General features: G+C 34.2%; 52 protein-coding genes and 4 tRNA genes (2 of these 56 only partly in view). 16 read left to right on the top strand and 40 right to left on the bottom strand.

Annotated features, from left to right (window positions below; translation table 11 throughout):
• A protein-coding gene (locus OZP06_RS11585) for a peptide chain release factor 3 (RefSeq protein WP_269221977.1) crosses the window boundary here: on the top strand, nt 1-499 show its end. Its footprint begins 1091 nt before the window's first position; 499 of the gene's 1590 nt are visible here — the last part of the coding sequence; its start codon lies beyond the left edge, outside the window; the stop codon is at nt 497-499.
• A 65-nt stretch (nt 500-564) separates the two neighbouring features.
• Here the strand turns inward: OZP06_RS11585 and OZP06_RS11580 are convergent, their stop codons facing one another.
• The 20 genes from OZP06_RS11580 to OZP06_RS11485 all read right to left on the bottom strand — a co-directional run bounded on the left by OZP06_RS11580 (nt 565) and on the right by OZP06_RS11485 (nt 18812).
• On the bottom strand, nt 565-927 hold the full coding sequence (locus tag OZP06_RS11580; protein WP_269221976.1) for a hypothetical protein: 363 nt from the start codon (nt 925-927) through the stop codon (nt 565-567).
• 208 nt (nt 928-1135) lie between these two features.
• A complete protein-coding gene (locus tag OZP06_RS11575) occupies nt 1136-1447 on the bottom strand; it encodes a DUF3467 domain-containing protein (protein ID WP_269221975.1) in 312 nt (103 codons plus the stop codon).
• Nucleotides 1448-1513: 66 nt separating this feature from the next.
• A complete protein-coding gene (gene rpoC / locus OZP06_RS11570; RefSeq protein WP_269221974.1) occupies nt 1514-5824 on the bottom strand; it encodes a DNA-directed RNA polymerase subunit beta' in 4311 nt (1436 codons plus the stop codon).
• A 302-nt stretch (nt 5825-6126) separates the two neighbouring features.
• Nucleotides 6127-9939, bottom strand: a complete 3813-nt coding sequence (gene rpoB / locus OZP06_RS11565; protein WP_269221973.1) for a DNA-directed RNA polymerase subunit beta — start codon at nt 9937-9939, stop codon at nt 6127-6129.
• A gap of 269 nt (nt 9940-10208) precedes the next feature.
• Nucleotides 10209-10577, bottom strand: a complete 369-nt coding sequence (gene rplL, locus OZP06_RS11560; protein WP_077370834.1) for a 50S ribosomal protein L7/L12 — start codon at nt 10575-10577, stop codon at nt 10209-10211.
• A gap of 94 nt (nt 10578-10671) precedes the next feature.
• Nucleotides 10672-11172, bottom strand: coding sequence for a 50S ribosomal protein L10 (gene rplJ, locus OZP06_RS11555; protein ID WP_269221972.1), 501 nt, complete (start codon nt 11170-11172; stop codon nt 10672-10674).
• A gap of 22 nt (nt 11173-11194) precedes the next feature.
• Nucleotides 11195-11884, bottom strand: coding sequence for a 50S ribosomal protein L1 (gene rplA / locus OZP06_RS11550; RefSeq protein WP_039111376.1), 690 nt, complete (start codon nt 11882-11884; stop codon nt 11195-11197).
• Between the two features lie 13 nt (nt 11885-11897).
• On the bottom strand, nt 11898-12335 hold the full coding sequence (gene rplK / locus OZP06_RS11545; RefSeq protein ID WP_035639405.1) for a 50S ribosomal protein L11: 438 nt from the start codon (nt 12333-12335) through the stop codon (nt 11898-11900).
• 67 nt (nt 12336-12402) lie between these two features.
• Entirely contained in the window at nt 12403-12954 is a 552-nt protein-coding gene (nusG, locus tag OZP06_RS11540) for a transcription termination/antitermination protein NusG (RefSeq protein WP_269221971.1), read from the bottom strand.
• 9 nt (nt 12955-12963) lie between these two features.
• Entirely contained in the window at nt 12964-13161 is a 198-nt protein-coding gene (gene secE / locus OZP06_RS11535; RefSeq protein ID WP_269221970.1) for a preprotein translocase subunit SecE, read from the bottom strand.
• An 18-nt stretch (nt 13162-13179) separates the two neighbouring features.
• Nucleotides 13180-13250 (bottom strand) — tRNA-Trp (locus OZP06_RS11530).
• Between the two features lie 57 nt (nt 13251-13307).
• The gene (gene tuf / locus OZP06_RS11525) at nt 13308-14495 is read right to left on the bottom strand and encodes an elongation factor Tu (protein WP_269221969.1); all 1188 of its coding nucleotides are present in this window, start codon (nt 14493-14495) and stop codon (nt 13308-13310) included.
• A gap of 53 nt (nt 14496-14548) precedes the next feature.
• Nucleotides 14549-14620 (bottom strand) — tRNA-Thr (locus OZP06_RS11520).
• Nucleotides 14621-14705: 85 nt separating this feature from the next.
• A tRNA-Tyr gene (locus tag OZP06_RS11515) sits at nt 14706-14786 on the bottom strand.
• Nucleotides 14787-14842: 56 nt separating this feature from the next.
• Nucleotides 14843-14916, bottom strand: a tRNA-Thr gene (locus OZP06_RS11510).
• An 89-nt stretch (nt 14917-15005) separates the two neighbouring features.
• A complete protein-coding gene (gene raiA, locus OZP06_RS11505; RefSeq protein WP_269221968.1) occupies nt 15006-15308 on the bottom strand; it encodes a ribosome-associated translation inhibitor RaiA in 303 nt (100 codons plus the stop codon).
• A 33-nt stretch (nt 15309-15341) separates the two neighbouring features.
• Nucleotides 15342-16241 carry a tyrosine-type recombinase/integrase gene (locus tag OZP06_RS11500; protein ID WP_281323744.1) on the bottom strand — a complete coding sequence of 300 codons (900 nt, stop codon included), beginning with the start codon at nt 16239-16241 and terminating at the stop codon, nt 15342-15344.
• A gap of 70 nt (nt 16242-16311) precedes the next feature.
• Nucleotides 16312-16509 (bottom strand): 30S ribosomal protein S21, encoded by a 198-nt coding sequence (gene rpsU / locus OZP06_RS11495; protein ID WP_024982054.1) that lies wholly within the window; start codon nt 16507-16509, stop codon nt 16312-16314.
• 261 nt (nt 16510-16770) lie between these two features.
• Entirely contained in the window at nt 16771-17910 is a 1140-nt protein-coding gene (locus tag OZP06_RS11490) for an acyl-CoA dehydrogenase family protein (protein WP_281324516.1), read from the bottom strand.
• Nucleotides 17911-17927: 17 nt separating this feature from the next.
• Nucleotides 17928-18812 (bottom strand): helix-hairpin-helix domain-containing protein, encoded by an 885-nt coding sequence (locus OZP06_RS11485; protein WP_269221967.1) that lies wholly within the window; start codon nt 18810-18812, stop codon nt 17928-17930.
• Nucleotides 18813-19053: 241 nt separating this feature from the next.
• On the opposite strand from OZP06_RS11485, the gene OZP06_RS11480 reads away from it, so the two are divergent.
• Entirely contained in the window at nt 19054-20697 is a 1644-nt protein-coding gene (locus tag OZP06_RS11480) for an amino acid permease (protein WP_281237737.1), read from the top strand.
• Between the two features lie 72 nt (nt 20698-20769).
• On the opposite strand, the gene OZP06_RS11475 is transcribed toward OZP06_RS11480, so the two are convergent.
• The 5 genes from OZP06_RS11475 to OZP06_RS11455 form a co-directional block, all read right to left on the bottom strand.
• Nucleotides 20770-20997 (bottom strand): PspC family transcriptional regulator, encoded by a 228-nt coding sequence (locus tag OZP06_RS11475; protein WP_077370815.1) that lies wholly within the window; start codon nt 20995-20997, stop codon nt 20770-20772.
• Between the two features lie 121 nt (nt 20998-21118).
• Nucleotides 21119-22390, bottom strand: coding sequence for a DUF2851 family protein (locus OZP06_RS11470; protein ID WP_269221966.1), 1272 nt, complete (start codon nt 22388-22390; stop codon nt 21119-21121).
• Between the two features lie 101 nt (nt 22391-22491).
• Complete coding sequence (locus OZP06_RS11465; protein WP_269221965.1) at nt 22492-22974, bottom strand: 3'-5' exonuclease; 483 nt, start codon at nt 22972-22974, stop codon at nt 22492-22494.
• A 78-nt stretch (nt 22975-23052) separates the two neighbouring features.
• A complete protein-coding gene (locus OZP06_RS11460; protein ID WP_269221964.1) occupies nt 23053-24414 on the bottom strand; it encodes a pyridoxal-phosphate dependent enzyme in 1362 nt (453 codons plus the stop codon).
• A 110-nt stretch (nt 24415-24524) separates the two neighbouring features.
• On the bottom strand, nt 24525-26483 hold the full coding sequence (locus OZP06_RS11455; RefSeq protein ID WP_281323743.1) for a putative porin: 1959 nt from the start codon (nt 26481-26483) through the stop codon (nt 24525-24527).
• Between the two features lie 384 nt (nt 26484-26867).
• Here OZP06_RS11455 and OZP06_RS11450 point away from each other — a divergent pair, with 384 nt between their 5' ends.
• Nucleotides 26868-27527 carry a ribonuclease HII gene (locus OZP06_RS11450; RefSeq protein WP_269221962.1) on the top strand — a complete coding sequence of 220 codons (660 nt, stop codon included), beginning with the start codon at nt 26868-26870 and terminating at the stop codon, nt 27525-27527.
• A 77-nt stretch (nt 27528-27604) separates the two neighbouring features.
• On the opposite strand, the gene lipB is transcribed toward OZP06_RS11450, so the two are convergent.
• Together lipB and OZP06_RS11440 are read right to left on the bottom strand one after the other, a co-directional pair.
• Complete coding sequence (gene lipB, locus OZP06_RS11445) at nt 27605-28309, bottom strand: lipoyl(octanoyl) transferase LipB (RefSeq protein ID WP_269221961.1); 705 nt, start codon at nt 28307-28309, stop codon at nt 27605-27607.
• Between the two features lie 193 nt (nt 28310-28502).
• Nucleotides 28503-29243, bottom strand: a complete 741-nt coding sequence (locus tag OZP06_RS11440; RefSeq protein WP_269221960.1) for a hypothetical protein — start codon at nt 29241-29243, stop codon at nt 28503-28505.
• 373 nt (nt 29244-29616) lie between these two features.
• Between OZP06_RS11440 and OZP06_RS11435 the strand changes: the two genes are divergently transcribed.
• The 4 genes from OZP06_RS11435 (at nt 29617) to OZP06_RS11420 (ending at nt 34145) form a co-directional block, all read left to right on the top strand.
• Nucleotides 29617-30849: a hypothetical protein gene (locus OZP06_RS11435; protein ID WP_269221959.1), complete on the top strand. Its 1233-nt coding sequence runs from the start codon at nt 29617-29619 to the stop codon at nt 30847-30849.
• 14 nt (nt 30850-30863) lie between these two features.
• Entirely contained in the window at nt 30864-31874 is a 1011-nt protein-coding gene (locus OZP06_RS11430; protein WP_269221958.1) for a hypothetical protein, read from the top strand.
• A gap of 208 nt (nt 31875-32082) precedes the next feature.
• The gene (gene lysS, locus OZP06_RS11425) at nt 32083-33780 is read left to right on the top strand and encodes a lysine--tRNA ligase (RefSeq protein WP_269221957.1); all 1698 of its coding nucleotides are present in this window, start codon (nt 32083-32085) and stop codon (nt 33778-33780) included.
• 128 nt (nt 33781-33908) lie between these two features.
• Nucleotides 33909-34145, top strand: coding sequence for a hypothetical protein (locus OZP06_RS11420; protein WP_269221956.1), 237 nt, complete (start codon nt 33909-33911; stop codon nt 34143-34145).
• 71 nt (nt 34146-34216) lie between these two features.
• On the opposite strand, the gene OZP06_RS11415 is transcribed toward OZP06_RS11420, so the two are convergent.
• The 12 genes from OZP06_RS11415 to OZP06_RS11360 form a co-directional block, all read right to left on the bottom strand.
• Nucleotides 34217-35491, bottom strand: coding sequence for an alginate export family protein (locus OZP06_RS11415; RefSeq protein WP_281323742.1), 1275 nt, complete (start codon nt 35489-35491; stop codon nt 34217-34219).
• 11 nt (nt 35492-35502) lie between these two features.
• The gene (locus OZP06_RS11410) at nt 35503-36117 is read right to left on the bottom strand and encodes an SCO family protein (RefSeq protein WP_281237749.1); all 615 of its coding nucleotides are present in this window, start codon (nt 36115-36117) and stop codon (nt 35503-35505) included.
• Nucleotides 36118-36139: 22 nt separating this feature from the next.
• Nucleotides 36140-36928, bottom strand: coding sequence for a formylglycine-generating enzyme family protein (locus OZP06_RS11405; RefSeq protein WP_281323741.1), 789 nt, complete (start codon nt 36926-36928; stop codon nt 36140-36142).
• Nucleotides 36929-36940: 12 nt separating this feature from the next.
• The gene (locus OZP06_RS11400) at nt 36941-37318 is read right to left on the bottom strand and encodes a cytochrome c (protein ID WP_348651432.1); all 378 of its coding nucleotides are present in this window, start codon (nt 37316-37318) and stop codon (nt 36941-36943) included.
• Between the two features lie 123 nt (nt 37319-37441).
• The gene (gene nirK / locus OZP06_RS11395) at nt 37442-38917 is read right to left on the bottom strand and encodes a copper-containing nitrite reductase (RefSeq protein ID WP_269221953.1); all 1476 of its coding nucleotides are present in this window, start codon (nt 38915-38917) and stop codon (nt 37442-37444) included.
• A 125-nt stretch (nt 38918-39042) separates the two neighbouring features.
• Nucleotides 39043-39282, bottom strand: a complete 240-nt coding sequence (locus OZP06_RS11390; protein WP_269221952.1) for a cytochrome C oxidase subunit IV family protein — start codon at nt 39280-39282, stop codon at nt 39043-39045.
• A gap of 2 nt (nt 39283-39284) precedes the next feature.
• Nucleotides 39285-39866: a cytochrome c oxidase subunit 3 gene (locus tag OZP06_RS11385; protein ID WP_269221951.1), complete on the bottom strand. Its 582-nt coding sequence runs from the start codon at nt 39864-39866 to the stop codon at nt 39285-39287.
• 329 nt (nt 39867-40195) lie between these two features.
• Complete coding sequence (locus OZP06_RS11380; protein ID WP_281323740.1) at nt 40196-41176, bottom strand: PAS domain-containing protein; 981 nt, start codon at nt 41174-41176, stop codon at nt 40196-40198.
• A gap of 151 nt (nt 41177-41327) precedes the next feature.
• A complete protein-coding gene (locus OZP06_RS11375; protein WP_269221950.1) occupies nt 41328-42974 on the bottom strand; it encodes a VWA domain-containing protein in 1647 nt (548 codons plus the stop codon).
• Between the two features lie 255 nt (nt 42975-43229).
• The gene (locus tag OZP06_RS11370) at nt 43230-44021 is read right to left on the bottom strand and encodes a CbbQ/NirQ/NorQ/GpvN family protein (protein WP_269221949.1); all 792 of its coding nucleotides are present in this window, start codon (nt 44019-44021) and stop codon (nt 43230-43232) included.
• A 372-nt stretch (nt 44022-44393) separates the two neighbouring features.
• On the bottom strand, nt 44394-45728 hold the full coding sequence (locus tag OZP06_RS11365) for a cbb3-type cytochrome c oxidase subunit I (RefSeq protein WP_269221948.1): 1335 nt from the start codon (nt 45726-45728) through the stop codon (nt 44394-44396).
• Nucleotides 45729-45895: 167 nt separating this feature from the next.
• Nucleotides 45896-46327: a cytochrome c gene (locus OZP06_RS11360; RefSeq protein ID WP_269221947.1), complete on the bottom strand. Its 432-nt coding sequence runs from the start codon at nt 46325-46327 to the stop codon at nt 45896-45898.
• 431 nt (nt 46328-46758) lie between these two features.
• On the opposite strand from OZP06_RS11360, the gene ric reads away from it, so the two are divergent.
• The 7 genes from ric (at nt 46759) to OZP06_RS11325 (ending at nt 53157) form a co-directional block, all read left to right on the top strand.
• Nucleotides 46759-47490, top strand: coding sequence for an iron-sulfur cluster repair di-iron protein (gene ric / locus OZP06_RS11355; RefSeq protein ID WP_269221946.1), 732 nt, complete (start codon nt 46759-46761; stop codon nt 47488-47490).
• A gap of 27 nt (nt 47491-47517) precedes the next feature.
• Nucleotides 47518-49623 (top strand): ribonucleoside triphosphate reductase, encoded by a 2106-nt coding sequence (locus tag OZP06_RS11350; protein ID WP_281323739.1) that lies wholly within the window; start codon nt 47518-47520, stop codon nt 49621-49623.
• Between the two features lie 79 nt (nt 49624-49702).
• Nucleotides 49703-49870, top strand: coding sequence for an anaerobic ribonucleoside-triphosphate reductase (nrdD, locus tag OZP06_RS18035; RefSeq protein WP_116763518.1), 168 nt, complete (start codon nt 49703-49705; stop codon nt 49868-49870).
• Nucleotides 49824-50543, top strand: a complete 720-nt coding sequence (locus OZP06_RS11340; protein WP_348651431.1) for an anaerobic ribonucleoside-triphosphate reductase activating protein — start codon at nt 49824-49826, stop codon at nt 50541-50543. Before nrdD ends, OZP06_RS11340 begins: the two co-directional genes overlap by 47 nt.
• A gap of 56 nt (nt 50544-50599) precedes the next feature.
• A complete protein-coding gene (locus tag OZP06_RS11335; RefSeq protein WP_281323738.1) occupies nt 50600-51781 on the top strand; it encodes a hypothetical protein in 1182 nt (393 codons plus the stop codon).
• A gap of 44 nt (nt 51782-51825) precedes the next feature.
• Nucleotides 51826-52260, top strand: a complete 435-nt coding sequence (locus tag OZP06_RS11330) for an Rrf2 family transcriptional regulator (RefSeq protein WP_269221939.1) — start codon at nt 51826-51828, stop codon at nt 52258-52260.
• Between the two features lie 168 nt (nt 52261-52428).
• Nucleotides 52429-53157 carry a hypothetical protein gene (locus OZP06_RS11325; RefSeq protein WP_281323737.1) on the top strand — a complete coding sequence of 243 codons (729 nt, stop codon included), beginning with the start codon at nt 52429-52431 and terminating at the stop codon, nt 53155-53157.
• A gap of 81 nt (nt 53158-53238) precedes the next feature.
• Here OZP06_RS11325 and OZP06_RS11320 read toward each other — a convergent pair whose 3' ends face one another.
• On the bottom strand, nt 53239-55050 hold the full coding sequence (locus OZP06_RS11320) for a hypothetical protein (protein ID WP_281323736.1): 1812 nt from the start codon (nt 55048-55050) through the stop codon (nt 53239-53241).
• Between the two features lie 256 nt (nt 55051-55306).
• Between OZP06_RS11320 and nadA the strand changes: the two genes are divergently transcribed.
• Both nadA and nadB read left to right on the top strand, forming a co-directional pair.
• The gene (gene nadA, locus OZP06_RS11315; RefSeq protein ID WP_281323735.1) at nt 55307-56236 is read left to right on the top strand and encodes a quinolinate synthase NadA; all 930 of its coding nucleotides are present in this window, start codon (nt 55307-55309) and stop codon (nt 56234-56236) included.
• Nucleotides 56236-57671 carry the 5' portion of an L-aspartate oxidase gene (gene nadB / locus OZP06_RS11310; protein WP_269221937.1) on the top strand. 103 nt of this gene lie beyond the right edge of the window, so 1436 of the gene's 1539 nt are visible here — the first part of the coding sequence; it begins with the start codon at nt 56236-56238; its stop codon lies beyond the right edge, outside the window. Before nadA ends, nadB begins: the two co-directional genes overlap by 1 nt.

Genomic DNA, 57671 nt, shown 5'->3' with positions numbered 1-57671 from the left:
ACATGATACTGGAAATTTTAAAATTGGTGATACTTTGACTGAAGGAGAAATCATGAGTTTCAAAGGAATTCCAAGTTTCTCTCCAGAACATTTTAGATATATTAATAATGCCGACCCAATGAAGGCCAAACAATTGGACAAAGGTGTTGACCAATTAATGGATGAAGGTGTTGCTCAATTATTCACCTTAGAAATGAATAATCGAAAAATAATTGGAACTGTTGGAGCCCTTCAATACGAAGTTATTCAATACCGATTAGAGCATGAATATGGCGCAAAATGCACCTATGAAAATTTCCCAGTACATAAAGCTTGCTGGGTAAAACCCGATGATGCAAAAAATGAAGAATTCAAAGAATTCAAGCGTATCAAACAAAAGTTTTTAGCTAAAGACAAATACAATCAACTTGTTTTTTTAGCAGATTCGGATTTTACAATTCAAATGACACAAAATAAATATCCTAGTGTAAAACTATTTTTCACTTCAGAGTTTGAATAAACAAAAAAACGCCAGCATTATGTTGGCGTTTTTTATATATACAAATTAAATTCAACCTTAAAATTCTAGCAAGTTTTAGTATTTATCGCTTTTTTAAGAAGCGTTTTCAATAATAAATGATTAGGCTCTCTACCGGATGTCAAAAAACTCTTTTTAGTAGAAGAATCGTTAGATATTTTACTATTTACATCTTCTTTAGTCCCCATGAACCATAGAATAAAATTAACATTTGAATTAATATTAGAAGTAGAAACCTTAATGGGAGATTCATCAATAGCAATGCTTTCTTGATAAATTGGTATCAAATCTGAGGATTTTGAAGTAGTCTCATTTTGAGCAAATGCATTAAAAAAAGTAAGAAACAAAAAAGCAATAAAAAAATACTTTTTTTCACTATAGATTGTCAATAAAACACTAACTCTATTCATTTATTCCTTTTGTATTGATTTAGAACACATTTACAGGGAACAAAACTAACTTAACGTAACACTAAGCTAAAATATAGTCGACAAAAAACACCAAAAACCGTTTAAATACATTTTTAAGATACTTTTGCTTAATAATTTAAAATAAAAATAACAATTTAGAAATAAGTTAAAAAAAAAGACTCCCTTTTATGGGAGTCTTTAAATAGAATTATGCTTGACCAGTTGGACCAAAGTTTAATGGAATTGGAGGTTGTTCTGTATCTTTAATTTCACCGTGTGAAATTTCAAAACGATGAATATTTTCTCCTATTGCTTTAAGCAACCTTTTTGCGTGTTGCGGAGTCAATACAATTCTAGACTTCACTTTTGCTTTTGGAACACCTGGCATAATGCATACAAAATCTAAAACAAATTCAGATGAAGAATGATTTATAATGGCCAAATTAGAATAAATTCCTTCCGCTATTTTTTCATCTAATTCAATATTAATCTGCTCTTGTTGTTGTTTAGAATTGCTCATAAAATTTATTTTTTTCAACAATTCTCTCTCTACAACTAGCAGAGAGAGCATTGTTGAGTAAAAGAATTAATAAATATACTCTTCTTTATTTGCCATCATATCATTATAATCTTCTCTCGAACCTACAATTGCATTGTCATATTCTCTCATACCGGTTCCGGCTGGGATTCTATGTCCTACAATTACATTTTCTTTTAAACCTTCTAAGTAATCAACTTTACCTGCAACAGCAGCTTCGTTTAATACTTTTGTAGTTTCTTGGAAAGAAGCAGCAGAAATAAATGATTTAGTTTGAAGCGAAGCTCTTGTAATACCTTGTAAAACAGGAGTAGCAGTTGCTGTAATAACATCACGAGCAACAACAAGGTTTTTATCAGTACGTTTTAGTAATGAATTCTCATCACGCAATTGACGTGGAGTAATAATTTGCCCTGCTTTTAAAGCACTCGAATCTCCAGCATCTTCAACAACTTTCATACCATAAAGATTATCATTCTGAACAATAAAGTCTTTTGTATGAATTAATTGATCTTCTAAGAACAATGTATCTCCTGGATCTTGAACTCTTACTTTACGCATCATTTGACGAATAACTACCTCAAAATGCTTATCATTAATTTTCACCCCTTGTAAACGATATACTTCTTGAATTTCATTTACCAAGTACTGTTGAACAGCAGCAGGCCCTTGAATTCTTAAAATATCATCAGGAGTAATAGCTCCATCAGACAAAGGTACACCAGCTCTTACAAAGTCATTTTCTTGAACTAGAATTTGACTTGATAATTTTACCAAGTATTTTCTAATATCACCAAATTTAGATTCAATAACAATCTCGCGATTACCTCTTTTGATTTTTCCAAAAGAAACAACACCATCAATCTCAGAAACTACAGCTGGATTCGAAGGATTACGAGCCTCTAACAACTCCGTAATTCTTGGCAAACCTCCTGTAATATCCCCAGATTTAGAAGAACGACGAGGAATTTTAACTAAAACTTTACCTGCTTTAATTTTTTCACCGTTTTCAACCATCAAGTGGGCTCCAACTGGTAAGTTATAAGAACGAATCAATTCACCTTCTTTACCATAAACTAATAAAGTAGGAATTAATTTTTTGTTTCTTGACTCAGAGATTACTTTTTCTTGGAAACCAGTTTGCTCATCAATTTCAACCATGAACGATTGTCCTTGCTCTAAATCTTCATAAGCAATTTTACCGGTAAACTCAGAAACAATAACTCCATTATATGGATCCCATTTACAAATTACAGTTTCTTTTGCAACGGATTGACCATCTGCTACAAAAATACTAGATCCATAAGGAATGTTGTTTGTACTTAATAAAATACCTGTTTTTTCATCAATCAATTTCAATTCAGTAGAACGAGAAACTACAATATCAACTGAATTTCCTTCGCTATCCTCACCTTTAACCGTTTTTAAATCTTCGATTTCTAGTTTACCTGCAAAACGAGTAATAATACTAGATTCTTCAGAAATACCACCCGCAACCCCTCCAACGTGGAAAGTACGTAATGTTAACTGTGTACCTGGTTCCCCAATAGATTGTGCTGCAATTACACCAACTGCCTCTCCTCTTTGCGTCATTTTACCAGTAGCTAAGTTTCTACCGTAACATTTAGCACAAATACCTTTAGTAGCTTCACAAACCAATGGTGAACGTACTTCAACTTTCTCCACTGGAGAAGCTTCGATACCTTTAACTAATGCTTCTGTGATTTGCTCACCAGCATGAACTAAAATCTCACTTGTCAAAGGATTTATTACGTCTTGTAATGCAACACGTCCTAAGATTCTTTCACCTAATGATTCAACGATTTCCTCGTTTTTCTTCAAAGCAGAAACTTCAATACCTCTAAGAGTACCACAATCTTCGATATTAACAATAACATCTTGAGATACGTCATGTAATCTTCTTGTTAAGTATCCAGCATCGGCCGTTTTCAAAGCCGTATCCGCAAGACCTTTACGAGCACCGTGAGTAGAGATAAAGTACTCAAGGATCGAAAGACCTTCCTTAAAGTTAGAAAGAATCGGGTTTTCAATAATTTCACCACCACCAGCAGTAGATTTTTTTGGCTTAGCCATCAAACCACGCATACCAGTTAACTGACGAATTTGTTCTTTGGAACCCCTCGCTCCAGAATCAAGCATCATATACACAGAGTTGAAACCTTGTTGGTCTTCTCTAATGTTTTTCATTGCTAATTCTGTCAATTGAGCATTTGCTGAAGTCCAAACATCAATAACTTGGTTGTAACGCTCGTTATTGGTAATAAGACCCATATTATAATTTGCAGAAATACCTTCAACTTGCTCTCTGGCATCTGCAATTAATTTTGGTTTTTGTTCTGGGATTCTAATATCGCCAAGAGAGAATGATAATCCTCCTTTGAATGCAAATTTATACCCCATATCTTTCATATTGTCCAAGAAAGCTGCTGTTGTAGGCACATCAGTCGAACTCAATACGTGTCCGATAATATCTCTTAAGTTTTTCTTAGTCAATACATCATTGATATACCCAGCTGCTTCAGGTACTACTTCATTAAATAATACACGTCCAGCAGTTGTTTGTATAATTTGATACACTAATTCTCCAGCATCATTAAAATCTTTTGCTCTAATTTTTACTTGAGCGTTTAATTCTAAACGACCTTCATTCAAAGCAATATTAACTTCTTCTGCAGAATAAAATGTAATTCCTTGTCCTAAAATAGTTTTCTCAGGAGTTGACAAACGTTCTTTGGTCATATAGTAAAGACCAAGTACCATGTCTTGAGAAGGTACCGTGATTGGAGCACCATTTGCAGGGTTCAAAATATTGTGAGAAGCCAACATTAACAATTGAGCTTCCAAAATAGCCTCTGGCCCTAATGGTAAGTGAACCGCCATTTGATCCCCATCAAAATCCGCATTAAACGCCGTACAAACTAAAGGGTGCAATTGGATTGCTTTTCCTTCAATTAATTTTGGTTGAAAAGCCTGAATACCTAAACGGTGCAAAGTAGGAGCACGGTTCAATAATACTGGATGTCCTTTAATTACATTTTCAAGGATATCCCATACAACCGGTTCTTTTTTATCAATTATTTTCTTAGCAGATTTTACTGTTTTTACAATTCCTCTTTCTATCAATTTACGGATAACAAAAGGTTTGTATAATTCAGCTGCCATATCTTTTGGCAAACCACATTCAAACAATTTCAATTCAGGTCCAACAACAATTACCGAACGAGCAGAATAATCCACACGTTTTCCAAGTAAGTTTTGACGGAAACGTCCTTGTTTACCTTTAAGGGAATCAGATAATGATTTTAAAGGTCTGTTTGATTCTGTTTTTACTGCAGATGCTTTACGAGTATTATCGAAAAGTGAATCTACAGATTCTTGCAACATACGTTTTTCGTTACGAAGGATTACTTCTGGAGCTTTAATCTCGATTAATCTTTTCAAACGGTTATTACGGATGATAACACGACGGTATAAATCATTCAAATCTGAAGTTGCAAAACGACCTCCATCAAGAGGCACAAGAGGACGCAATTCCGGTGGAATAACTGGAATCACTTTCATAATCATCCATTCAGGACGATTCTCTCTGTTCAAAGTAGACTCACGGAAAGATTCTACAACTTGTAGTCTTTTTAAAGCCTCTGTTTTACGTTGTTTTGATGTTTCGTTATTTGCTTTGTGTCTTAAATCATATGACAATTCGTCAAGATTAATACGAGCCAATAAATCCATAATACACTCTGCTCCCATTTTGGCAACAAATTTATTAGGATCAAAATCATCTAAATATTGATTGTCTGCAGGAAGAGTATCTAGAATATTCAAATATTCTTCTTCTGTCAAGAAATCTAATCTTTGGATAGATTCTCCATCTGCATTTTTAGCAATACCCGCTTGGATTACTACGTATCTTTCGTAATAAATAATCATATCTAATTTCTTAGATGGAAGACCAAGGATATAACCAATTTTATTAGGAAGAGAACGGAAATACCAGATATGAGCAATTGGCACAACAAGGTTGATGTGTCCTACTCTATCTCTACGTACTTTTTTCTCAGTAACTTCAACACCACAACGGTCACAAATGATCCCTTTGTAACGTATTCTTTTATATTTACCACAAGCACATTCAAAATCTTTAACTGGACCAAAAATTCTTTCACAGAAAAGACCATCGCGCTCTGGTTTGTGAGTTCTGTAATTGATAGTTTCAGGTTTTAAAACCTCTCCTCTAGATTCTTTCAAGATTGATTCTGGAGAAGCTAATCCTATTGAAATTTTATCAAATCTTTTTACAGGATTCTTATCTTTATTATTATTTCTATTATTCATCATAGTTTTTACTATTGATTTATTTGCAATTAAAAATTGATTTTATTTTAGTCTATTATCAAATGCCTTAAAGTTTTTATAGTCATGAATGACATTAGACTTTGGGCTTTTAAACTTTCGACTTAAACACTACCTCGGATTACTTCTCTAAACTTCAAACATATTTTGAAGTGCTAGTTATAAAATTTTTTGAAATTTTATAAAAAATCGGAACGGGTTACGGGCCTAAATCCTAAAAACTCTTATAAATGAGTAAACAGTTTTCAGATATTGCTACCTGAAAACTGAGTACTACAAAAATTTATTTATTCTTCTAAACGAATATCTAATCCTAAACCTTTCAATTCATGCATTAATACATTGAATGATTCTGGCAATCCTGGTTCTGGCATAGACTCCCCTTTTACGATAGCTTCGTAAGTTTTGGCTCTACCAATAACATCATCAGATTTAACCGTCAAGATTTCTCTAAGTGTACTAGATGCTCCATAAGCTTCAAGTGCCCAAACCTCCATCTCTCCAAAACGTTGACCTCCAAATTGAGCTTTACCTCCAAGTGGTTGTTGTGTAATCAACGAGTATGGTCCGATAGAACGTGCGTGCATCTTATCATCAACCATGTGACCTAATTTTAACATATAGATTACACCTACAGTTGCTGCTTGATGGAAACGCTCTCCAGTACCACCATCATAAAGGTGTGTATGTCCAAAACGTGGTACTCCAGCTTCATCAGTCAATTCGTTGATTTGATCAAGAGAAGCTCCGTCAAAAATTGGAGTAGCAAATTTTCTACCCAAATTCATACCAGCCCAACCTAAAACCGTTTCATAAATTTGTCCAATGTTCATACGTGAAGGTACCCCAAGTGGATTCAACACAATATCAACTGGCGTTCCGTCTTCCAAGAAAGGCATATCTTCATGACGAACAATACGAGCAACAATACCTTTGTTACCGTGACGTCCTGCCATTTTATCCCCCACTTTCAACTTACGTTTCTTAGCGATATATACTTTAGCCAATTTCAAGATTCCAGATGGCAATTCATCACCAACCGTGATAGTGAATTTCTCTCTACGTAAAGCCCCTTGTAAATCGTTCAATTTAATTTTATAGTTATGAATTAAATCATTAACCATTGTATTAGTTGCATCATCAGCAACCCATTGACCCTTACTTAAGTGTGCAAAATCTTCAACAGCATAAAGCATTTTTTGAGTATATTTTTTACCTTTTGGTAAAACCTCTTCACCCAAATCATTCATTACACCCTGAGAAGTTTTTCCATTTACAATATTGAAAAGTTTCTCAATCAATTTATCTTTAAGCTCAACAAACTTCACTTCAAACTCCATTTCAAGCGCTCCTAAAGCATCTTTGTCCTGAGTACGTTTACGTTTGTCTTTAACCGCTCTTGCAAATAATTTTTTATCTAAAACTACACCGTGTAAAGAAGGAGAAGCTTTTAATGAAGCGTCTTTTACATCACCTGCTTTATCCCCAAAGATTGCACGAAGCAATTTCTCTTCTGGAGTAGGATCTGATTCTCCTTTTGGAGTAATTTTACCGATAAGAATATCACCAGGTTTAACCTCGGCTCCAATTCTAATCATACCATTTTCATCCAAATCTTTAGTAGCTTCTTCAGAAACGTTTGGTATATCATTCGTTAATTCTTCGTTTCCTAATTTAGTATCTCTAACTTCCAATGAATAATCATCCACGTGAATAGAGGTAAAAATATCGTCACGAACTACTTTCTCAGAAATAACAATCGCATCCTCGAAGTTGTATCCTTTCCATGGCATAAACGCCACTTTAAGGTTTCTACCCAATGCTAATTCACCATTTTGAGTAGCATATCCTTCAGACAATACTTGACCAGGAATCACTCTGTCTCCTTTTCTTACGATAGGTTTAAGGTTGATACTTGTTCCTTGATTGGTTTTTCTAAATTTGATTAAGTTGTATGTTTTATCATCAGATTCAAAACTAACCATTCTTTCTTCCTCAGAACGATCGTATTTGATAGTGATAATATTAGCATCAACATATTCTACAACTCCATTTCCTTCAGCATTTATCAATACTCTAGAATCTGAAGCCACTTGACGCTCTAAACCAGTTCCAACAATCGGTGCTTCAGGACGAATTAATGGTACGGCCTGACGCATCATGTTAGATCCCATCAACGCTCTATTCGCATCATCATGTTCCAAGAAAGGAATCAAAGAAGCCGAAATCGAAGCAATTTGATTTGGAGCAACGTCTGTATAATGTACTTGAGAAGGATCAATTACTGGGAAATCACCTTCTTGACGTGCAATTACGTTTTCGGCAGTGATTTTACCTGTAGCATCCATTTTAATGTTTGCTTGGGCAATTAACATTCCTTCTTCTTCCTCTGCACTTAAATAAATCGGAGTAGCATCTAAATCTACCACACCATTATTTACTTTACGGTAAGGTGTTTCAATGAAACCCATTCCGTTTACTTTAGCATAAACACCAAGAGAAGAAATCAAACCAATGTTTGGTCCCTCAGGAGTTTCAATTGGACATAAACGTCCGTAGTGCGTATAGTGAACGTCACGAACCTCAAATCCAGCTCTTTCTCTTGAAAGTCCACCAGGTCCAAGTGCTGATAATCTTCTTTTGTGCGTAATCTCAGCTAATGGATTAGTTTGATCCATAAATTGAGACAACTGATTTGTTCCAAAGAAAGAGTTGATAACAGATGATAATGTTTTAGCATTAATCAAATCTATTGGTGTAAACACCTCGTTATCTCTAACGTTCATACGCTCTCTAATGGTTCTAGCCATACGTGCTAAACCAACACCGAATTGTTGAGACAATTGTTCTCCAACTGTTCTAACACGACGGTTTGATAAGTGATCAATATCATCAATCTCAGCTTTAGAGTTGATCAATTCAATCAAATACTTAACAATAGTAATGATATCTTCTTTGGTAAGCACTTGCTTTTCCATTGGAGTATCAAGACCAAGTTTTTTATTAATTCTATAACGACCTACTTCACCTAAGTTGTAACGTTGGTCTGAGAAGAACAATTTATCTATAATACCACGAGCAGTTTCTTCATCAGGCGGTTCTGCGTTACGCAATTGTCTGTAGATATGCTCAACAGCTTCTTTTTCAGAGTTTGTTGGATCTTTTTGTAACGTATTGTGAATGATAGAATAATCAACTAGATTATTATCTTCTTTATGCAACAAAATAGATTTAACGTTAGAGTCAATGATTTCTTCCACATTATCTTTGTCGATAATGGTATCTCTATCAAGGATTATCTCGTTACGTTCAATAGAAACAACTTCGCCAGTATCCTCATCAACGAAATCTTCATGCCAAGTGTTCAAAACACGAGCAGCTAATTTTCTACCAATATATTTTTTAAGTCCTGTTTTAGAAACTTTAATTTCTTCCGCAAGGTCAAAGATTTCAAGGATATCCTTGTCTCTTTCGAATCCAATTGCACGGAATAAAGTAGTAACAGGTAATTTTTTCTTTCTGTCGATATAAGCATACATTACGCTATTAATATCGGTAGAAAATTCTATCCAAGATCCTTTAAAAGGAATTACTCTTGCAGAATATAATTTTGTTCCATTTGCATGGAATGACTGTCCAAAGAAAACACCAGGAGAACGGTGTAATTGTGAAACCACAACTCGCTCAGCTCCATTGATAACAAAAGTACCACTTGGTGTCATATAAGGTATTGTTCCAAGATATACATCTTGCACAATAGTTTCAAAATCTTCGTGTTCAGGATCGGTACAATATAGTTTCAACCTTGCTTTTAAAGGCACACTATAAGTAAGACCTCTTTCTATACATTCTTGAATAGTGTAACGTGGTGGATCTACAAAGTAATCTAGGAATTCCAATACAAAGTTATTTCTTGTATCTGTAATTGGAAAGTTTTCCATGAAGGTGTTGTATAACCCTTCGTCGCCTCTTTCGTCTGATTTAGTTTCTAGTTGAAAAAAATCTTTAAACGATTTTACCTGAACATCTAGAAAATCTGGATAGTCAGGAATATTTTTTGTAGAGGCAAAATTCAATCTTTCAGTCTGATTTGTTATCATCAATGGACAAAATTTTGATTAAAAAAAAGTAGTTTTTTGTGTAAAAACACAATGTTTAATTGATACCTTTCTTTTTATAATCAATACATCTTTAAAAATGAATAGGTAAAATTCAGTTCAATTTTTTTTCTTCGTATTGATCAAAAACTTTTTCGTATTTTAAACTATTATTATAATAAAACTTGTTATAATTTTATTATACGAAAAATGGTTTAGGTCATTGAGTGACTAAACTCAAGACCTAAACCGAATTCTAAACTATGTAAGAGTTATTTTAACTCAACAACAGCTCCAGCTTCTTCTAAAGATTTTTTAAGACCTTCAGCCTCTTCTTTAGTTACACCTTCTTTAACGTTACTTGGAGCGCTATCAACTACATCTTTAGCTTCTTTCAAACCTAAACCAGTAAGTTCTTTAACTAATTTCACTACAGCTAATTTAGAAGCACCAGCTTCTTTCAATACAACTGTAAATTCTGTTTGAGCTTCTTCAGCAGCAGCTTCTCCACCACCTGAAACTACTACAGCTGCAGCAGCTGGTTCGATTCCGTACTCATCTTTTAATATTGTTGCTAATTCGTTAACTTCTTTTACAGTTAAATTAACTAATTGTTCTGCGAATTGTTTCAAATCTGCCATTTTTTCTATCGTTTTAAAATGATTTGTAAAAATATAATTTATTTATTGTGCGCTATTTTAAGCAATAAGGAAATAAAATTCCCTATTCTGAGTATTATGCTTCAACCTCTTCGCTACCTGCGAATTGATTTTGTAAAGCAGAAATAACTCTTTGAGCTGGTGATTGCAATAATCCAATGATTTCGCCGATAAGCTCTTCTTTAGATTTAATAGTAGCTAATGCTTCTAATTGGTTATCACCAATGTAAATTTCAGAATTGATATAAGCTCCTTTTAATACAGGCTTATCCGATTTTTTTCTAAAATCTTTAATGATTTTTCCAGGTGCATTTGCAACATCCGCAATAAAGATTGCAGAATTTCCAGCCAATACAGTTGGCAATTCACCAAAATCTTTATCAGAAGCTTCCATTGCTTTTGCAAGCAAAGTATTTTTAACTACTTCTAATTTTATACCTGCTTTAAAGCAAGCTCTTCTCAAGTTTGAAGTAGTTTCTGCGTTCAGTCCAGAAATATCAGATACATAAACAATATTTGTACCAGCTAACTGCGCAGTTAAATCTTTAATCGCGATTGATTTTTCTTCTCTAGTCATACTAAAAATTATTAACTACCAATTATACTGCTTTAGGGTCCAATGCAATTGCAGGACTCATAGTGCTTGTAAGGTGAATACCTTTAATATAGGTACCTTTAGCAGCAGTTGGTTTAAGTTTGATTAATGTTTGAATAATTTCGTGTGCATTGTCATAAATTTGCTCAGCTCCAAAAGAAACTTTACCAATTCCTGCATGAACGATACCAGTTTTATCAACTTTAAAGTCAATTTTACCAGCTTTCACTTCTTGAACAGCTTTTGCAACATCCATAGTTACAGTACCTGTTTTAGGGTTTGGCATTAAACCTCTAGGTCCTAAAATACGACCTAATGGACCTAATTTACCCATTACAGCAGGCATAGTGATGATCACATCAACATCTGTCCAACCGTCTTTTATTTTTTGTAAATAGTCATCAAGACCTACATAGTCTGCACCAGCTGCTAAAGCTTCCGCTTCTTTGTCTGGAGTAACCAATGCCAATACTTTAACGTCTTTACCAGTACCATGAGGTAATGTTACAACACCTCTTACCATTTGATTCGCTTTTCTTGGATCTACACCCAATCTAACTGCGATATCAACAGACTCATCAAATTTTGCAGAAGCTATAACTTTAATTAATGCAGCTGCATCTTTCAAAGAGTATAGTTTATTCTTTTCAATTTTTGAAGCAGCCTCTTTTTGCTTTTTTGTCAATTTTGCCATGTCTTTCTCTTAATTAAAAAGGAGAATCTCCTGATACAGTTATACCCATAGATCTAGCTGTTCCAGCAATCATGCTCATAGCAGATTCGATTGTGAATGCATTTAAATCTACCATTTTATCTTCAGCAATTGCTTTGATAACATCCCAAGTAACGCTTGCTACTTTTTTACGATTTGGTTCACCAGATCCTGACTTTAGCTTTGCAGCTTCCAATAACTGGACAGCCGCTGGAGGAGTTTTTACAACAAAATCAAATGATTTGTCTTTATACACAGTAATTTGTACTGGGCATATTTTGCCGGGTTTATCTTGTGTTCTAGCATTAAATTGCTTACAGAACTCCATGATGTTTACCCCAGCAGCTCCTAAAGCAGGTCCAACCGGTGGCGACGGGTTCGCAGCACCTCCCTTAACTTGTAGTTTAACTACCTTACTAATTTCTTTAGCCATTTTTTAAAAAATTTAACACGACAATCATTGGAAGCGATTGAAGTGGATATTATAGATGTAACAAAAATTATACTTTTTCAACTTGCATAAAGCTTAATTCTAAAGGTGTTTTTCTTCCGAAAATTTTCACCATTACTTCAAGTTTACGCTTTTCTTCATTAATTTTCTCAACCGTACCGTTAAATCCATTAAAAGGACCATCGATCACTTTAATAGTTTCTCCTAAATTGAAAGGAATAGAACGAGTATCTGTATTTACAGCCAACTCATCCACTTTACCTAGCATTCTATTAACCTCAGAAATCCTCAAAGGAACAGGCTCTCCACCTTTAGTCTCCCCTAAGAATCCAATAACACTTGTAATAGACTTAATAATATGAGGAATCTCACCAACTAGATTGGCTTCCAACATAACATATCCCGGAAAGTAAACTTTATCCTTAGATAATTTTTTACCTTCTTTTACAGTAACTACCTTTTCAGTAGGCACAAGAACTTGCGAAACATAATCACTCATTCCTAAACGAGCTATTTCTGTTTCGATATAAGCTTTCACTTTATTCTCTTGTCCGCTTACTGCACGAACGACATACCACTTTTTTATATTATTATCTGCCATTACAAAAAATTATGCTTTTATCCAGTTAAAAAACACAGCTAATGTTTTTGCAAATACCTCATCTACTCCCCATGTTGCTAAAGCGAATACCACTGAAAAAACAGCAACAACGATCGTAAGGCGCTGAACTTCAGCCCAATCAGGCCAAGTTACATTTGATTTTAATTCTTCAAATGATTCTGATATGTAATTAACAACTTTTGTCATAGTGATTAGTTTATTTTGCACGGGCGGAGGGATTCGAACCCCCATCAACGGTTTTGGAGACCGCTATTCTACCCTTGAACTACGCCCGTAGTTAATAAAAACCAGTGTCGACTAAACGACACTGGTTTAGCATTCTTATTTTAGAATTAAGCTACAATTTCAGTTACCTGACCTGCACCTACAGTTCTACCACCTTCACGGATAGCAAAACGTAAACCTACGCTCATTGCGATTGGGCTTAACAAAGTAACATTGATAGTTAAGTTGTCACCTGGCATTACCATCTCTACTCCTTCTGGTAAAGTAATAACTCCTGTTACGTCAGTTGTACGTACGTAGAACTGTGGACGGTAGTTATTATGGAATGGAGTATGACGTCCACCTTCTTCTTTTTTCAAGATATACACCTCAGCTTTGAAAGTAGCGTGTGGTTTAACAGATCCTGGCTTAATGATAACCATTCCTCTTTTGATAGATTCTTTATCAATACCTCTTAATAATAAACCTACGTTATCTCCTGCTTCACCTCTATCAAGGATTTTACGGAACATTTCAACTCCAGTAATAGTAGAAGTTAATTTTTCAGCTCCCATACCGATGATTTCAACTGGATCTCCAGTATTAGCAATACCAGTTTCGATACGACCTGTAGCAACAGTTCCACGACCTGTAATTGTAAATACGTCTTCAACTGGCATCAAGAAAGGTTTCTCAGTATCACGTACTGGCTCCTCGATCCAAGCATCAACAGCTTCCATCAATTCAATAATTTTAGGAACCCAAACAGGATCATTATTCAATCCTCCAAGAGCAGACCCTTGAACAACTGGACAATTATCTCCATCATATTCATAGAAAGACAATAAGTCTCTAATTTCCATTTCAACAAGTTCTAACAACTCAGCATCATCAACCATATCCACTTTGTTCATGAAAACTACCATTCTAGGAATACCTACTTGGCGACCTAAAAGGATGTGCTCACGTGTTTGTGGCATTGGTCCATCAGTTGCAGCTACAACAAGGATAGCACCGTCCATTTGAGCAGCACCAGTAACCATGTTTTTTACGTAATCCGCGTGACCTGGACAGTCAACGTGTGCGTAGTGACGGTTAGCAGTTTCATACTCAACGTGTGATGTATTAATTGTAATACCTCTTTCTTTTTCTTCAGGAGCATTATCAATTTGATCAAATGATTTTGCTTGACAGTAACCAGCATCAGATAACACTTTTGTGATTGCTGCTGTTAAAGTAGTTTTACCGTGATCTACGTGTCCGATCGTACCAATATTTAAGTGTGGTTTCGAACGGTTAAAGGTTTCTTTTGCCATTTTACTTAATTTTAATCTAGTTTATATATTTATTTCAATTTCCTACTTACTTGAGCCAACTACGGGAATTGAACCCGTGACCTCTTCCTTACCAAGGAAGCACTCTACCTCTGAGCTAAGTCGGCAGAGAGTTCTGATTTTAGATTTGCGATAATAGATTTTAGATTTAAAACCCGAAATCTACATTCTGAAATCTCAACTTCTTTCTTGTGGGGAGAGCAGGATTCGAACCTGCGAAGTTCACACAGCAGATTTACAGTCTGCCCTCGTTGGCCGCTTGAGTATCTCCCCATTATTCCAATATTACAAAAGAACTAATTCCAAACGCTTTGGAAGTCATAATTTAGAGCCGGCGGAGGGACTCGAACCCACGACCTGCTGATTACAAATCAGCTGCTCTAGCCAACTGAGCTACGCTGGCAATATCAAAAAAAAGTCCGCTATTTCTAACGGACTGCAAATGTATAGATTTTATCTTTTAATCAAAACATTTTTTCGAAAAAATTTTAATTAAATATGCGTTCTTAACTTTTCTTTACGTTTTACTAGCAATCGTTCTAATGATTCTGCAGATTGCTCAACAGCTTCTTCAAAGGTTTTGCATTGTTTTTTTACTAAAAAATCATCTCCAGGAACATTAATCTTTATTTCGACAATCTTATTTTCCTTTTCACTTGTCTTTTCCACCTTCATAAAAACATCCGAAGAGACCACTTTGTCATAATACTTTTCTAATTTGTCCATTCTCTCTTGAACGAAATCCACCAGCTTTTTGTCAACTGTAAAGTTAACCGCATGAACATTTACCTTCATAATCAATCTTTTTAATGGTTAAACATTTCAGAATCATTTTTCACCCCTAGGATGCGCATCTTTATATACCTTTTTGAGCTCTGCTAAACTACTATGCGTATATATTTGAGTAGATGCCAAACTGGAATGTCCTAACAACTCCTTAACTGAATTTAAATCAGCCCCGTTATTTAATAAGTGAGTCGCAAACGTATGTCGTAATATATGAGGACTTTTTTTTACTTTCTCGGAGACAGTACTAAAGTATGAATTTATTAATCGATACACAAAAGAATCATTTAATTTTAACCCTTTTTTTGTGAGAAACAAATAATCTCCATCAACCATTTCTTCTAACATTGAGCGCTCCTTTATATACAACAACAACTGCTCTAGCACTATAGGTAAAATGGGCAAAATCCGTTCCTTATTCCTTTTTCCTAAAACTTTTAATGTATTAGTAGCCAAATTTACATTAGAAAGCTTCAATTGGATCAGCTCTGCTCTTCGCATCCCTGAAGAATAAAACAGTTCTACTATGAGTTTATCCCTTATTTGTTTAAAACCTTCGGAGTTTGAATTTTGAGACAACGCCTCTACGAGTTCTTTTTCAGAAAAAGGAATCTGAAGTTTCTTTTCTACTTTTAAAGCCCGGTGTTTCAATAACGGGTTACCATTGATTTGTTTTGTTTTTAAAAGGAATTTATTAAAAGCTCTTAAAGAAGCTATCTTTCTATTTACGGTACTATTTGAAACACCATCTTCTACAAGCGAAACAATCCAACTTCTGATTTGACTGTAATTGACATTTTCAATAGAATCTTGTTCAAAATATTGCTTATTAAATGACTCGAAGTATGTTATATCATTTAAATATGCCTTGATGGTATGTGGAGAGTATTTTTTTTCGAATTGCAGATAATCACTAAATGCATCTTTATTATTTGTAGCCATAAAAAAACCGTTAGCATCAAAGTTAAGAAACTTTAATTACTAACGGTACATTTATTTTAATAGAATTCGACTAGATATTTTCTAAACCATCTTTCATGTTTTGAATATAAGCAGCTTTTTGAAATTTCATTCTATTGATAACTGATGGTTTTATAAAAGCAGTACGTGCTCTTAGTTGTCTTACAGTTCCAGTTTTATCGAATTTTCTTTTGTAGCGCTTAAGTGCTCTATCGATATTTTCTCCGTCTTTAATTGGTATAATTAACATAATTTTATCACCCCCTTTCGTTAAGTGCGCAAAAGTAAACATTATTTTGAATCTAGAATGCTTTTTTTAAAAATATTTTCTGAATTTATTTTCTACTAGCAAACCAGACTGTATATGATTTCCAAATGGTCTTGGTCTCGCGTGAAGGATGGACGCTAGCTACCGAAGTAGCGCAAACAGCCTGACAGCAGATTAAGTAAGGGGCGAATGAGCACAAACTACATCAGCCCCTTACTTACTATGGTGACACGCCCAAAATGTTTATTTCAATAAATTTCTGGATATTACTACTTTTTGAATTTCGGTGGTTCCTTCGCCTATAGTACATAATTTTGAATCTCTATAGAATTTTTCAACAGGATAATCTTTGGTATATCCATAACCACCATGAATTTGAACGGCATCGTTTGCCACTTTTACGCAAACTTCAGAGGAATACATTTTGGCCATTGCTCCTAATTGAGTTACAGGCCTGTGTTGCTCTTTAAGAAAAGCGGCTTTGTGCAGCAATAACTCTGATGCTTCAATTTCTGTAGCCATATCGGCCAATTTAAAAGAGATTCCTTGAAATTCGGAAATTGGCTGTCCAAACTGATGTCTTTCTTTTGAATATTTCAAAGCTGCTTCGTAAGCTCCTTTTGCAATTCCCAAAGACAATGCTCCGATAGAGATTCTTCCTCCATCTAGAATTTTCATGGCTTGAATAAATCCCTGCCCCACTTCTCCAAGCCTATTTGCATCTGGAATTCGGCAGTTATCAAAAATTAATTCTGCTGTTTCGCTAGCACGCATTCCTAATTTATTTTCTTTTTTACCGGAAGTAAATCCTGGCATACCTTTTTCAAAAACAAATGCTGTCATTCCTTTTGAATCTCCTTTTTCACCGGTACGTACAATCACTACGGCAATATCGCCAGAAATAGCATGAGTGATAAAGTTTTTAGCTCCATTGACCACCCAAAAATCACCATCACGAACAGCAGTTGTGTTCATTCCGCCGGCATCCGATCCCGTATTGTGCTCGGTTAATCCCCACGCACCTATATGCTCGCCAGTTGCCAATTTGGGAATCCATTTTTTCTTTTGCTCTTCATTTCCAAAGGTAAGAATATGGTTGGTACATAAAGAATTATGAGCTGCAACCGATAATCCAATAGACGGATCGACTTTGGAGATTTCTTCTACAATTGTAATGTATTCATGGTAACCCAATCCAGATCCTCCCAATTCGGTTGGAACGAGAATCCCCATAAATCCCATTTCACCAAGTTTTTTGAAAAGTGGAATTGGAAAAATTTGAGCTTCATCCCATTCCATTATAAAAGGTCTTATATTTTTTTCGGCAAAATCTTTTATAGATTGCGCTATTAAAGATTGTGTTTCGTTGTAATCAAAATTCATCATAAATATCTTTCATGTTAAAAGTCCAAATATAAGGCAATATAATTTGCTTTTTCAACAGGAAAGCCGTTAATTTTTATCAAATCCTCAATATTTTTAAAATCACCATACATACTTCTATATTTTACAATTTGTTTTGCTAAATCATATTTGAAATAAAAAAACTGAGAAAGTTCCTTTAATGATGCATTATTAATATTTATTTTATGCAAAGTTGTGGGTTTTGAGATGACAAAGTGAGTATTTAAATTCAGAATTACTTCTGGAGGCAATCCCCAAACCTCTTTGAGCTGTTCCATCGACACAAAACCACCTAATTTTTCTTTTTGTGTTAAAATTCGAATAGAGATTGCCTCGCCTATCCCATTAATTTTGATTAAATCTTCTTTAGAAGCTTGATTGATATCTATTAGAACTATTTTTTCTTTTTTGGAAAAAGTATAATTAGAAGCATATTTAACACCTTTAGCCTGTTTATTACGATTCACCCAATCTGGAAATTTGAAATAGGGAGCAATGGCATTCAATAGTGAATCTGAAACTTTTGTCACGTTTTGAAACTCGTTGGCAGAATTTACAAACTTATTTTCTTTCCTAAAGGCAAGAAGTCTATCGATTTCCAGAACAGACATTCCTAATTTATACCCTTTATAATCGGTTATAAAATTAGGATTAAAAGGAAAAATTCGGGGAGAACTGTTTTGATTCTGCCATTTACCTGCATCTATTTCAGATTGAAGCGAAAGCCATTTATGTTCGTCTGGATTAATTTTTTTGATTGTATTAAAATCCACAAAAAAATAAATCAATTGCAAAATAATGATGATTCCGAACAAAAAGAGGACGCCAGACCGTTGATGTCTTGAAATTTTTAAATATTGTTTAAAAAAATTGATATTCATAATCCTAAATTAACTTTTAGAACAAACTGTTTGAAATTTAAAAATATAAAAAAATACGCAAATAAATCAATTTGTAAGAAAATAGTTTTTTAAAGAGAAGACTAAAATAGTATAACGAATATGATTACCGTTTTATTGAAATAAAAATTGCAACAATTTTGTTAGTTAAATGAAATTATAATTTTTATTTTTTATAAAAAACAATACATTTGACACTTAATAACTTTTAAACCATAAAACCATGTCTATTTGGAAAAGAAAACCATTAGCTCAACTACTAGCAGAAGCTGCTGATTCTGAAAAAGGATTAAAGAAAACCTTAACAGCCCCAGGTTTGGTTGCATTAGGGATTGGTGCCATTATTGGAGCAGGATTATTTTCAATTACTGGACTAGCTGCATCAATGAATGCTGGGCCAGCTATAACAATATCTTTTCTTGTAGCTGCATTTGGTTGTATTTTCGCTGGTTTATGCTATGCTGAATTTTCTTCAATGATACCAGTTGCGGGTAGTGCTTATACCTACTCCTTTGCCACAATGGGAGAATTTGTAGCATGGATAATTGGCTGGGATTTAGTATTAGAATATGCAGTAGGAGCCGCAACAGTTTCTATTAGTTGGTCGCGGTATTTTGGCAAATTCTTAGGCGGTTATGGCATACATCTTAATGAAGCTTATATGTTATCCCCATTTGAAGGAGGAATCATTAATATCCCAGCAGTTGCAATCGTCATGATAATGTCTTTAATATTAATTAGAGGCACCAAAGAATCTGCATTTGTAAATGGAATTATTGTATTATTAAAAGTTACTGTAGTTTTAGTTTTTATTGCTGTAGGATGGCAATATATTAGACCTGAAAACTATACACCATACATCCCTGAAAACACAGGAAAGTTTGGAGAATTTGGTTTTTCAGGTATTATTAGAGCAGCTGCGATCGTGTTTTTTGCTTATATTGGTTTTGACGCTGTATCTACAGCTGCACAAGAAGCAAAAAACCCAAAAAGAGATATGCCAATTGGAATTCTTTTATCGTTAGCAATATGTACAATACTTTATATCCTTTTTGCTCACGTAATGACAGGAGTTGTAAACTATCAAGCCTTTGCTGGTAAAGATGGTATCGCACCTGTAGCAATAGCAGTTGATGCAATGGGACCAATGGGAGCCAATGGATTAATAACTCCTGCCTATCCATGGTTAAACAACGCAATAATATTAGCAATTTTAGGAGGATATTCTTCTGTAATCTTAGTGATGTTAATGGGACAAAGTAGAGTGTTTTTCTCTATGAGTAAAGATGGTTTAATGCCAAAAGTTTTCTCCGAAGTTCATTCAAAATTCAGAACTCCAGCCAAAAACAATTTGCTTTTTATGGTAATTGTCAGTCTTTTTGCTGCATTCGTTCCAGCGAGAGTTGTTGGTGAAATGACAAGTATAGGTACTTTATTCGCTTTTATATTAGTATGTATTGGAGTATTAATTATGCGTAAAAAAATGCCTGAAGCTCCAAGAGCCTTTAGAACACCATTTGTACCATACGTTCCTATAGCTGGTGTTTTAGTATGTTTGTTTATGATGGTATTTTTACCATTAGACACTTGGATTCGATTAATAGCATGGATGATGGTTGGATTTGATTTATATTTGTTTTACGGAATGAAAAATAGTGTTTTAAACAAAGGTAATTTTAGTTTAAAAAGCTACAAAACAGTTGCTGGCTCAGGATTAGGAATGGTACTTGCCTTAGTTATTGTTGCATTCATAAATCACTTAGATCCTAATATACACGAAGATTTCTTATTTTACTTCTCATTAGTATTTGCAGCAATACATGTATTTATATACTCGTACAGCTTCAAAAAATCTAAAGACTCATAAATAATTTAAATAAAAAAAAGGGATTTTAAAGCTTAACCACTTTAAAATCCCTTTTTTTATGCTTTCTCATTTCTATAAATCAAAAACAGAAGTACGTTTTGCTCTAACTAAATCTTTAAGCCGAATCCAGAAAGCCAATGTAAGATAAACTCCAAAACCCAATCCTGCCGTGACAAAAGAAATATAGATAAAAAACAAACGCACACTTGTCACCCTCATTCCTAATTTATCAGCCAAACGAGAAGAGACATGAAAACCATATTTTTCAAGAAAAAACTTTAATCGTATTACTGCACGCATTTTTTTTAGTTATGAGTTATGAGTTATTAGCTCTGAGCAAAATTAAAGAATCTTTCAATACCAACAATCAATATCCAAAAAAGTTCATAAAACTGATTTAAAAAACTTCAAAAGTCACTGACTAATTATTTTTCAGCAGTTCCATTCCGATAGCACAATCCAGACATTTATTTTTATTGCAATATTCATTTTTGAGCTGCAATAATGATTGTGTTTCAAATGCATTTTTAGCTTTTATCCCAAAGGAACCAAATTTATCTATTATTGAATTTTTCTCAGGATCAATTTCATTTAAAATAGTAATTAAATCCTCCGAAGCCTCCTTTCCTTGACTTTTGGCATAAGCAAATTGAAGCGGAATAATCGTATTCAAAACAATTAAATCCAGAAAAGATTTGGACAAGATTTTCTTTTTCTTGGGACTTTCTTTATCGAATTGATAATGAGTTTGCCAATAAGGAGAGACCGAAATGCAAAAAAAATCATAAATTGCATTGATAGCATTCAAGCTACTTATTTTTGAAAATAAATTTTGATGTTTGTGGTACAAATTAGCCAACTGAGACAACCGAATTGTTGGAAAATTATCAGGGCGATGTTTAAAAAACTGTACAGGTTCGATACAACATTTGTCTAATTGGTATTTATGGAGCAAATAAAAATACCTGAATTTCAAATCTTTGAAATAGTTATCTTCTTTTTCAGCATCCAATAATCCTGCAGAACCGAAAAGTAAAGCTTCGAGATTCTCTACTTCAAAACATTCCTTTCGAATGACTGAAAATGGAATAGATTGAGCAATTTTTAGAAAAATATCGCCATTGGTATTTAAACCAAAGCTTTTAGCCAAAAGACAAAACAAAACAGCTTCCCAATCGTTATTGGTTGATACTAACAATTCAAAAATAGGTATTGATTTCCTTTCCAATCGCTCAAAAAACAATCGTTCTTGCCAATTTAGGAATGTAAATTGAGGAATTTCTTTCAATTGCTTTTCACAAAAAATCCACGATTTTGGTTGCAACAATTTTTTATAATTGTTTAAAATATCTGCGCTTACATACTTTTTTAACTCGAGAACAGGAATTTCGGTATTATTACTTCTGTAAATTTCAGAATCATGTTCCCAAACCACATGCAAAATTATATTTTCATAACCAGCATCTTTCTCGTGATGATGCAAATACCAATCGGAAGATTTTATATGAATTTCTACATTTCCAGCCCATTTTTGATTACCAATAATAATTTGAGCATTGAAAAAATCAGGACCAGCCAATTGCAAAAATTGTCCAACATTACAAATCGTGATATCTTCTTGATTGTGTGTTTTAAGATGTAGCGTATCAAATTTTTTATACTTCCAAAGGTAATGTAGAAAATCTTCTTTCATAATTCAGATTTGTTTGACTTTTAAACTAAAGTAGTGAAAAAATAAAACAACTTAACTTACAAATAAAAAAAAGAAAGATATTTCGTTGAAAATAAAAATACTTATCTCAGTAAATACAATTTAGCACAAGCTCTCGCATCAGACAGTGCTTCGTGATGATTTAATTTAATGTTCATTTCACGGCAACAATCACTTAGTTTTGTAGGTTTTAAACCTTTGGCTTTGTATATTTTTACGGTGCATTCCCAACGGGATCGAATATTTAAATCTTCGTAATTCAAACCATAAAGCGCCATAGATTTAGATAAAACATTACGATCAAAACTTTCATTATGCGCCACAACGATTCTGTTTTGAAGTCTTTTTTGAATTTCTGGAAAAACTTCTACAAACGATTTAGCATTCACCGTATCTCTCGGATAAATTCCATGCACCTTTATTGTAAAAGGATTGTATTCGTTGTTGGGTGGCTTGATTAAAGTTACAAACTCATCTACAATAACCCCATTTTCGACAGTAACAATACCAACCGAACAAGGATGATAAGCGGTGGCCGTTTCAAAATCTATAGCAGTAAAGGTCATAGGGATTTTAGATTTTAGATTGCAAAATTTAGATTGCAGATTTTGAAGTAGTCCTTAAAATCTGCAATCCAAATAAAATTATTTCATCGACCGAATAATATCCGATTTAGTAATAATTTGATGATTCCCATTTTCAAGTTCAACCAAAACGGCATCATTTTCTTTAGTAAATAACTTAGATACATCTTCGATTGAAGTTCCTAATTTTACAACAGGAAACGGTTTACCCATAACTTCTTTGATAGGTTTATCAGCTACATTTTTATCAGCTACATAACTTCTAAACAAATCTGTTTCGTCAACAGAACCAACAAAACCAGTAATATCAACCACAGGGATTTGCGAAATATTATACTTACGCATGCGATCAATAGCGTGCGAAACTAATTCTTCAGTTCGAACAATAACTAATGGTTGATTAATATGATCTTTGATAACGTCTTCCGCTTTGGTTACATCATCTTCCAAGAATCCTCTTTCTCTCATCCAGTCATCATTAAACATTTTGCCCACATAACGGCTTCCTGAATCATGAAACAATACCACAACCACATCTTCTGGTTTGAAATGCTCTTTGAGCTGCAACAATCCTTTTATAGCAGCACCTGCAGAATTCCCAACAAATATTCCTTCTTCAAGAGCAATTTTTCGGGTATAAACTGCTGCGTCTTTATCGGTTACTTTAGTAAATCCATCAATAAGAGAGAAGTCCACATTCTTTGGTAAAATATCTTCACCTATTCCTTCTGTGATGTACGAATAAATTTCATTTTCATCAAATATCCCAGTTTCGTGGTATTTTTTAAAAACAGAACCGTACGTATCAATTCCCCAAATTTTGATGTTTGGATTTTTCTCTTTCAAAAATTTCCCAACGCCCGAAATTGTTCCACCAGTTCCAACTCCAACCACAAAATGGGTGATTTTCCCTTCGGTTTGTTTCCAAATCTCGGGTCCTGTTTGCTCGTAATGCGCTAAGGAATTGGACATATTATCGTATTGATTTACATACCAAGAGTTTGGTGTCTCTGTTGCCAATCTTTTGGAAACCGAGTAATACGAACGTGGATCTGTTGGCTCTACATCGGTTGGGCATACCACTACTTTGGCCCCAACTGCACGAAGGATATCCATTTTTTCTTTGGATTGCTTATCGGAGATCACACAAATCAATTTGTATCCTTTGATGATCGCTACCAATGCCAAACCCATTCCAGTATTACCAGAAGTCCCTTCTATTATTGTGCCTCCTGGTTGCAAACGGCCATCTGCCTCAGCATCTTCAATCATTTTTACAGCCATACGGTCTTTTACCGAATTACCAGGATTGAATGTTTCTACTTTAGCCAAAACTAAAGCATCTACTTCTGACGTTATTTTATTGAGTTTTACTAATGGAGTATTCCCAATGGTGCCTAATATATTTTCTGAGTATTCCATTTATAATTTTAGAATTTAGATTTAAAAGTGTAAAATTAAAAACAATTTTCTTCGAGTTTTTGAATTTCGAAATAGAATTTCAATTTTTAATATTATACAAAATAAAGAAGTTAATTAAAGAAGTTCCATACCAATCCGAAACGAATTAAGAAATCACGATACGGATAATCGGGTGCCGAAAAATAATTATTTTCTGAAAACATCGAATTAAAATGTTCTGCCTTTAAATAAATTCGGGTTCGTTGAATTTTTGCATTTATAAAAAAGTCCAAATTAGGATAATTACCAATCTTTACTTTATTTTGAGTAAAAAATTCGCCAATCAAAGGATTATAACCATTACTGTAATAACTGGTAAAATAATTTAACTCCAACCCTATTTGTAAAAATAATTTTTTATCAATTATATAATCCGAAAAGTAAAAAGTGTTTCTGGTTACAAATTCCGGAACATTCAAAATTGGATCCGATTGATCAACTTTTTGAAACAACAAAGTATTATCTAATGCCCATTTACCAAAAACAAACTCCTTAGACGCCTTCAACGAAACATAACGAATGACCTTTCCATATTGTGAAGGCGATATAAATTGTTGCAAACTATCATTTCGTTGAATATCTGTTGTTACATCGGCAAAATACAAATGATCTTTAATAGAATTCAATTGCAAAGACAATTTACCCCATTGCGTGTCAGCGTTTACACTGATAGCATTTATTTTTTCATTCACAAAATCATTCGACCAATTATACGATTTATAACTACTCTGAAGTAAGTTGAAATTGTTATTAGGCAACTTATTCATGTTTTGGTAACGAAATGACACTTGATTGTCCTCGTTAAAATCATATACTGCCGAGGCGTCTAAATTGGATAAATTTTGATCTGTAATCGATTTAGAATATGAAAATTTCCCATTCCATTTGTCTTTGCGATAATTGTATTGTCCCCCAATACTATTAATAGTTTGACTTAACAAATTTGGAACAGTTTCGGTATCAAAATACAAAATATTGTTGTAAAAATAATTGGATCTAAAATCATCTGCAAAAAAAGTAAAAGCACCCAAAGTGGTATTTTCATAAACCAAACCCACCTTATTATACATTTTGTTATAGGTAGTTTTATCATTTATACCACTTGTAGCAAATGATTTACCAAAACGATTCACCTGTAGCCCTCCTACATAGGACGGAACTGTTTGTTGGGTATAATCAAAGTAAATATCTTCGTAATTAAATTGTTCTGTTACATATAGATTGTTTCCTCCTTTTTTTGGGTTGATCCTAAAGGTTTGATCCACAAAAAAACGTTTCCCTTTCAACAACGACATAGCATCTTCAAAATAAACACCCAATCGGGCTCTATTATCAAAATCAGGATCGCCACTCTCAAAATCACTAGACTTACTAATCCCTCCATTTTCTTCGTTTTGAACCTTTTGTGCTACATAATGCGCATTGGCAACATAACGGCCATCTTTGGTATTATAGCTCGTTGTAAATCTAAAATTCCCTGTTCTAGCTTCATGATTAATATACCTACCCTCAGAACGCAATGCCCTGTAAGCTATAGAAAAATTAAGTCTCGGAGATGTATTTATTGCAAAATAAACATCTGTAGACTGTCCTCTAACAATGGTAGTTTTAAAATAAAGCTCGGTTACAGGAGTGGCAACATTAGCATATCTTATGTCTTCGGCTTTGCTAAAATTAAATTGTTTGGCTGTAAAACCTAACCCAGGATAAGGCGAAAATCCATTCAAACCATATTGAAGTGTATTGTATGTTTGTCCCTCATTACTAAAACTCAAAAGCCCAAAATTATCTTTTCGCAAATAATTAAAAGAATGCTCTTTGCGTATAGATTGGGTGGTATCTATGTAAGTAGTATCCCGATCCAGTGAAATAATCTGATACATATCATAAGTTGCTTCAGGCGCTTTTTTCTTCTTTATCGAGTCCGAAGAATTGTATTTGCTATTATAATCAATTTCTTTAGCACTATTTACTTGAGAAAACAGCAGAAATGGGAAGGCTAAAAAAAATAAAGAAAAGAAAATTCTCATTTGAAAAGGGTATAATTAGGCAATTATTGTATTGATATATCGAGCAAAGGTAAAGGATAAAAACATATAAATAAAAAAACGACTCAATTTATAGAACAAACCACAAAACATAATTTAGTTAAAATAGACAACATTCATATTCCGAATAATTTGGGCGAGTCCCCATTATTGCAAGTGGGCCACTTCACTTACTGCCTATTCGCCCACTTACAATAATGCGGTCGGGCTAACCATGCTACTTCGGTAGCTTATTTTTATCCCTCTCGCACTCGCAAGAACTGGAGTGTAACCCCAACAAATTCATTTTCCCGGAAACCCTTATGTTAATAAAAAAATGAAAATCAAGAAAAATTTACAATATTTGTCCCGCCAAAAGATTTCAATATGCTTCTAAATAATTTTTCTACCTTTCTGCTTGAAACTGGTACCGACGAAGCCGGTCGTGGATGCCTTGCTGGTCCGGTAACCGCTGCAGCCGTAATTCTACCAATAGATTTTGAAAACACAATCTTAAATGATAGCAAACAACTATCCGAAAAACTTCGAGAAAAACTTCGACCAGTTATCGAAGAACATGCTATTGCATTTGCCGTTACCCATTTGCATCCCAAAGAAATTGATGAAATAAACATTCTCAATGCTTCGATGAAAGGAATGCAGGAATGCGTCTTAAAATTAAACCAAACCCCAGAATTTATAATAGTTGACGGTAATCGAGCACTAAATGCAAAATTAGGCTTGAAGAATACTTTTGGAAAACAATTCTCAAAAGCTGAAATCGAAAGATTAAAATCAATCCCAAATCAAAGTATCATAAAAGGAGATTCGAAATATTTAAGCATTGCCGCCGCTTCCGTCTTGGCAAAAACCTATCGTGACGAATACATGGACAAAATCCATGAAGAATTCCCCATGTACAATTGGAAAAAAAACAAAGGCTATCCCACCAAAGAACATCGCGAAGCCATACGAAAATATGGCACCACAAAATACCACCGAATGAGTTTTAGGTTGCTGCCAGAGCAGTTGAAATTGGATATTTAAATTTTAACCGCAAAGACACAAAGTCGCAAAGAAAATCTGTGGCAATCTATAAAATCCGTGTTATCTGTGGCCAATAATTATAAAGTCACAAACTCCGCTTCAAACAAATCAGAGAAATGTTTTAGGATTTTTTCTTTCACTTCTTGCTCATCTACTTTTTCTACACCAAGTTCAACATTCAAAGAAGTTACCGCTTTACCACGAATTCCACATGGAATGATGTTGTCAAAATATCCCAAGTCGGCGTTGACATTTAAGGCGAATCCGTGCATCGTTACCCAGCGGGAAGCGCGAACTCCCATAGCACAAATCTTTCTGGCGAAAGGTGTTCCTACCCCCAGCCAAACTCCAGTTTCGCCTTCGCTACGGCCACATTCTATTCCGTACTCTTGTAATGTAAGAATGATGGCTTCTTCCAAGAAACGCAAGTATTTATGAATATCCGAAAAGAAATTCTCCAAATCTAGAATAGGATAACCCACAATTTGTCCCGGTCCGTGATAGGTAATATCACCACCTCGATTAATTTTATAGAAAGTGGCTCCTTTGGCTTCCAACTGTTTTTCGGATAGGAGCAAGTTGGTTAAATCTCCACTTTTTCCCAAAGTATAGACATGCGGATGTTCGACAAAAAGAAAATAATTTGGCGTTTCAACAACTGTACCTTCTCTCCTGTTCTGAATTTTTAAATCCACAATGCCTTTGAACAACTCTTCTTGGTATTCCCAAGTTGCTTTATAATCTTTATTACCTAAATCTTGAAGTTGGATGGTTTTGTTCATTTTTCTTTTTGAGAAGCTAAGATTCTTTTTTTTTGCAAAGGTACAAAGTTTTGAAAGATGTCTGTAGAACGTAAAAAAGGAAGTTTCTTCAGCTATCCTAACAGTTTTTTTTTAACTTGTTAGGTATAACATTTTCAATACGCTAAACAACAAAACACCTAACAGGTTCTGAAAACCTGTTAGAATTTGCGTCTTAATCTACCGCTTCTGGTTCCAAAACCACTTCGAGATTAGTAATTTCGGGATTTTGTTTACAATCGGTTAATAGAAATTGCAATAAAAGCGATTGACGATCGTCACTAATTTTTGCCAATGGATTGGAAACCGATTGAATTTTTCGAGGAAAATGGTAGTTCAATACATAACTCTGAACAAGTTTATAGCCTTTGTAATGGGTTTTAATTTTTTCTATTTGATCGAATTCTTTTTTTAATTGGATCGAATCGGTAATTTTTACGGTTCTGTTGAATCGGCTTCCAACATAATCGTAACTTACTTTATAATAATGCTCTTCGGCAGTCAAAGCGTAATTCTTTTTGATATTATCGGCATAGTCTTCGGCTTTATAAAGATCAACAATATCGGTAGTTTTCTTGAAGTTTTGAGAAACTGTGGCTCTAAACTCTTTTTCATAGGAGCTTTTCTTGATATGAACTTTCACATCAGCGTATCTCAAATATACATTTTGATCTTCCTTTGGTGTTCTGGCAAATGTTTCTGCATATTTTTTAAAATAATCCTTGAACACATAAGTCGTGTCTTTGAAAATATCTTCTTTTGAATATTCCTCTTTTGCCAATTGCATATAACTGTGTTCGTCTCTTAGCTCAACAACTTCAATGGTTCCGCTACCGTCTGAGTTTAGATGGAGAGTTTCTGTGACTTGACAACTTGCAGCAAAAACGAGTATAACAAGTAATAAATATTTATTCATCCTTTAAAATATGATTGTCAGTTATTTTTTTCAAATATAACTACTTTTAAATGTATTTGATCAACCTGTATTTAAATTCACAGACTTTTAGTACTTCCACTGCATTCTATTTAGATAGATATTACTTCATTTTTTGATTACATACAAAGAAAAAAAATCAAAATAATAAAAAGAAGATCGTTTGGCCGCAGAATATATTAAGTTATTGATTCCCAAAATAAAGCTCTTATTATACAAAACAAACACTATTCATCTTCATAATACTGATTTATAAATAAATAAAAAACAACTTTTTATTACAAAAAGAAGTAGTGACATTTGTGCTATTAGAAATATTTACCTAAAAAACCATATCAATTTTAAAACAACCTACATGATTCCAAACATCAAAAAATGGCTCTTTGTCTATTTGCCATTTACTACTTTTGTAATGCTTTCCAGCTGTGATAATGAAATACAATACGCCAATTACAATCCCCATTATTTGCCTAGCATTGATGCAACAAATTTACCCATAGGAAACAAAGCCATTACGATGTTTGAAGATGATGAAAGTCCATCAAAAATGTATGACAAAAAAGATCGTTGGTTTCGAGTAAACGAACCCTTACAAATAATCCAAAAAGGGAAAGATTCAATACAACTATCTCTTTATTCACCAGTTGGACTTACTGATGTAAAAATTTATGCTAAACTACCCAACTATGACAAGCGATTTTTATTATATCATTTTACAAAAATCCCTGCATTTCATCGCTCATTTCACCAAATTCCATTAGTAGCAGGAAAAAATGATTATTTACTTGAAACAGGCAATGCCGTTACAATTGATAAAATTGACGGTTTTTCTACTGGTGCAATCGAATTTTCAGTAGAATCAAGTGATCCGTTATTTGCTAAGTTCAAAAAAATAAAATCTTCCCATTTGGTTCAATTTAACGACACTTATCATATAAATGAACTAGGGAAATTTTTGCCAATGAATCCCGTTTTGGCAAAAGAAGCAATAACAATGATCATAAACTATTCCTACGCATTAAGTCATCCAATATATTATGAAACCTTTACTAATTTTGACAGATACAAACAAGAGCAAGCTACTCTAGCTGGAACTGGGATAAATGGAGCAATCAATTGGCACGGAAATACTGATGACGCTAATGGAGTTTATGATTATTTGACCAAAGCACAAATTGAACAAATATATTTAAACTATATAGATAACCGAACACTCTACATGGCTATGGTTGGAGGAGCAGCAGCACTAGGAGGAGGTCCTCTCGCTTCGCAATGGGAATCAAGTTATGTCACTGGACACTGGACAGGCGAAATGTCGGTTTGGTCACATGAATACTCCCATCATATCGGCTTCAGCCATAGTAGTAATTTAGCCAATAGCGGCGAGGGTGGCGGACAGCAAGAGATGCTAACACAATTTTATAAATATTTAATTTACTTAAACGACCTGCCTTTTACCGATCCAGAAGTACTCAAAGGCTGGACCAAAACGAATTACCTAACAGGAACTTACAAAAAACCGGTCTTTACAATATCCCCGAAAAATACTTTCTTGTTAAAATATAAAGGAGCTGGAAAATGGAATTAACAAATCAAATAAAAATGAACAAAATAGCTTTTTTTATAGCATTGCTTTTACTTTGCACCAATTGCGGTAGCGATTCATACGAAGCATTCACGCCGATAAATTACTATTACTATTACCCAACTGATGAAGCTGCAATTACTGCAAGCCAAATTGGAGATGGAACAGGCCAACTCGATCCAACAGGAATCGCTATAGCAAACGACAAATTATACATCTGTAATGGCGATGTGCTGGAAATTTTCAATGCTAAGACTTTGACTTTTATAAAAACAATTAAAAATTACACCAAAGGCAACACTACAATTCCGTTGACTAAACTATCTTCTGTGGCAATTGACAATGGCAGAATCTATCTTGGCAGTGTTGATTCAAGACTTTTTGTTATCGATGAAAATACAAATCTTGGCATCAATACCGTTGGAAATGGACAATGGTGGCAAACTTTTGTACATGTCTTTGGGGTTGCCGTTAAAGATGGATTGCTTTTTGTTAAAGAAAAAAACACAACCATCAAAGTTTTTGAAACATCCCAAATTACAGACACAAGCAATTGGAATTTGACACCAATCGCCAAATTAAACACTTTGCAAGGAAGTACCGAAATCTATTCTATGGATGTATCAACTGGAAATTTAATTGTGGCTGGACAAAATGCAAAAGGCTATTTACAGTATAACATTGCAAACATTCGAACCAATGCAACAAGTTCACTAACAACACCAATAAACCCAACAATAACACCTTTTACAAATGCAAAACCTCTTGCAATTTCTTTTAGCAGTGAATGGGCTGTAACCGCTGAAAAAGATGGAGATTTAAATTACCTACGCCTTTATCCTAAAGAAGAATTAATCAACAATACTTTCAAACCAAGGGTTAACGCTTCAGATGTTATGGGAGTAAATCCTTTTGGAACTATTGTCAGTACTGCACAACTTAACGATCGTATTTTTTTGGCAGATAACACAAACCAAAAAATAAGGATTATAAAACTGAATCAAACCACAATCGCTGAGCAAAACTAATTATCATCCATTTTATTTCTATAATTATAGGATCAAAATGCATCTATTTTTTAAAATGTAATACCTTTTACAAACTCACTTTTACTTAGAAAAAAGAAATAAAACTAGTTGTTAATTTTTAAAAAAAATGTTCCAAAAAAACCTTCATTATTAAAATAAAAACTTAAAACAAAAACTTTATCTTTGCAGACTTAAAAAACAGCATAAAATGGCCTTATCAGAACAAGAAATTATCCGTAGAGAAAAACTTCAAAACTTACGCAATTTGGGGATTAACCCTTATCCTGCACAACTTTTTCCTGTAAATCATACTTCAAAACAAATAAAGGAGTCTTTTGAAGAAGGCAAAAAGGTGATTGTTGCCGGGCGTTTGATGAGTGTGAGAGATCAAGGAAAAGCTTGTTTTGCTGAACTTCAGGATAGCGAAGGGCGTATTCAATTGTACGTGAACCGAGATGTTTTATGTGAAGGCGATGATAAAACGTTGTACAACCAAGTATTCAAAAAATTGACCGATTTGGGAGATTTTATTGGTATTGAAGGTGAATTGTTTACCACTAAAGTAGGTGCTCAATGTATTCGTGTGGATAAATTTACTTTTTTGAGTAAAACACTGCGTCCGTTGCCATTGCCAAAAGTGGACGAAGACGGAAAAGTGCACGACGCTTTTAACGATGCCGAATTGCGTTACAGAATGCGTTATGTAGATTTAACGGTGAACCAAAACGTGAAAGAGACTTTTATCAAGCGTACTAAATTGTTTAATGCAATGCGTGGTTTCTTTAATGAAGCCGGATATCTTGAAGTTGAAACTCCAGTTTTGCAATCGATTCCCGGTGGTGCTGCGGCGCGTCCGTTTATTACACATCACAACTCGCTTGACATACCGCTATATATGCGTATTGCGAACGAATTGTATTTAAAAAGATTAATTGTTGGTGGTTTTGATGGTGTGTATGAGTTTTCTAAAAACTTCCGTAACGAAGGAATGGATAGAACCCACAACCCAGAATTCACTGCAATGGAAATATATGTAGCCTACAAAGACTACAACTGGATGATGGATTTTACCGAAAACTTACTGGAACATTGCGCTATTGGCGTTAATGGTACGAGTGAAGCTACTTTTGGTGAACACAAAATCAATTTCAAAGCGCCTTATGCACGCGTTACAATGACAGATTCTATCAAACATTTTACTGGTTTTGACATTTCTGGAAAAAGTGAAGCAGAACTTTTTGACGCTGCAAAAGGGATGGGAATTGACGTAGACAAAACGATGGGGAAAGGAAAATTGATTGATGAGATTTTTGGTGCGAAATGCGAAGGAAATTATATTCAGCCAACATTTATCACTGACTATCCAAAAGAAATGTCCCCACTTTGTAAAGAGCACCGTGATAATCCTGAGTTGACAGAACGTTTTGAATTGATGGTTTGTGGAAAAGAAGTAGCCAATGCCTACTCTGAATTGAATGACCCAATTGACCAAAGAGCCCGTTTTGAAGATCAAATGCGTTTGGCTGAAAAAGGTGATGATGAAGCTACTGGAACGATAGACGAAGATTTCTTGAGAGCATTAGAATACGGAATGCCGCCAACTTCTGGTTTAGGAATTGGAATGGACCGTTTGATGATGTTTTTGACAAATAATGCTTCTATTCAGGAAGTGTTGTTTTTTCCACAAATGCGTCCTGAGAAAAAACAAGTTCATTTGGAAGAAGATGAAAAATTAATTGTTTCAATCTTGCAAGCAAACGCTAATGTTATGGAATTTGGTTTACTAAAAATCAAATCGGAATTGAGTGGTAAAAAATGGGACAAAGCCATGAAGAATCTTTCGGTTCTTGGAATGACAGAAGTTGTTGTTGATGGCGATGTGAAAGCTTGTCGATTGAAGGAGTAAATTGTATTCTAACTATATTATTACAAAAGGAGTTTCAAATTGAAGCTCCTTTTTGTATTTAAAAACATTGATTGAAAACAAATAATCTTTTCCTGTTTTCGTAACTTTACTATTCAAAACAACACGTTATGAACACTTTAGAACTAAAACAGAAAATAATGGATATGCTAAAATCTGTCGATGATGTTATCTTATTAAAGCAAATTATCCACTTACTACAGCCTGTTGATCCAAATGAAATTCTTCGTCTAAATGAAAACGAATTGGAAATGGCAAAAGATCACGAAGAAGATACACTATTTAAAAATGACCATTCTGAGGAACAACTTGACAAAGAGGATTCTGAATGGATTACTGAACTGTAAAGCGTAACAAAAACAAAAAAAGGAGCTTCAATTATTAGAAGCTCCTTTTGATTTATATACACGAATCAATATTATTTAAAAGAAAAGATCTGAGGGTTTATATTAACCATAACCCACGCCCAATTGTTTGTATGATCTGTATCTCCTGATTTCAATCTTTGCATGGTATCTGTTCCGAACATTTGGGAATAACCACCGCTTAGATTTACAAATTTATGAACAGCATAACCCATTGTAAAATCTATCTCGGTTCCTAAATAGTCATCCATTTTTTTCCCATTGACGTCTATTACCGTATTAGCAGCACTAAACATATGCGGCATTAAAGCAAATTGCCATTTTTTATTAGTATACCCTAACTTTAAAAACACATCCTGTAACCCCACAGAGTTTTTATGATTCCCTACATAAAAATAATCCATTAAACCATTAAACCCATGATTGGTCCCAAATAATGGATAAAACGATTTAACAGACTTACTCGAACTCGCTTGACTTTTACCTGACAGCAACTCATATCCTAATCCTGCTTTGAATTTTTCGGTCATATAATAATTAAAATTGAATGCTGCATCATAAGCACTTACAGAACTGCTATTATTTTTCCCTGTTTGTCCATAGAACCACATATTCGCATCCCAGTTTTTATTTTTGGTATTCAAATAAGTTCCAAATGTTTGCATATAATCGACTACTAACTCTGGAGTTGGTGTTGGAATTGGAGCTGTCAATTTATTTTCGTATCCAGTATTTAAAAATAGCAAACTCATATTTATTTTACCAATTTCAGTATGATACCATGCGTACTGCATAGTTTTATAAAGAGGCACGACATAATTGGTAGCAAGATCGGTTTCAGAATTAGCATTGTAAGCAAATCCAAGGTCCAATTGATTATTTTTATTTTTGTATGTAACTAATGCGGCATCATGACTTTGCCCTTGTTGAGCCCAATCCAATTCACCGAAGATACGCTGGTTATCATATGAAATCACTTGGCGACCAAGACGCATACTCCACTTTTCATCAAAATTATATTGTGCCCAGGCTTCGAATAATTGGATACCATTAACATCCGATTTTGTAGTTGTACCGACATCACCCCAAATTCTAACATTTTGCATTGTTAATTTGGTTACAAACTTATCCTGCTTGAAATTTAAATTCAATCGAGTTCTATTGGATATAAATTGACCAGGGTTTTCACCATATGGAATTGGAGCTTTAAAACCATTTCTAAATTCATATCGTGGTCTGATTTGAAAATTTACATCAATTTCTTGAGCGGTAACGCCAAAGCTTCCCATTACTAATAATGATAAACTGATTTTTTTAAGTAAGTTCATAGGTCTCTAATTTAATTTAGCTTTTCGGCTTGTTCGGTTATTTTTAGTATAGTTTCATCTGAGTTAACTCCCAATCCTTCTTGTTGATATGCTAATTCTCCTTCAGCATTAAAAACACTAATTATATTTGAATGTGAAAAATCCATGGGGGAAACTTTTTTATAATTCACAGACAATACCGCTGCAAATTCTCTTGTATTTTCTTCTGTTGAACGAAGAAAAACCCATTGATTTCCATCCATTTTATTTTCAACAGAAAATGATTTTAGCCGTTCAGGGGTATCGACCTCGGGATCAATACTTACCAAAACAAGTTTTACATTATCTTTGATATTCGCGGGCAAACGGGATTCAATATTTCGCATATCAGCAACCAATCTGGGACAAGCTGATTTACATGAAGTATAAATCATAACCATCACTAACACTTTGCCTTTCAAATCTTTCATTTCAATTTGCATTCCATCTTGGTTGGTCCACTTTGAGGGCAAATTATAAATTGATAAATCCGTTATTTTATTTGAAATAATGGCATTGTTATCCGTAATATTTTTTTGATTTTTATTAGAATTACAACTTTGCAATCCTAATAGAATTATTCCTAATCCTAAAATTATTTTTTTCATTTTTTGATTTAAAAAATAGAATTTATTTTTGAATATTTTTTGCGCAACGAAAGCCTAAGTTTCTTGACGCATAATTTGCTTTTAAACTAGCTCGGAAACCATAACGCATAAAAGCAGCATAATTCATTAGATCTGATGCATTGATTGAACCACTTCCACAAAAAAGATTTCTATCTGTAGCTTTATCCTTTCTTGATTCTCCAGATAAAAAAATACTATTAAAATCTGAAGTCCATTCCCAAACTAATCCATGCATATCATAAACACCCCAATAGTTTTTAAATGTTTCTCCCACTGGATTTGCATACGTTTTAGGTTTCTCATACCATGACAGTATGTATTTATTAAATTCTTCTTTGCTTCTGGCATCAATACGTTTTTCATCTGCCATTGCTACATATTCCCATTCGTCCATAGTGGGTAATCTTTTTCCTTGACATTCACAATACTTCTTTGCCACAAACCAAGAAACATTTGTCACTGGAGCATTGGGCAGATTAGCAGTACCAAAATCATAATCACTTTTCCATTGTGATAAGTAGCTTTTTTCGGCAAAGAGTCCTTTTATATTTGAACGATTGTATTGTGAGTTTTTTTTTAAAAATCCCAAAAATTGACTATTAGTAACGGGATAAACATCAATAATAAAAGAGCTTACTTCTACTGGTTTTTTATCAATGGTACCATAAAGGGGAACATAAATCCCCTTTTTTATGGTAACCATATGAGTATTTTGTGCCGATAGAATTGTTGACAATAGTAGTAAAAAAACAAGAACTACTTTTCTACATTGTAACATAGCTAAACTCATTTAAATTAAAATTTATTTTCTTTGTGCTTTAACCATTGCAAGAGTAATTGTTGTTTTTTTATTTCCCCAATTAGCATATACATAAGTCAATACGTCTGCTATTTCTTGATCATTAAGAACTTGAGGAGGCATAGGAGTAGTATACTTTTTGCCGTTAACTGTGATCGGTGCATTAGACCCTTTAATAACTTGCTTAATGGCACGATTCACATCAGCATTTAAATAATCTGATTTTGCTAATGGTGGGAATGCTCCAGGAATTCCACTACCTGTAGCTTGATGACATGCTATACAAGTTTTGGCATAGACTGCTTTACCTTTATCTACATTTTGGCTGAATCCATGTATTGCAAATCCAAATATTGCAATTGTAGTAATAAACTTTTTCATAATTTCAATTTTAATTATTTTTATTAATTCTGGTTAATATTCTTAGCATCAAGGCGAAAATCCAAATAAATAGGAAAGATATTCAATAAAAAAACGTTATCCAAACCACTTTCTTTTTATTTATTAATGTTCGGATTGACTTTTTTGTGCTTTTACCATCGCAGGCGTAACAACTGTTTTATTATTGCCCCAACTATTGTAAACATAGGTTAACACATTGGCAATTTCATCATCAGTTAAGTTTTGACTAGGCATCACACTGTTTATTTTTTTACCATTTACTGTAATTTCTCCACTTAAACCTTTTGTCACAACATCTATTGCTCGTTTTGGGTTCGCATTTAAATAATCTGATTTTGCCAAAGGAGGAAAAGCACCAGGAATTCCTTGCCCTTCAGATTGATGACAAGCAAAACAAGTAGTACTAAAAATGGCCTTACCTGCCGCAATTTGTTCGGGCACGGTTAATGCAACTTTTGCTTTTGCAACATCTTTTGCTTTTGGCATGGTTTGAATGGTTCCTCCTTCCGGCAAATAAATTCCTTCTTCGGTAGTTCCAGAATAAATGGTTTTGTCTGCAGGGCCTTCTACTTTTAACATACCCAAAGCTCCTTTATTAAAAGCTCTAAAAATAGAATGATCTACTAAAATAAAAGTGCCTGGTACGTCAACTTTAAATTCTACTATGGCAGCTCCTCCTGCAGGAATCATTGTTGTTTGAACATTTCTATTTATCATATCCCCACCTTCGATAAAAACTTTATCAAAAATCTCACCAATGACGTGAAAAGATGAAACTAAATTGGGTCCACCATTACCCATATAGATACGAACGGTCTCCCCTACTTTAGCAGTAATCGCTTTGTCTCCTGTTAAAGAACCTACTTTACCATTAAATACAACATAATCTGGCTCTTCTTTCACCGCTTTGTTCATATCGAAAGCTTGCAATCCTTGATCTCCATACTTTCCTTGAGTGTAGAAATCACCTTGCATAACGTAGTATTCTTTATCCACTGGAGGCAATCCTCCTTCTGGTTCAACCAAAATCAAACCGTACATTCCATTGGCAATGTGCATCCCAACTGGTGCAGTAGCGCAATGATACACGTACAAACCAGGATTCAAAGTTTTAAAATTAAATACTTTTTCATGTCCAGGTGCCACTAATGACGATGCCGCTCCCCCACCTTGTCCAGTTACTGCATGCAAATCAATATTGTGAGACAACTTATTATCCGGGTGATTTTCTAAGTGAAACTCTACCTCATCCCCAACTCGAGTTCTGATAAAACTTCCTGGGACAGAGCCTCCAAATGTCCAGTATGTATATTTGGTTCCATCGACCATTTCTCCTTCTAATTCTTTAATCTCTAAATGGACAACCAATTTAGTAGCCTCTCTACTTCCTATTGGTTTAGGAACTAATGGAGGCGATGTTAATTCGGCCTCTTGTTGTCCTTCGACTTTGATATACTTGTTACTATCAGCATCACTACCCGAAGTATAATGATTGAATGCTAATAATCCTAACGAAAATGTTAAGCATACTGCTAAAACAATTTTGAATCGTTTGCCTTTTTGTTGTGTTGGTTTCATGATAGTATAGGTTTGATTAATTTAAATAAAAGATGGATTTGTCTTTTATTACGGTGTAAAATTAAATGAAGAATGATAAATAGATTATGATAAAAATCATGTTTTTAACTTTTTTTTAAGGCTTGTTATAAAAAAATAATAAGTAATACAATTAGTCCTATAGTAACGCTCAAACTTACTTTCCAAAACGAATTTGCTTTTTTTAATTCCATGAATTGAAAAGCCACAAGCAGAAATTTAGAAATGGACAATCCCATTATTAACGACACTACAAAAGTTGAAATCATCATGGAATTGACTATAAAAGCCGTAGTTAAAGTGAGTACTATCAAAATTCCGTATACAAATAATAGTGATTTTCTCATTTTTAAAATATTAAATAAAGTACTGGAAATACCAACAGCCAAATCAAATCGCACATGTGCCAAAAGGCAGCACAAGCTTCAACATCTTCAACAACGGTATCTGAATTATTTTTAGTCATTCCATAATTTGTCCAAGCCAAAATAACCATTCCCATAATGACATGTATAACATGAAATCCTGTTAACAACCAATAAAAAGTATAAAACATATTGGTATCTAATGAGATTCCACTTTCAATTTTATGGTAATATTCAATGCCTTTGAGTGCCAAGAATAAAAAACCGCCTAACATAGCCAAATTAAAGAACACTGACGATTTTTGAATATTACTTTCCTTAAATTGATGTACTGCATTGGCCATAAAAAAACCGCTAGTTAATAGGAAAACAGTATTTACAACACCAAAATTGGCATTTAATTGCATTCTAGACTGATGAAAAACCGTTGCGTTTTCTCTTCCATAATAGACAAAAGCAACTAATGCCATTCCGAAAGTCAACAACTCGAGAAAAATAATAATCCACATCAATATTCCTCCTGGCGGATAGTAAATGCTTTTGTAATTTATTTTTAAGGTTTCCATTTGATTTTAGATTTTAGATTTTGTTAAACGATAGAGAAATGATTAAAGATTTTAGATATTGAAAATCAGAGTCGACTATTGTTGCTTTTATTTTTAGATCATATCAAAAAAGCAAAATCTTTTCCTTTGCCCCTGATTACTTCACTATTATTTTTATTTTCATAGGAACTCAGTGAACTTCCTTTGCAGTAGAAATCCTTTTGTACCGGTCCCGATAGCTATCGGGAGGCACAAAAGATTGTAACGAAAATCAGGAACCATATTATCTAAAAAGCCTATTCTTCTCGCTCTAAATTCTGAAATCTGCAATCTTAATTCTCAATTCTTTTTTACTCCCAATCCAATAATCTTTTTTCGCCTTCAATTTTTTTGATGTCTGTAATATCCTGAGACATTTCTATCACACCCTTGTAATTTTTGTTAGCATCCCTTACAGCAAAATAGCGAATGTAAATCAGGCGCTCCTTATAGTTTATCCAAAAAGAAGACTCATTTTGGGTTCCTTTTCTAAATTCATCCAAGATTTTAAGAACAGTTCCTACGCTTTTTGGTGGGTGGCAAAATTTAACCTCACGACCAATGATTCCTGCACTTCTAGGAAATACCCGCTCTTCTCCTCTATTGTAGAAAATAACTTTGTCATTTTCGTCCACATAAGTCAAATCAAGCGGCATGGTTCTAAAAAGTAGATTTACCTGTTCGACAGTCATATATCCCTCGTCATAATGAGAAGTGTTTTCTAATGAAAAAGGCAATTCCCTAACGGTAAAATCTTCGGATGGATGAATGTATTCCTCTTTTAGGAAAGGCGGTGGCGTTTGTGATAGCATCCAGCCAATTTCTTCTTCTCCTTTGCGCATTTCTATCCAATCGTTTTCAGCTAAAAGTTCTAATGCATTTGGGAACAGCACGTTTTCTTCTACATTCATCAATCGGTAAATTCCATCTATCAAAAAAGGAGTGTTTGTTTCAATTCTTTCGGGATTATTCATTTTGAGATAATACTGAATCAAACGAAATTGTTCTCTCAAATTATCATGAAATGACCACATTCCCTGCGAAGGTCCAACCCAGCCTTTTTTTTCCAAAAAAGGAAAAAGCTGATTTTCTTTTCGAGCAAAACGTTTTTCTATCGTAAGCAACTGATTGAATATATTGGTGTATTTTGGCAAATCTATCAACGGATTTACCGCTTTAATTTCTTCCAAAAGATTTTCTATAATTTGTTTTTCTTGAAAGTAAATCCAAATAGGATGTCCATCCGGTAGTGCTGTGGTATTGGCTGTTTTTGTCATTGTAGTTATTTTCATTTTTGAACCATTCAACTTTCTTGAAGCAAAATTTAAAACCATTAAGGCATTAAGAAAATTAAGCTTTTAGATATATTTTAAATCTTTTATCATTTATCTTAATGAAACTTAATATCTTAATGGTTCAATAAAAAAATGGTTTATTTAATTTTCATTTTTGGTGTTTTATCTTTTCGTATAATTTCACTAAAGATTGCAGCAACTCAACGGGAGTTGTTAAAATTTGATAGTGATTTTGCCCGAACATTTGTGGCAGATAATATTTAGCTTCGGCCTCGATGGCCAATGCATAGGAGTTGATATTTTTTGAGTTGAGTTCGCGAAGGGCTTGTTTCACATCATTGATTCCATATTTACCTTCGTATTTATCGTAATCATTGGGTTTCCCGTCAGAGATCAGGATGACCCATTTGTTTTTTGTACTTCGTTTGTCGAGTCGTGCTCCTGCGTGACGTAAAGCAGCTCCAATTCGGGTATAACCGCTGGGCTCTACTGCCCCTACTTTGTGTTTGGCGCTATTCCAGCTTTCGTCAAAATCTTTGAGGGTCAAGTAAGTTGAGTAATTTCTGGTTTTGGAATAAAAACTGTCTATCGAAAAGTCAATATTGAATTCGTTTAGGATTTCTCCAAACAAAATGGAAACCTCTTTTTCAACATCAATCACTCGATTTCCGGCGGCGTATCCATCGCTTGAAAGGCTGATATCCAGAAGCATCAGAATAGACAAATCCTTTTCAGTTTTTCTATTTGAAATATAAATTTTATCCGAAGGCGTCCTTTGAGAATGCACATCGACGTACAAATCGGTGATCGCATCAATATCAAATTCATCGCCTTGCGATTGGCGTTTTCGCTGTTGCATCTTGTTATTGACGTTTGTAAGCATTTTGCGCAAGCCAATTAATGTGGATGCATTGTTTGTTAATGTTTTTTTGTAATAATCGTTATCCGTTTTATGTTGTGATTTTGGATATACTTTACAAAAATTTTCTTTGTAGCTGTTTTTGCTAAAATCCCATTCGTCATAACAGTGATGAAAACCTTTGTCATCGACAGACGCACTTTCGGAAATCGTGGTGTTTTCGATGAAATCCGCTTGGTATACGGAATGGGACGTATCATCCACCCGAACGGTGTATTTCATATTCAGTTCTTCCAAGGCATCTTGATGGTCTTCGAGTTCATCTGATCCGTCAAAATCGCGCCAGTTTCCGTTGAATTCTTCGGCGGTTTCCACTTTTTCAAAATTATGCAGCATTACATAATCTTCTTGTTGTTTTTTATCAAGTTCCACTGTGATCACTTCCTCAACGGCTTTAGCTTTAAGTGTAGTTAAAGGTTGAATTTCATTTGGTTTTTTGGTCTTATCCGAAAAATTTTGAAGTACGTCTTCTTTGTCTGTTTCCACTTCATTCTTCATCCATTTGCCAAACAACCAAGAGAAATCAGGTTCGTTTTTAGCAGTTCCTTTTGGGCTAAGGTAATCTTTGGCTTTCGCCAAAAACTGTCTGTCGATGGAAAATTCTTCAAACAAAACCGAAAGGATTTCTTCGGAGGTTTCCAATGCTTTTTGTTGAGAATGAACTAAAGTTGGTTCAGTTTCTTCAGTAGTCCAATTGTAATTCAAACGTTGCTGTACACTTAAATATAAAATTCTGAAATGATAAAAAGTAAGATTCTCTTCCAGCGTAGGGCATTCACAAAAGGAGATTGGCAGAAAAAAATTATTGTTTTTGTAACCTCCTTCCCTTTCGGCAGGAAATATTTCTATTGGATTGCCAGTTATAGCTCTAGCCATAATGGTCAGGCGCGATTTAATTTGGCTCAAAAAAATCGTTCTACTTTCTATTTCGGGATTGGTTTTTTTTCTACTTTTTAAATGCTTGAAAAATTTTCCAACTAAATATTCATCTATCTCGAAACCCATAATAAGCCCCCTAGCCCCCGAAGGGTGAACTCCTATTAGGGGTCAATAGGATTTAAATTATTAAAAAATAATATCAATACAATTTATTCATGTAAGGTTTTATTCCCCCTTCGGGGGTTAGGGGGCTTATATCATCAAATTGCATAAATCTTTCAGTGCTTCCAATGTTTGCAAATCATCGGTTAATGGCTCTACGACAGCTACGTGAACCGACAGTCGTTTTGGCAATCCGCTGTGAATGATTTTTGCGGCATCTACGAGAAGTCGTGTCGAAACAGTTTCGGTCAATCCTAACTCGGTTAAGTTTCTAATTTTGTTGCCGATCGCGACAAGCTTTTTGGCTATATCGCTGTCGATATTGGTTTCATTTATCAATATTTCAGTTTCAATTTTTGGCTCTGGGTAATCAAACGAAACGGCAATAAACCGTTGACGAGTCGAAGGTTTTAGTTCTTTGAATCCTCTTTGATATCCGGGATTGAAAGAGGCTACCAGCATAAAATCATCGTGTGCTTTAATCGTTTCTCCCAATTTGTCTATAAACAGTACGCGTCGGTGATCGGTAAGGGAATGGATGGCAACTATTACATCGGGACGGGCTTCCGCAACCTCGTCGAGGTAGATAATCGCGCCTTCTTTTACGGCAGTGGTCAAAGGCCCATCAAGCCAAACGGTTTCGGCTCCTTTGATGATGAACCGACCAATTAAATCGGTTGAAGAAGTTTCTTCATGACAACTGATCGTAATGAGCTTTTTATTCAATTGATGCGCCATATACTCCACAAAACGGGACTTTCCTGTTCCAGTAGGTCCTTTCAACAAGAACGGAATTTTGTTTTTATAGGAGTGTTCAAAGACATCAACTTCTTTGCCTACTGAGTGGTAATAGGGTACAGGTATTAAAGTATCTACTAACATATTTTTATTTTTTATGAAAAAACCGAAACGCAAAACAATCGTTTTTAGGGAAATGGAGGTCAAAAACTGTTGCCAAAACGTTCCGGTTAAAAAAGGGCTCGATTAGTTTTTTTGTGTGTTCCTGCAAGGTCTTTTTTGGACCTTGTAGGTATCTTATGTTTGGTGTTTATACCTACAAGGTTTGAAAAAAAACCTTGCAGAATAACTTCATAATTAGCAAGAACAAAAAGATCTTGAAATCCGTGAAGCTGCGTGAGGGATAAAACAAGGCGCCATAGCGCTCGTGATAGCCCGACCGCATGGAGGAAAGGGGGCGAATATGCGGTCCGAAAGTTGCCCCCTTTTCTCCATGTGGTCACGCCCAAATATCATTTATTTTATTTCCAAAGCCTCATCGGTTGGTCGGCCGTATTTTACAAAATCATAGATAAACAAAGCAATTCCTGTGGTGAACATGGTGGCACAAATGAGCAATACCACAAAGTGAATACTGATTTCGTTTTGTACAACCATGAATTCCATTTTCATTTTTCGTTCCAAATACACTTGCACGACACCTGCAACTCCAAAAGCAACTGTCATTCCCAACATACCAATATTGGACAACCAAAAAGCGGCCATTCCTGTGGTGCTTTGGTATCTTTTTCGGCCCGTTAGATTGGGTAATGCATAACTAATTATAGCCAAAACAATCATGGCATACGCACCCCAGAACGCATAATGTCCGTGCATGGCGGTAACCAAAGTTCCGTGTGTATAAAGATTGGTTTGTGGCAAAGTGTGTGCAAAACCAAGCAATCCTGCTCCTACAAAAGAAACGATAGACGAACCGATTGTCCAGAATAAAGCAATCTTGTTGGGATGGCTTTTTTCGCCTTTGCGGTACATATTCACGGCGAACAAAGCCATTGCCAAGAAAGCCAAAGGTTCTAGTGCGGAGAAAATACCACCAACGATCAACCAAATTTTGTTTACTCCTATATAATAATAGTGGTGTCCGGTTCCTAAAACTCCCGAAAGAAAAGTCAATCCAACGATTACATATAGCCATTTTTCGATCACTTCTCTATCGACACCCGTCAATTTGATCAATAAATACGAAAGAATACCTCCCATAATTAGCTCCCAAACACCTTCAACCCACAAGTGAACTACCCACCAACGGAAGAAGGAATCCATTACCTGACTGTCAAACCAAATCATTCCTGGTAGATACAATAAAGCGGCAAACAACAATCCCATTGACAATACTAAAGCTGTGGTGGTTTTTCGTTTTGCCTTGAAAAGTGTTCCTAAAATCAGCCCTAAGAACAGCAATACATTGATTACAACCAAGAAATCCAATTCTCTTGGAATTTCCAGAAATTTTCTGCCTTCCCAGTGGTTGAAGTGAAAACCAACAATAGCCACAACTCCAACTACGGCGAGTGAAATTAATTGTACATACGCCCATTTTACGCTTATTAGTTCGCGTTGCGATTCTTCGGGGATAATGTAATAGGCTGCTCCCATAAAACCCGTCAACAGCCAAACAACCAACAAATTGGTATGCACGGCGCGGGCTACATTAAACGGAACAATATCGTGTAATCCTTGAAGGCCAATTCGGTCAAAGCCCATGATAAAACCGTAGATAATTTGCAGGGAGAACAACAACATGCACAGTGCAAAAAACCAATAGGCTACTTTTTGTGATTTATATTTCATTTTTGTTAATTTTATTTGTTATTTGTCAAAAATGGTATCGCTTTTTTTTATTTGTTTTAGCTTACGCAAAGTTTTAATTGCTAGCGATTTCATATTTTTAAAATTAGTGAGTAGTGAATAGTGAGTAGTGCATGCTTGCGAAAATCACCATTCGATTCATTTTCATATTAATTTGCTTTAGCTAAAGGAGAGACAATGCGGTCAAACCCATTCAAATCGATTTTTCCGATCCACTTGAAGTAAGCAACGACTGCATTTGCGTCTTTTTCATTCATATTGTAGGCTACCATTTTTCGCCCATTTGGCGCCCAAGGTATTGGTGACATCAATACGGCTTTGACATAGCCTTCACCTCTTCGGTCGATAACTTTAGTCAGTTCGGGAGCATAATAGCCTCCTTCGCCCAAAATGGTGTGACAACCCATGCAATTGTTGTGTTCCCAAATTTCTTTTCCTCTCACTACTTGTTTGTCAATAGCCTTGTAGTTGGTTTGATCATTTCTGGGCATAAACGAATAAACGGTCAATCCTATAAAGATTAAAAAGGTGACCAGTGTTCCTCCCAGAAAAAATGCTCGTGCTTGTGATTTTGAAAGCATAATAATCTGTTTTTTGTTGGTTAATAAATTTCGATTTAAATAAAAGACAATAATGTCTTTTATTGTCCGACAAATATAAAAGATAATTTTATCTTTTATTGATTTATTTTTAAATATTTTAAATAAAAAATATTTTTTACTTTACTTTAAAAATTACAAAACTTTTTATCATAAAAAGATAATTCTTTTAAGTTTTCAACAACAAAATGTTCTTAACTCGTGTCAAGAATATGATAAAAATCATGTTCTAGGTTTTTAAATTGTCGTAAAATTATACAATCAAAAAAAGAAGATTCCCAAATCTCATTCTTTTCGTAATCAAACAATTACATAAATAATAAAATAATATATTTAATTAAGGATAAATTTGTCTTTTATTAAATTATCACCTATTTTTGTGCTCTAATTTTAATTATATAAAATACAACATTATGGAAACTTTAGAGAAAATCACAATTGGTGAATATGTAGCAAAAGACTTTAGAACAGCCGCTTTATTTTCAAAATATGGCATTGATTTTTGCTGTAATGGAAACAGAAGCATTGAAGAAGCTTGCCAGAAAAAAGCAGTAAATCCTAATGATTTATTACAAGAAATAGAAACAGTTTTATCAGCGAAAAGTGATTCGGGGATTGATTTTAATGCATGGCCCATCGATTTATTAGCGGACTATATTGAGAAAACGCATCACCGTTATGTTTTGGAAAAAACACCTATTCTACTTCAATTTTTAGATAAATTAAGCAGAGTACATGGAGCCAATCATCCAGAGTTATTAGAGATAAATGAATTATTCAAAGGGTGTGCAGGAGAATTGGCACAACATATGAAAAAAGAAGAATTGATTTTATTTCCTTTTGTCAAAAAAATGGTTCATGCCCTAATAGCTGATGAATTGATGGAACAACCTCATTTTGGAACGGTAGAAAACCCTATCGCGATGATGATGCACGAACACGATGCAGAAGGAGAACGTTTTAGAAAAATAGCAGCATTAAGTAATAATTATACGCCTCCAGCTGATGCGTGCAATACGTATAAAGTAACATTTGCCATGTTACAGGAATTTGAAGCGGATTTGCACAAACACATACACTTGGAAAACAATATTTTATTTCCAAAAGCAACTAAGCTCGAAAAGGATTTTTCGACACAATTATAAAAAAATAACCACTTAAAATCAACAACTATGGAAAATTATGTAATTAAAAGGAATGGAAAATACAAGCCATTTGAAAGTTTCAAAATTAAAGATGCTATCGAAAAAAGTTTCAATAGTGTATCCGTAGTGGTTGACGAAAGTATCTTTGAAAGCGTGACGATCCAATTGGAAAATAAATTAGTTTGGTCAGTTGAAGAGATTCAGGATTTAATTGAAAAAAAATTATTTGAAAAAAAATATTTTGATGTAATGCGTTCTTTTATGTTGTTCAGACATACCAGAAAATTACAACGCGAGCATATAGCTGGATTAAATGATGATACCACTTATGTAGACAGCACCCAAACTATTGAAGAATATATAGAACAAACCGATTGGCGCATCAATGCCAATGCAAACACTTCCTATTCAAATGCTGGATTGGTGAATAATGTAGCTGGAAAAATAATAGCCAACTACTGGTTGGATAAAGTGTATACCAAAGAAGAAGGATATGCACATCGTAATGGCGATATTCACATCCACGATTTGGATTGTCTCACAGGATATTGTGCCGGTTGGAGTTTGAGAGTGCTTCTCAATGAGGGTTTCAATGGCGTAAGAGGTCGTGTAGAGAGCAAGCCGCCTTCCCATTTTAGAGAAGCTTTGGGACAAATGGCAAACTTTCTTGGGATTTTGCAAAGTGAATGGGCAGGAGCGCAAGCCTTTAGCTCTTTTGACACTTATCTTGCTCCGTATGTATTTAAAGACAATTTAGGATTTGATGATGTACTAAAAGCCGTAAGAGGATTTGTTTACAACCTAAATGTTCCGGCACGTTGGGGACAATCCCCTTTTACGAATATCACTTTGGATTGGATTGTCCCAGACGATTTAAAAACCCAGATTCCAACTAAAAATGACCAACATATTTTTAAAGAAAGTATAACTTCAGACCTACTGATAAGAGCAAAAAAAAGAGGGGTTTCTAAGGTAACCGATTTAAGATATGAGCATTTTCAAAAAGAAATGAACCTGATCAACAAAGCGTATTATACCGTAATGACTGAAGGTGATGCTAATGGACAGCCCTTTACTTTTCCAATTCCAACGGTAAATATTACCGAAGCTTTTGATTGGGATGGAGAAAATACCGATTTACTTTTTGAAAATACGGCAAAAATAGGATCTTCTTATTTCCAGAATTTCATCGGTAGTCAATATGTTTTAGACGAAAATGGAAACCAAATTGAGAATGAGAATGCTTATAAGCCCAATGCAGTTCGAAGTATGTGTTGCCGTTTGCAACTTGATTTACGTGAATTGCTAAAACGTGGAAATGGCCTTTTCGGAAGTGCCGAAATGACGGGAAGTATTGGAGTTGTAACAATCAATATGGCGCGATTGGGCTATTTGAACAAAGGAAACAAAGACACTTTATATGAACAATTGGATCAGCTTTTATACATAGCCAAATCAACTTTGGAGAAAAAAAGAGTCTTTATTCAAGAAATGTATGACCGTGGATTGTATCCATATACAAAACGTTATTTGCAGCATTTCAGAAACCACTTTTCAACCATTGGTGTGAATGGAATGAATGAAATGATTGAAAATTTCACTAAAAACAAAGACAATGTCACCTCAGAAACAGGTATAGAATTTGCTTCGGGAATCCTAGATCACATTCGAAACAGAATGAAAGAATTTCAAGAAGAGACTGGAAACCTATACAATCTTGAAGCAACTCCTGCCGAAGGGACAACCTATCGATTTGCCAAAGAAGATAAAAAACGCTATGATGACATTATTCAAGCAGGTCAAGAGGAAAATATCTATTATACCAACAGTTCTCAAATCCCAGTTGATTTTACTCAAGATCCCTATGAAGCTTTAATACTACAAGACCAATTGCAATGCAAATATACTGGAGGCACTGTTTTGCACTTGTACATGAGTGAAAAAATAAGTTCGCCAGAAGCCTGCAAACAATTTGTAAAAAAAGTAATTTCCAATTTTAGATTGCCATACATCACCGTAACTCCTGTATTTAGTGTTTGCCCGGTTCATGGTTACTTGAATGGAGAACATGAATATTGCCCAAAATGTGATGAAATTATAATTGAAGAAAAAGCAAAATTTATTGAAATTTAAAAAAATGGTTTAAGATTGTTTAAACTCTTAAACAACTTTAAACTTTTAAACAATTTAAACCCTTAAACAACCATATAACATGAAGTTGACAACCAATCAGATTTTAGAACAAAATCAAGAATTACGCACCAAGTGTTTGGTGTACACAAGAGTTATGGGTTACCACAGACCCGTAGAGAGTTTTAATATAGGAAAAAAAGGTGAACACAAACAACGAACTCATTTTACAGAAGGAAAGTGTTGCTAGTCCAATAAATAGCTTAACCCCTTTTACTTTACTAGATTACCCACATAAATCAGCTTGCATTCTTTGGTTTGCAGGCTGCAATATGCGGTGTTTGTATTGCTATAATCCCGAAATTGTTTTTGGAAAAGGAATTATTTCATTTGAAGAAATCAATCGGTTTTTAAAAAAAAGAATCAATCTTTTGGATGCTGTCGTTTTTAGCGGAGGGGAATGTTTGTTGCATAAAAAGTGTATTTCCTTTATTCGTGAAGTCAAAAAAATGGGCTTTTTAATTAAAATTGACACAAATGGTTCACAACCCGAAGTATTAAAGGAACTTATTGAAAAAGAGAGTATCGATTATGTGGCACTCGACTTTAAAGCAACTCCTTCAAAATTCGAAAAAATAACACAGTCAAAACTTTTCAGCCCATTCGAAAAATCTTTGAATATACTACTTCAAAGTAAAATTCCTTTTGAAGTACGAACAACAGTACATTCCGAATTGTTGAACAAAAAAGATATAGAGCAAATGATTTTGTATTTGGAAAAAGCTGGGTACACTGGTAATTATTACATTCAGCACTTTACAAATGGAGTACCAACCATAGAAAAGTTAGGCCATTCATTTAAAACATTGGAAAATGAAAATCTTTCAACAGAAAAAATAAAAGTACAATTTAGAGGAGGATGAGTATGAAAAAGAGCTGGATTTTGATTTGTTTTGTCAATTTTTTCATTGCGGCACTAATGGGATTATTTCTCCGATGGATGTATATTGCTCCAATTTCAGGAGTCAATTTTCAGTATTTAATGCATGGACATTCTCACGTAGCCATGTTGGGTTGGGTATATTTGATGCTGTACTGCTTGATTATTCACTTTTTTGTTCCCAAAGAAAAACAACAAAAACCCATTTACAATCGATTATTTTGGGTGACCGAAATGGCAGTAGTAGGAATGATGATTGATTTTCCTGCACAAGGATATGCTTTTGCTTCCATTGTCTTTTCAACTTTACATATATTCTGCAGTTACTATTTTTGTTATTTGATTTGGAAAGATGCCAAAACAAATACATATCCAGAAAAAAGAATGTTACACACCTCTTTGTTTTTTCTGATTTTCTCCACATTGGGAGTTTGGTGTCTTGGACCTGCTGTTGGGCTAATGGGGAAATCAAGTCCCTTTTACCAAATTGCGATTCAGTTTTTTCTTCATTTTCAGTTTAATGGTTGGTTTCTGTTTGCAGTTTTGGCTTTGTTTTTCAAACAGTCAAGAATAAAAATAGAGGAAAAAAAATTCCATTTGTTTTATAATTTATTTGTTACCGCAACGGTGTTAACGTTGGCTTTACCTGTGAGTTGGTCACTTACTAATCCTATTTTTTATTGGATAAATAATGCTGGAATCATGATTCAACTACTTTGTTTTGTTCTTTTTGCTAAACTTATTCAACCTCATTTTAAGGTTTTCTTTGCTCCACTTTCCCCTTTAGCAAAAACCGTTTACCGATTTGCCTTGTGTACTTTCGCTTTAAAAGTCATCATTCAATTAATAGTTTTGGTTCCCGAGTTGGCACAGGTATCCCATGAAATTCGGAATTTTGTCATTGGATACATCCACTTGATGATGTTGGGAATTATAACAGGCTTTCTATTTGGATTTGCATTACAAAATGATTATTTAAACTCACAGAATAACATTCAAAAATGGGGAGTCAAAATTTTCTTATCAGGATTTGTTGCAACCGAAATTCTTTTATTTCTTCAAGGCACATGGTTATTCTTAAGAATAGGATCAATTCCTAATTATTACCAAGTTTTATTCTTAGCAAGTATCTTTTTACCTCTAGGCTTATTATTTGTTATTAGCAATCTATTTTATAAGGAAAAAATTAAGCCATTAATCGTTCAAAACTATAGTAATTAATACCAAAAATAAAACTAATTTATTAAATTTGTAAAAAACCAATTATGTTTTCAAAAACCTGCGAATATGGCATTCGAGCCACAATATTCATCGCATCACAATCGTATCAAAACAAAAGAGTAGGACTCAAAGATATTGCAATAAAAATTGATTCTCCAGAAGCCTTTACAGCAAAAATTCTTCAAATATTATCCAAGGACAACATCATTAACTCTATAAAAGGTGTTGGTGGAGGTTTTGAAATCCCTCGAGAAACAATGAAAGACATTAAATTGGCACAAATCGTTAATGCTTTAGAAGGAGACCGAGTATTTACTGGATGCGGTTTAGGACTAACACATTGTTCAGAAGATCATCCTTGTCCTATGCATGAAAAATTCAAATCCATTCGTAATGAACTAGAATTTATGCTTGAAAACACAAATCTAGAAGAGTTAGCTTTAGGAATAAAAACAGGAGATACTTTTTTAAGATATTAACATATAATTAGATATACCAAAGAAGTACAATAAAAATAGGTCAATTAAAATATATTATGACATTATACCTATTATATTGGACTAAAATATAAATTATATTGACATAACAAAAAGTAATCTTACATTTACATGGCATTTTAAGAAATTGAATAATATACTTAAAGTACCATGACAAAATCTAAGCTATCCAATTTAAACACTTATTTAAAATTAGAATACACTGACAAAAATAGCATTTGGCTAACCAATAGTTTGACTCTTCGAAAAATTGTTGGTGTTTTAGGGATGTCGATGCCCATTCTTTTGTATGTATTCTTATACTTCGATAGTGGTTTACACCATCCTTTAGAATCTATAAGTCATTATTACTTTACCCGAGTAAGTAGTATTTTTATAATTATTTTGAGTCTTTTGGCATTCTTTTTAATTATATACAAAGGAAAAAATCCAGTTGACTTCTACATTTCCTTGTTTGCAGGAGTTTTTGCATTATTAGTCATTTTATTCCCAACAAGTAATATAACCGAATTATGTGGTGATGCTTCTAAAAAATATGCTGTTACAATTTTACCAAAAAGTGATTTCAGAATGTACCTTCACTATACCGCCGCGGGCTTATTCTTCATTTGTCTTTCCTATATGTCTTTCTTTTTATTTACAAAATCAAACAAAGATCCTGAACAAAGAGGTACAAAAAAAAACATCCGAAACAGAATTTATAGGACTTGCGGAATATTAATGGTCTTGGCTGTCCTCATTTTGTTTGCAGGTTCGCTTAATATAGTACCACAAACTTTTTTCAGTACATTTCAATTAACTTTTTGGATGGAAACCTTAGCCATCGAAAGCTTTGGTTTTGCTTGGTTAGTCAAAGGCGAAACTTTATTTAAAGATTAATTTTTAAGGATTTATTGAGACTTTTTAAACAAAAAAAAAGGCTCAATTTCTATTAAGCCTTTTTCGTCATTTAAACCACTTCTAATTTACTAATTCAGGAATATTTAGTTCAAACAGTTCTTTTTTATATTGTTTCAATTGATTTTCAATTTTTTCTTTACTTTTTTCAAACCAAGAATTTGAAGCCAAAAGTGATTGATAATAATCTATCCCTTCATTCAAATTACTCTTAAAAGCTTTTAGTTTTTTTAATTGAGGAGCAGTAATACTTTCTGAAAATTCATTGATTTCATTTTTTAAATAATCCATGTACATTTTCAATTCGTTGATAATAACATTTGGACGCTCTTTGTTTCCAAGAACAGAAGCATTCCCATAAATGTGTTTTACCATCTCCAGAAGCGAAACTTCTTTGTCAAAATAAGCCAAATTTGGACCTGGACAAATAACAACTCCTTGAGATTGTCCTTTAATTTCGATATGGTTTTCAAGATAAGAAGCATTGGCCAAACCTACACACAGACATGATTTTTCGGTAATGCTATTTTTCTTTTTATCAAAAGCTTCTTTCGTCAATGAATCCTTCGCGGCATCCAATTCATCCAATTTTAAATCTTGATATTTTCTAGAAGCTGGACACATTCCTTTTGGACCGTATTCTTTGCTTAAAGCCAAGAATTTTTTAGGACATGAACTTCCTGCATTATCTTTTTGAATACGTTTTTGTTTATAATACTCATTTGTAGTGCCTTTTACCGCATTAAATGGAATACCCAATGGTGAAATATGACTCAAATAAAAATCGTCTTCTTTGGCCTTTTCCAATAAAATTCTAGTGTCAGGATCTACAGAAGTTGCTTCAGGAACCAATAAAAATGGAGAACCCCAACCCACAGAATCCACATCATATTGCTCTAATAGAAAATCATGTTCCTCTGCAGTACCAACGCCACCTTGCACCGTAATTTTCAATTCTAATGGCAATTCCGGAACATGTAGCCCCTTAATTTCCAAAGCTTTTACCATCAACTCATGAGCAGATTGAATTAATTGCTCCTTTTTTTGTTTAAATTCTTCAAGAATTGGCCCAAGTAAATACCCATCAGTTGCAAAGGCATGTCCTCCACAATTCAAGCCAGATTCTATACGATATTCAGATACCCAAAGTCCTTTTTTGGCCAAGAAATTACCTTGAATCATAGCTGATCTAAAGTCACTAACTTTCAGGATAATTTTCTTTTGCAAATTATTATTTGCGTCGGGATAAAACACTGGGAAATTTTCAAAATAAGCATACAATCTAGGATTCATTCCCGCTGAAAGAACAACAGATGATGACAAATTACTATTGGCAAAACCACGAAGAGAAGCATGAGCATCATTAAACTCAACTGGTAATTGCTCATTTTTATTAAAATTATCCTTGTCAACTTTGGTCATAATATTAACATCAATTTCACCTGGTGAAAGATTTTCTTCCAGATAATTTTTGATCGTATCTTTAAAAGCGATTCCTTCGTCAATTAGATTTTGCAAACCATTTTTAATCTCCGATTTATTAGGCAACATCGCGATATAATTCTCCAAAGCCTGCTTGCTTTCTGTTAATTCTACCTTGAATTTTTCAAATTTTTCTTTTACGATGGTATCCATCAAATTCAGATATGAAGTCACTCTTTCTGCACGATAATCATGCACTTTTTGAGAGATTTCATTATATGGCATTTTAAATTTTTCACTGTAAAATGCATTCATTCTTTCAATCAAATCGTCATCTATAATAGAAACTACTGAAGAAATTCCATATTGAGCCACTCGTATTGGACTATCAATTGTATATGCCAATCCCATCACTGGAATATGGAAAGTATGAAGTGGTTTTTTTGTTGTCATGCGTCTTATTGGTTTAATAAATATATTAGACAAAGGTCATGATACTAATTTGCTTAAAAGCTGATAAATGTCATACTCCTAAGAAACATATTAGAATAGATTTGCAGGTTGTAAAATTCCTAATTTCAAAGATTTAACAAAAACATTTATTTTGAGCTTTTTAGAACGCATTTAGAAAGATGTAGCTTCAAAGTTTTACCTTATATTTGCATACAATTAATCTTCAATTAAAAAAAACCATTAAAGTTTTTAAAAAATGAAAAGTCTTAAAGAACGTATATTGGAACTAAAAAAAGAGAAAAATGCCGTAATCTTAGCGCATTACTATCAGGAATCCGATATTCAAGATGTGGCAGATTATGTAGGAGACAGTTTGGGTTTGTCACAAGAAGCTATGAAAGTAGATGCTGACATTATCCTATTTGCGGGAGTTCACTTCATGGCCGAAACTGCCAAGATATTAAATCCTTCAAAAAAAGTAATACTTCCAGACCTAAAAGCAGGCTGTTCTCTAGCAGAATCATGCCCTGCAGAATCTTTTCAAAAATTCACAGAAGCACACCCAGACCATATTGTAATTACTTATGTAAATTGTTCAGCCGAAGTAAAAGCACTGACTGATATTGTAGTTACTTCTTCCAATGCAGTCAAAATTGTGGAATCTATCCCAAAAGACAAGCCTATTATTTTTGCACCTGATAAAAATTTAGGAAAATATGTAATGGAACAAACCGGTAGAGAGATGCTGCTTTGGGATGGTTCTTGCATAGTTCACGAAGCATTTTCACTGGACAAACTTGTTGCACTTTACAAGCAAAATCCAGATGCTCAAATTATTGCCCATCCAGAATCGGAAACGCATATCTTAAAAACGGCAAACTACATAGGGTCTACTGCGGGAATGATTGAATATGTAAAAAACAATCCAAGTAACAAATTTATTGTTGCAACCGAAGCAGGTATTTTGCATAAAATGAAACAAGAAGTACCTAATAAAATATTAATTCCAGCCCCATCAAACGAAGACAACACTTGTGCTTGCAGCGAATGTGGATATATGAAAATGAATACCCTTCAAAAAGTATATGACTGTTTATTAAATGAAACACCCGAAATTAATGTCCCTGATGACATTAGAGAAAAAGCGTTAATCCCAATCGAACGTATGCTCGAATTATCCAAATAATGATTACAACCAATTATTTAATTATAGGTTCTGGAGTAGCAGGTTTAACATTTGCCCTTAAAATGGCCAATCGTTTTCCTGAAAAAAACATTACTATTATCACTAAAGCAAACGCTGACGAATCAAATACCAAATATGCACAAGGAGGTATTGCCATTGTTACCGACAAAACCGAAGATTCGTATCAAAAACACATTGAAGACACTCTTATATGTGGAGATGGATTATGCGATGAAACAGTTGTAAAAATGGTCATAACCGAAGGGCCAAAACGTTTGAAAGAATTGATAGAATGGGGTGCTCAATTTGACCGTAATTCAAAAGGCACTTTTGATTTAGGCAAAGAAGGAGGCCATTCTGAAAACAGAGTCGTACACCACAAAGACCAAACGGGTCATGAGATCCAGCGTGCTATTTTGGAACAAGTTATGCAAAAAGAAAACATAGCTGTTCTAGATCATCATTTTGCTTTAGAATTGATTACCAAAGACAATAAATGTTTGGGAGCATATGCCCTTGACGAAAAAACAAATGAAATTATCACCTATAAATCTGATGTTACTTTACTGGCAACAGGCGGAATTGGTCATTTATATGGCCACACGACCAACCCTATAATTGCAACTGGAGACGGAATTGCAATGGCATATCGTGCCAATGCAAAAATTCAGGATATGGAATTTATACAATTTCATCCAACAGCGTTATTTGACAACACGGGTGGATCCAAATTTTTAATATCCGAAGCCGTTCGTGGTTTTGGAGCTCGGCTAAGAACAAAAAAAGGGGAGTTATTTATGCACCTTTATGATTCTCGAGGAGATTTGGCTTCCAGAGATATAGTTTCACAAAGTATCGATTTGGAACTCAAAAAATCGGGTGATGAATGTGTTTATTTGGATTGTACGCATCTTGAAATGGAAGGTTTCAAAAAACACTTTCCGATGATTTACAAGCATTGCATGAAAGTTGGAATTGATCTTGAAAAAGACTGGATTCCCGTAGTTCCTGCTCAACATTATTTATGCGGCGGAATAGTTGTAGACATCAATGGAAAAACCTCTGTAGAAAACTTATTTGCCTGTGGCGAATGTTCCAGAACAGGCTTGCATGGAGCCAATAGACTTGCCTCAAACTCTTTATTGGAAGCGCTAGTGTATTCGGATAAAATATACCATTACTTGGCCGAAAATCCATTTATCGCTCCAAAAACTGAAAATGCAATTCCAAAATGGCCTATCGAATCAAAAACAAAAATAGCACCTGAATACGTTGCACAAACCAAAGCAAAATTACAATTGCTGATGCGTCAAAATGCAGGGATCGTTCGATTTGATTCGGATTTATTAAAAGCCAAAGAAGCACTGAAAAACTTGCAAAACGAAATTGATGAGAAAATAAAAAACCACCTTGTTTGCACGGATTTATATGAATT

This window comes from Flavobacterium sp. IMCC34518, from assembly GCF_027111095.2.
In the GTDB taxonomy this organism is placed as follows: Bacteria; Bacteroidota; Bacteroidia; order Flavobacteriales; family Flavobacteriaceae; genus Flavobacterium; species Flavobacterium praedii.
This window is presented reverse-complemented; position numbering and strand designations above follow the sequence as displayed.

Coding starts and splice junctions, on each gene's coding strand:
- nusG (WP_269221971.1), bottom strand. CDS start 12,954: ATGGCAGATAATAATATAAAAAAGTGGTATGTCGTTCGTGCAGTAAGC.
- OZP06_RS11455 (WP_281323743.1), bottom strand. CDS start 26,483: ATGAGAATTTTCTTTTCTTTATTTTTTTTAGCCTTCCCATTTCTGCTG.
- OZP06_RS11390 (WP_269221952.1), bottom strand. CDS start 39,282: ATGAGAAAATCACTATTATTTGTATACGGAATTTTGATAGTACTCACT.
- OZP06_RS11375 (WP_269221950.1), bottom strand. CDS start 42,974: ATGGCTAGAGCTATAACTGGCAATCCAATAGAAATATTTCCTGCCGAA.
- rpoB (WP_269221973.1), bottom strand. CDS start 9,939: ATGATAACAAATCAGACTGAAAGATTGAATTTTGCCTCTACAAAAAAT.
- OZP06_RS11370 (WP_269221949.1), bottom strand. CDS start 44,021: ATGTTAGTAGATACTTTAATACCTGTACCCTATTACCACTCAGTAGGC.
- lysS (WP_269221957.1), top strand. CDS start 32,083: ATGGCCTTATCAGAACAAGAAATTATCCGTAGAGAAAAACTTCAAAAC.
- OZP06_RS11335 (WP_281323738.1), top strand. CDS start 50,600: ATGGGATTATTTCTCCGATGGATGTATATTGCTCCAATTTCAGGAGTC.
- OZP06_RS11580 (WP_269221976.1), bottom strand. CDS start 927: ATGAATAGAGTTAGTGTTTTATTGACAATCTATAGTGAAAAAAAGTAT.
- raiA (WP_269221968.1), bottom strand. CDS start 15,308: ATGAAGGTAAATGTTCATGCGGTTAACTTTACAGTTGACAAAAAGCTG.
- secE (WP_269221970.1), bottom strand. CDS start 13,161: ATGACAAAAGTTGTTAATTACATATCAGAATCATTTGAAGAATTAAAA.
- nadA (WP_281323735.1), top strand. CDS start 55,307: ATGAAAAGTCTTAAAGAACGTATATTGGAACTAAAAAAAGAGAAAAAT.
- OZP06_RS11350 (WP_281323739.1), top strand. CDS start 47,518: ATGGAAAATTATGTAATTAAAAGGAATGGAAAATACAAGCCATTTGAA.
- OZP06_RS11405 (WP_281323741.1), bottom strand. CDS start 36,928: ATGAGTTTAGCTATGTTACAATGTAGAAAAGTAGTTCTTGTTTTTTTA.
- OZP06_RS11320 (WP_281323736.1), bottom strand. CDS start 55,050: ATGACAACAAAAAAACCACTTCATACTTTCCATATTCCAGTGATGGGA.
- OZP06_RS11330 (WP_269221939.1), top strand. CDS start 51,826: ATGTTTTCAAAAACCTGCGAATATGGCATTCGAGCCACAATATTCATC.
- rplJ (WP_269221972.1), bottom strand. CDS start 11,172: ATGACTAGAGAAGAAAAATCAATCGCGATTAAAGATTTAACTGCGCAG.
- OZP06_RS11490 (WP_281324516.1), bottom strand. CDS start 17,910: ATGAATTTTGATTACAACGAAACACAATCTTTAATAGCGCAATCTATA.
- OZP06_RS11475 (WP_077370815.1), bottom strand. CDS start 20,997: ATGCGTGCAGTAATACGATTAAAGTTTTTTCTTGAAAAATATGGTTTT.
- OZP06_RS11500 (WP_281323744.1), bottom strand. CDS start 16,241: ATGGCTACAAATAATAAAGATGCATTTAGTGATTATCTGCAATTCGAA.
- OZP06_RS11450 (WP_269221962.1), top strand. CDS start 26,868: ATGCTTCTAAATAATTTTTCTACCTTTCTGCTTGAAACTGGTACCGAC.
- OZP06_RS11410 (WP_281237749.1), bottom strand. CDS start 36,117: ATGAAAAAAATAATTTTAGGATTAGGAATAATTCTATTAGGATTGCAA.
- OZP06_RS11465 (WP_269221965.1), bottom strand. CDS start 22,974: ATGACCTTTACTGCTATAGATTTTGAAACGGCCACCGCTTATCATCCT.
- OZP06_RS11470 (WP_269221966.1), bottom strand. CDS start 22,390: ATGAAAGAAGATTTTCTACATTACCTTTGGAAGTATAAAAAATTTGAT.
- OZP06_RS11360 (WP_269221947.1), bottom strand. CDS start 46,327: ATGCTTTCAAAATCACAAGCACGAGCATTTTTTCTGGGAGGAACACTG.
- ric (WP_269221946.1), top strand. CDS start 46,759: ATGGAAACTTTAGAGAAAATCACAATTGGTGAATATGTAGCAAAAGAC.
- OZP06_RS11415 (WP_281323742.1), bottom strand. CDS start 35,491: ATGAACTTACTTAAAAAAATCAGTTTATCATTATTAGTAATGGGAAGC.
- OZP06_RS11440 (WP_269221960.1), bottom strand. CDS start 29,243: ATGAATAAATATTTATTACTTGTTATACTCGTTTTTGCTGCAAGTTGT.
- rpoC (WP_269221974.1), bottom strand. CDS start 5,824: ATGATGAATAATAGAAATAATAATAAAGATAAGAATCCTGTAAAAAGA.
- rplA (WP_039111376.1), bottom strand. CDS start 11,884: ATGGCAAAATTGACAAAAAAGCAAAAAGAGGCTGCTTCAAAAATTGAA.
- rplK (WP_035639405.1), bottom strand. CDS start 12,335: ATGGCTAAAGAAATTAGTAAGGTAGTTAAACTACAAGTTAAGGGAGGT.
- OZP06_RS11435 (WP_269221959.1), top strand. CDS start 29,617: ATGATTCCAAACATCAAAAAATGGCTCTTTGTCTATTTGCCATTTACT.
- OZP06_RS11385 (WP_269221951.1), bottom strand. CDS start 39,866: ATGGAAACCTTAAAAATAAATTACAAAAGCATTTACTATCCGCCAGGA.
- nirK (WP_269221953.1), bottom strand. CDS start 38,917: ATGAAACCAACACAACAAAAAGGCAAACGATTCAAAATTGTTTTAGCA.
- OZP06_RS11480 (WP_281237737.1), top strand. CDS start 19,054: ATGTCTATTTGGAAAAGAAAACCATTAGCTCAACTACTAGCAGAAGCT.
- OZP06_RS11420 (WP_269221956.1), top strand. CDS start 33,909: ATGAACACTTTAGAACTAAAACAGAAAATAATGGATATGCTAAAATCT.
- OZP06_RS11325 (WP_281323737.1), top strand. CDS start 52,429: ATGACAAAATCTAAGCTATCCAATTTAAACACTTATTTAAAATTAGAA.
- OZP06_RS11460 (WP_269221964.1), bottom strand. CDS start 24,414: ATGGAATACTCAGAAAATATATTAGGCACCATTGGGAATACTCCATTA.
- rpsU (WP_024982054.1), bottom strand. CDS start 16,509: ATGTTAATTATACCAATTAAAGACGGAGAAAATATCGATAGAGCACTT.
- OZP06_RS11400 (WP_348651432.1), bottom strand. CDS start 37,318: ATGAAAAAGTTTATTACTACAATTGCAATATTTGGATTTGCAATACAT.
- OZP06_RS11365 (WP_269221948.1), bottom strand. CDS start 45,728: ATGAAATATAAATCACAAAAAGTAGCCTATTGGTTTTTTGCACTGTGC.
- tuf (WP_269221969.1), bottom strand. CDS start 14,495: ATGGCAAAAGAAACCTTTAACCGTTCGAAACCACACTTAAATATTGGT.
- nrdD (WP_116763518.1), top strand. CDS start 49,703: ATGAAGTTGACAACCAATCAGATTTTAGAACAAAATCAAGAATTACGC.
- OZP06_RS11575 (WP_269221975.1), bottom strand. CDS start 1,447: ATGAGCAATTCTAAACAACAACAAGAGCAGATTAATATTGAATTAGAT.
- OZP06_RS11430 (WP_269221958.1), top strand. CDS start 30,864: ATGAACAAAATAGCTTTTTTTATAGCATTGCTTTTACTTTGCACCAAT.
- OZP06_RS11485 (WP_269221967.1), bottom strand. CDS start 18,812: ATGAATATCAATTTTTTTAAACAATATTTAAAAATTTCAAGACATCAA.
- lipB (WP_269221961.1), bottom strand. CDS start 28,309: ATGAACAAAACCATCCAACTTCAAGATTTAGGTAATAAAGATTATAAA.
- rplL (WP_077370834.1), bottom strand. CDS start 10,577: ATGGCAGATTTGAAACAATTCGCAGAACAATTAGTTAATTTAACTGTA.
- OZP06_RS11380 (WP_281323740.1), bottom strand. CDS start 41,176: ATGAAAATAACTACAATGACAAAAACAGCCAATACCACAGCACTACCG.